The sequence below is a fragment of the Dietzia sp. 2505 genome, assembly GCF_040546785.1.
Classification (GTDB): domain Bacteria; phylum Actinomycetota; class Actinomycetes; order Mycobacteriales; family Mycobacteriaceae; genus Dietzia.
In genome coordinates this window covers 1-55,974 of record NZ_JBEPON010000005.1, presented here as the reverse complement: position 1 = coordinate 55,974, position 55,974 = coordinate 1, and the positions used below count along the sequence as shown (strand labels likewise).

Below are 55,974 nucleotides of genomic sequence, written 5' to 3'. Positions count from 1 at the left end.
GTGCGCCCCCGCCGGGCGTACTCGGCGTGCGCGTCGGTCGGGGTCCAGTCCAGCATGTCGTCGTCGCGTGTCACGTCCCCGGCCAGATAGAAAGGGGCGTCCGGCACCCGGACGTCGTCGGTGGGTGTGAACTCGGCCAGGTCGGACATGTCGACGACGACGAAGCCCGCCCTCCCACCACGGCGCAGCAGGGTCGCGAGTCGGGCGGCGGACACGAACGACGGATGGACGGCCAGCACCGGCCGACCGGCCCCCGGGTCGGCGGCGGGGTCGGCGGCGGGGGCGGCGGCGGCGAGAGCGGCGACTTGAAGAGCTGTGGCGTGGTCTCGCAGCTGCCCGGCGGTGATCCCGCCGAGCTCGGGCACGCCCAGCTCGATCAGTCGCTGCGCCTGGGCTGAGACGGAGGGGTGGGCTGGAGGAGTCATGGGGGTCACGTGTCTGGAACGGGCGGCGCGGTCCCCGTATTCCCGACTAGCCTCGCAGACGGACGGCGGGCGATCCCCGGGCGGCACGACTGGGCAGGAGCGGCAATGACGGACATCAGCACGACACCACAGTGGTCGGCGATCGAGGATCTCGTACCGACGATCGGCGAGGTGACCCTCCGTGAGCTGTTCGACGCCGATCCGGAGCGAGGTCGCCGCCTTGCGGTCACCGCGGGCGATCTGCACGTAGACCTGTCCAAGCACCTGGTCACCGACGAGGTCATGAGCGCCCTGACCGAGTTGGCCCACGCCGCGCGCCTGCCGGCGCAGCGGGCCGCGATGTTCCGGGGCGACCGGATCAACACGACCGAGGACCGATCGGTCCTCCACACCGCGCTCCGTCTCCCGGCCGAGGCCGAACTCGTCGTCGACGGGCGTGACGTGGTGGCCGACGTCCACTCGGTCCTCTCCCGGATGGCCGACTTCGCCGACCGCGTCCGGTCCGGCGAATGGACCGGGCACACGGGCGCGCGGATCGACACCGTGGTCAACATCGGCATCGGTGGCTCCGACCTCGGACCCGTGATGGTCGACAAGGCCCTGCACCACCTGCAGACCGCGGGCATCAGCGCACGGTACGTCTCCAACGTGGACCCCGCCGACCTCTCGGCCGTGCTCGCCGAGGTCGACCCCGCGACCACGCTGGTGGTGGTCGCCTCCAAGACCTTCACCACCCAGGAGACCATGGCCAACGCCCACGCGGCGCGTCGGCACTTCGTCGAGGCCCTCGGGTCAGAGGAGGCGATCTCCTCCCACTTCGTGGCGGTGTCGACGGCCACCGAGGCGGTGGCCGAGTTCGGGATCGCGGCGGACAATATGTTCGAGTTCTGGGACTGGGTCGGGGGCCGTTACTCGGTGTCGTCGGCGATCGGCCTGTCGGTGATGATCACGGTGGGTCCGCCGTCGTTCGTCGAGCTCCTCGAGGGGTTCCACGCCATGGATCTCCACTTCGCGACCGAGGCACCCGAGCACAACGCGCCGGTCCTCATGGCCCTGCTCGGCATCTGGTACACCTGCTTCCTCGGGGCCCAGTCCAAGGCCGTGATCCCCTACGCCCAGGGCCTCCTGCGGTTCCCCGCCTACCTGCAGCAACTGACCATGGAGTCCCTCGGCAAGTCGGTCCGGCTCGACGGCTCCGACGTCTCCTACCCCACCGGTGAGGTCTACTGGGGCGAGCCCGGCACCAACGGCCAACACGCCTTCTTCCAACTGCTGCACCAGGGCACCCAACTCGTGCCGGTGGACTTCATCGGGGTCGCCCGCCCGGTCTCGGACCTGCCCACCGCCGACGGCGCCGGATCGATGCACGACATGCTCGTGGCCAACCTGTTCGCCCAGTCCCGTGTGCTCGCGTTCGGCAAGACGGAGGACGAGGTGCTCGCCGAGGGCGTCGACCCCGCGCTCGCGCCGCACAAGGTGATGCCCGGCAACCGGCCGTCCACCACGATCCTCGCGCCGTCGCTCTCGCCCGGGGTGCTCGGGCAGCTCATCGCTCTCTACGAGCACGTGGTGTTCGTCCAGGCCGCCGTGTTGGGCATCAACGCGTTCGATCAGTGGGGGGTCGAACTGGGCAAGGCTCAGGCCGGTGAGCTCCTGACCGCTCTGACCGCGGAGAAGCACCCCGGGGAGGGCTTCGACTCCTCGACGGATTCTCTCGTCGAGATCTACCGCGAGGCACGCGGTCGCCGCTGAGCCGGGACCGTTCCGCCCGGCGGTGTCGTAGCCGGGTGCGAGCATGGTCGTATGGGCACTGTCTACTGCACCGCAACGAGTCTGGACGGGTACATCGCCGACGACGAGGAGAGCCTCTCCTGGCTGTTCACGACCTCCGGTGAGGCCGACCCCGCGGGGTACACACCGACCGAGTTGGACCCCACCCTCCCCGACCTCCACTTCGACCGCTTCTACTCCGGCGTCGGTTCGATCGTCTGTGGCGTCAACACCTTCGAGTGGGTCCGCCGCGACCTGACGAAGGACGGCCAACCGTTCGTCTGGCCGTACACCGTGCCGAGCTGGGTGGTCACCCACCGCGATCTCGATCCCGTCGACGGCGTCGAGTTCTTCGCCGGTGACGTCGGCGACCTGCACACTCTCCTGGTCGAGGCCGCGGACGGCGGGGACGTCTGGATCGTCGGGGGCGGTGACCTCGCCGGCCAGTTCGCCGACCGGGCACTGTTGGACCGGGTCTGGATCCACCAGTGTCCGGTCGTCCTCGGCTCCGGGCGCCCACTGTTGCCCCGCCGACTCCGTCTCCACCGCCAGAAGCTCGAGACCCATGGACAGTTCACGGCGATGCTCTTCGACGTGGTGGGCCCGGAGCCCCGAATCACGACCTGAGCTGCGACTACCCCGGTGCCTTCCTCCGCTGCATTCCCGGACGGAGGGCCCGCAGCAGACCCTTGCGTGTTCGAACGTGTGTACGTATAATAGAACGTACATTCGATTCAGGTGACGGAGATGGATAGCTTCGGAGGTGCGGCATGGACGTTGGCGAAGGTCCCTCCTCCCACAGTTCCGACGGCCCCTCCTCCCACAGTTCCTCCGATGTCGATTCGTTGACCGGGCTGACCGCCTCGGCCCGTGCCGGGTGGGCGGCCGAGAATCGCGCCTCCGCCCAGCGGCTGTCTGCCTGTTACGACCTGCTGCTGGAATGCCAGCGCCGCGACGACTCAGGCGCAGGCGCAGGCGCCGGCCAGGATGTCCCACCCGGTCACGCGGTGGTCGACCCGTTCGACGTGGCAACCGGATATGTGGTGGCGGCGATGGCCATCTCCGCCCTGAGAGCCGAATCGATGCTCTCGTTCGCCGCGGACCTGCACCAGCGCTACCCCGCCGTTCTCGCAGCCCTGGCCGCGGGTCGCCTCGACCAGCGCGCGGCCGAACTGCTGGCCCGCCAGATGGCCACCGTCGACCCCGAAGTGCTTCCGCAGGTGCAGCAGGACGTCGTCGACGACTATCTGGCCGCGACGGAAGCCGGCGAACGCCTCGGGCGGCGAGCGGTCCGCGATGCGGTGGACGCGATCATCACCCGCTACGACGCCGACGGAATCCGGAGGCGCAGGGAGGACGCCAGCCGTGCCCGCGGTGTGCGCATCAACAAGGGTGCGGACGGCATGTCCACCGTGTCGGCCATTCTGGCGTCCGAGGAGGCCGCGGTCCTCGCCGAGGCGATCGACCAGCGCGCTGCCGAACACGCCGCCGCCGAGGCCGACGCCGCCGCCGAGGCCGACGCTGCCGCGGCGAGCGCTGCCGCCGCTGAGGCCACCGGCGAATCGGGCTCGGAGCAGGACCCGGACTCCGACTCCGACTCGGACTATCACTATTCCAAGACCGAACGCCGCGCCGATGCCCTGCTGTCCCTGGTGTGCGGCGACAGCCTGCGCACTGGCAGCCAGAACCAACCCGCTGCGCCGTTGCGGCCCAAGGTCACCGTGATCGCCCCCGGCAGCCCCGGCAACAGCGGTGCGGGCGACAGCGCTGCGGGCAACAGCGGCGCCTGCGACGACGACGGGGCGCGGGTGGAGTTCACCCGCACCGGCGAAGCGGCACTGCAGGCTCTTCTGGACATGCTGGTCACGAGCGACGGGGCCAGCTTCGAGAAGGTCGACCCCCGTATCGGCGCCGCCGACGACGCCCGCCGCGCCCTGAAGTACCGGCCCGGTGCCGAGTTGGCCCGCCGCATCAGGCTGCGCGACGGCACCTGCCGCCATCCCGGTTGTGCGGTACCAGCCGATGACTGCGACATTGATCATGTCCGACCCTTCGACCACGCCGACCCCGCCCGGGGCGGACCCACCGAAGAGTGCAACCTGATGTGTCTGTGTCGGCGTCATCACCGGTTCAAGACGTTCTCCGACTGGACTTACGTCCTGCAACCCGATGGCACTCTCACCGTCACCACCCCGGATGGGGCGACCATGACGACCCGACCATCCGGGCCGCTCGGGGCCTACCGCCGCGAGGTCGCCCGCAGTGAATCCCGCGCCTGGGACAGACAGCAACAGCGCAACCCGGACCCGACCACCACGGGCGGTGTCACACGCCCGGAGCCCAACTACTGGACACGCCGAGCGACCCGCCTGGACTCCGAGCGCGCCCGCGCGACCGGCCCGGTCGACACCCGGCCCAGCGGCCGGAGCCGTTGGTGGGAGCGCAACGCGCCGGTCTTCAGCACGGTCGAGCACGACGTCCAGGTCCTGCTCGACGACATCCTCAACCCGCCGCCCTTCTGACCCGTCACCACTCCGGTACGGGCGGGCGGGAGCACCGGTCAGACGAACCTGCGGCTGACCTTCTCCGGAAGAAGCGTCAGAAGGGGGCCGATCGCCTTCCAGGGCTTGGCCGGGACGAGCGATCGAGTGGGTTCGGCGTCGATCGTCTTGACCAGCGCGTCAACGCCCTCGTCGAATTCGGTCATGAGCGAGGTCTTGACCGACCGGTTGATGTCGGTGCGGATGTACCCGGGGAGGATGTCGGTGACCTTGATGCGGCTGCCGGCGCTGTCGAGCTCGGCGTGCAGGCCCTGCGCCAGCGAGGAGACGAACGCCTTGGTGGCGCCGTACGTGTTCTGGGCTTTGGGCATGCCGCGCAGCGAGCTCACGGACGAGATGAACACCAGGTGCCCCTCACCCCGCGTGTGCATGAGCTCCATCGCTGCCTCGGCCTGGTTGAGGGTGCCGATCACGTTGACCATCGCGGTCTCCCGGTTGGCGTGCGCCTTCCCCGTACCGATGGACGCACCTTTCCCCAGACCTGCGTTGAGGACGAAGCGGTCGATCCCCCCGAGCTCCGCGTCGAGCTCGGCGAACACCCGCTCCACCGCGTCGCCGTCGGCCACGTCGAGTTCGCGGACCGCCACCGTGATCGAGGGGTTGGCCGCCAGCAGTTCGGCGCGGAGTTCTTGGAGTCGCTCGAGACGCCGGGCGCACAACGCCAGATTCTTGCCCTGTGCGGCCCAGCGACGGGCCATGCCCTCGCCGAGTCCAGCGCTGGCTCCGGTGATCAGGATCGTGTTGCGGTCGGTCACAGGTTCTCCTCCGTTGGCGATGGCCCCAGTGTGGCACGCGCCGGCTGACACGACGGGCAGCGGTAGGCGATGCGATCGAGCGAATCGCTCGGCTCATCCGGGTCGGCGAGACCACCCAGTCGGAACGTCTCCACCTCGGTCCCGCACCTGCGGCACGGCTTACCGTCCCGCCCGTACACCCACAACTCCCGCCCGCGTCGCGTGTCCCCGGTGGTCACCCGGACCGCGCGGTCGGCGTTGGCGAGAAGCATCCGCCGGGCGAGCACAACCACGGCGCGCAGGTCCGGCACCGACTCCACCGGCTCCCGCGGGTCGAGGCCCCTGAGGAAGCACAGTTCGGCGCGGTACACGGTGCCGATGCCGGCGAGATTGCGCTGGTCCAACAGGGCCTCCCCGATCGTCCGGGACGGCCTCTCGCTGATCCGCCGGATCACCTCGGCGACGCTGGCGTCCGGGTCCCAGTCCTGCCCCAACAGGTCGGGGCCGAGGTGGTCGACCGCCCGGGTGGCCTCTGCCGGATCCAGCGCGCGCAGCAACCCGAGTTCGGTACCCACCACCTCGACCTCGTCGGCGCGCAGGAGCAACCGGACGGTGTGCGCGGGGAACCGCCACCGCTCCCCCGCCTTGTGGATGTGGATGCGGCCTTCCATCTTCAGGTGGATATGGAGGGTGACCGGGTCCCGACCCTGCGCGTCGGGGCCGACGACGACGAAGAGGTGCTTGCCCCGAGACCGGGCGGCCACCACGGTCCTGCCCCGCAGATCCACGGCCGCGAACCGGGGAACCCGGAGCTCGGTCCTGTCCAGGGTCCGCCCGGCCAGCGCCCGGTGGACCCGTGCGGCCGCCCTGTAGACGGAATCGCCCTCCGGCACCGTTGACTCCTCTGCCCCTTCACCTCTGCCCACTGGCCGGGTGTGCGCACCATGGTGCCCTGAACCGAGCCGGGCTGCCGGTTCACCATCCCGGTTGTCGACACTCCACGACGCCGGCGGTCTCGAGCTGCACGGTCGCATGTTCGATGCCGTGGCCCTCACGCAGGACGCGTCGCGCCTCGTCGAGGACTCCGGCATGGGGAACTCCGGGGGCGGTCACGAGGTGGACGGTTCCCACGTCCATCCCCGAGGTCAGCGTCCACAGATGCAGGTCGTGCACCTCCTCGACGCCGCAGACCGACGCGAGTTCGGACTCCACCGCTGCGGGGTCGACCCCGGCGGGCGCGTGCTGGGCGAGGACAGTGACGACCTGTCTGCCGAGCATGACCGCGCGGACGACGATGAACACGGCGATCGCCACGGCCACCACGAGGTCCCACACCGTCGAGTCCGTCGCGCGGATGAGCAGCGCGGCCGCGATCACCCCCACCGATCCGGCCGCGTCGGCCATCACCTCGAGGTAGGCCCCGCGCACGGCGAGACTCTCGGAGGACCCACTGCGCAGCAGGAGCAGCGAGATGATGTTGACGACCAGCCCCAGTGCGCCGACGAGCAACATGGTTCCGGTGGCGACGGGGGCGTCCGACCCGAGCCGCCTGAACGCCTCGACCAGCACGTAGACGCCCATGCCGGACATGATGAGCACCGCCAGGCCGGAGGCGAAGATCTCCACACGATAATGGCCGAACGTGCGTCTCCCGGAACGGTCCGGCCGCGACGCGATCACCGTCGCCGCGAGCGCCGCACCCAGCGCCACCACGTCCGCCGCCATGTGGCCGGCGTCGGAGAGCAGTGCCAGGGAGCCGGAGATGAGGCCCGCGATCAGCTCGACCACGAAGAACACCGAGGTCAGACCGAAGGCGCACGCCAGCCTGACCCGATACCGAGCGCCGGCGTGACCGGTCGGGCGGGAGTGGCCTGAACCGCTTGCGTAGCCGGAACCGTGCGCGTGGCTCCCGTGTGCGTGCCCGACCCCCATGCGATTCGCCCTCCCGCTGATATATGCATTGATGCGCATATCTTAACTCTTCGGGGCGGTTCGCTCAACGCCGGATGCGCAACCCCTTCGGCGTGGCACCGAACCCGGCGTTCTCGAAGGCTGCTGCGACCGGCGAGGTGTGGACGGGTTCGCCGGCGATGGTGGCGACGGTGAGCGGGCCGACGGCGCCTGATCGCACGACTGCGGCCAGCGCGGAAGCGGCGAGCGGCACGGCCTCTGCCCGGTCGTCCAGCACGAGGACGGTCCGGCCCCCGCGTTCGACGAACAGGACACACAGCCCGTCGACCAGCACCACGAGCGCGCCGGCCTTCCTGCCGGGACGGTGCCCTGATCCGCCCTCCGCACTCGGTGGCCAGGGCAGCGCGGCGCCGTACGGGTTGGCCGGGTCCGTGGCGGCCAGGACCCGGACGACCGGCTCATCTGTGCCGGAGGGCCAGCGGGCGTCGTCGGCTGTGTCGTCGTAGGCGCGTAACCGGTCGATCGTGTTACCCGCGGCGAACTGGGCGGCACCGAGACCGTCCACGAAGTAGCCGCGGCGGCAGCGGCCCGAGTCCTCCATCTGCGCGAGGACCTTGTAGACGGCGGCGAACCCGCCCGGGATCTCCTCCGCCTCGACCGCGCCCCGGGTCACCACGCCGTGACGCAGCAGGAGGGTCTCAGCCCAGGCATGGGCACGCAGGGTCGCGTCGGTGACAGGCTCCGGCACCAGCGACCAGCGCCCGGCGAGCACGGGCGGCGTGCGCGTGCCGGCGGCCATCGCACCGTTCAGCTGGGCCATGGAGGTCCGGCCCAGGCGGGCCCGACGGGGGCGGGCCGACGCCCGCGGCGAGCGGTGGGCGGTGCCCGAGCCCGACGAGCCGCCGCCGGCCAGGACCGCTCGCAACGGTGCGAACGTGTCATTGGTGACCACTCCGTCCCACACCAGGTCCCAGAGCGCGTCGCGGACGACCGCCTCGGTGATGGCTGGCCCGGTGTTGGCTGGCCCGGTGTTGGCTGGTCCGGCGACCTCGGGGGGCTCCCCGGTCGACTCCTGTGCAGTCGCCTCCTTGACCGCGGCCACCACGTCCCGGAAGAACAGGGCACCGCCGCGCAGCGACTCGGCCACCGCGAGGTGGACGGGTCCCTCCGGTTGCGGGCGATCGAGCGGGAGGGTCGCGCCGGCGGTGTCGGCCGGGTGCAGCGAGATCCAGCCGTCGCGGGACCCCGCCCGGCCGCGTCCGCTCCAGATCACCTCTCCGCCGGCGAGCAACTCGTCCAACATCGCCGGAGAGTAGTCACGCACCCGCGGCGCCAGGACGAGTGGCTCGAGCGCGGAGGCGGGCAACGCCAGGCCGTCGAGTTGCTCGACCACGGCGAGTACGCCGTCCACGCCCGACTCGGTCCCGGAGGCGGCCCCCAGGCTCTGCCAGCCGGGCAGGAACCGGGCGAGCGCGGTGTGCGAGACCGGCTCGATCTGGCTGCGCAGTGCCGCGAGGGAGCGCCGGCGGATGTGGCGCAGCACCTCGGCGTCGCACCACTCGGGGCCCGAGGCCCCCGGGCGGAACTCGCCGGCCAGCACCGTCCCGGCCGAGGTCAGCCGATCGAGCACCCCGCGGGCCACGGCCACACCCAGGCCGAAGCGCGACGCCAGGGTGTCCACCGTGAACGGACCGTGGGTTCGTGCGTAGCGCCGGATCAGTTCGCCGAGAGGGTCGTCGACGTCGCCGAGGAAGGCCGAAGAGACCCCGGGCGGAGGCGGGACCCCCAGGCCGTCGCGGAGCCTGGGTACGTCCTCGATCCCGGCCCACCAGGTCCGGCCGGCGTGCTCGACCGTGACCACTCGGAACGACCGCGCGAGGGACTCCAGCCAGCCCGGGACGGCCTCCTGCTCCGTGGACCGCTCGGCGATCTCCTCGACCGTCAGCGGGCCGAGGAGGCGCAGCAGGTCGGCCACGGCCTCCGCGTCGCGGGCCGCGCGCTCGGGTTCGAGATGCTGGAGCCGACGTTCGATCGAATCCAGCACCTCCACGTCGAGAAGCTCCCGGAGCTCCACGCGGCCCAGGAGCTGACCGAGCAGGGTGGGGTCGATCGCCAGCGCCGCCGCCCGTTTCTCGGCCAGCGGGGAGTCACCCTCGTAGAGGAACGCACCCACGTAGTCGAACAGCAGCGACTGCGCGAACGGCGATGCCCGGGGGGTGTCGACCTCCACGATCCGGACCGTCCGCGAGTCGATCTCCCGCAGCAGACGTTCCAGCGCGGGGACGTCGTACACGTCCTGGAGGCACTCGCGCACCGCCTCGAGGATCATGGGGAAGTCGGGGTAGCGGCGCGCCACGTCGAGCAACTGCGCCGACTTCTGTCGCTGCTGCCACAACGGGGCCCGCCGGCCCGGGTCCAGCCGCGGGAAGAGCAGGGCCCGCGCCGAGCACTCACGGAACCGGGACGCGAAGAGCGCGGACCCTCCCACGTGGGTGGTGACCAGGTCGACGGCCTCCTCGGCGCCGAGGGCGAACGTCTCGGCGCCCGGGCGGGCGCCCGCCTCGCCGTCGTCGACAGTGTCCGGGACCCGCAGGATGATGCCGTCGTCGGACACCACCGGGACGGCGTCGAACCCGTGGGCGGCGGCGAGCCGCGCACGCACCGCCTCCGCCCACGGCCAGTGCACGCGCGCGCCGAACGGCGAGTGGAGCACGATGCGCCAGTCCCCCACCTCGTCGCGGAACCGCTCCACCACGAGGGTCGTGTCGCTGGGGAGATGCCCGGTGGCCTCCCTCTGCTCGGCCAGGTAACGCCGGAGATTGGCGACCGCGTTGTCGTCGAGTCCGGCGGCGGCGAGGCGGGGCCCCACCTCGTCGTCGGACCCGTGCCCCACCTCGCGCAGGAACCCGCCCAGGGCGCGGCCCAGCTCGGCGGGCCGACCCTGGTCGTCACCCAGCCAGAACGGCAGGCGTCCCGTCCCGCCGGGCGCGGGCGTGACCAGCACCCGGTCGTGCGTGATCTCCTCGACCCGCCAGCTCGAGGCCCCGAGGGCGAACACGTCGCCGACCCTGGACTCGTAGACCATCTCCTCGTCGAGCTCGCCGACCCGCGTCGCCTTCTCCCCCACCATGAACACCCCGAACAGCCCGCGGTCGGGGATGGTGCCGCCCGAGGTGACGGCGAGCCGCTGGGCTCCCGGGCGGCCGGTCAGGCTCCCGGCGTCGCGGTCCCACACCAGGCGGGGCCTGAGCTCGGCGAAGTCCGCCGAGGGGTACTTCCCCGCCAACATGTCGAGTGTCGCCTCGAACGCCGACCGTGGCAGCCCGACGAACGGAGCGGTCCGACGCACGGCGGCGAACCAGTCCTCGACGTCGATCGGCTCGAGCGCGCATGCGGCCACCGTCTGCTGCGCGAGGACGTCCAACGGGTTGGTGATGACCGACATCGCCTCGATCGCGCCGGCGACCATCCTCTCCACCGCCACCGCACTGTGGAGGAGGTCGGCGCGGTGCTTCGGGAACACCGCCGCGCGGGAGACCTCGCCGACCTGGTGACCGGCGCGGCCCACACGCTGGAGCCCCGAGGCCACGGACGGTGGCGACTCGACCTGCACGACCAGGTCCACCGCACCCATGTCGATTCCCAATTCGAGCGACGAGGTGGCCACCACCGCGCGCAGCCGACCCGACTTGAGGGCGTCCTCGATGAGCGCCCGTCGCTCCTTGGACACCGATCCGTGATGGGCCATGGCCAGCTCCGCCGGGGCGCCGCGCGAGACCTCGGACGGCACCATGATCTGCGCGGGCGGGCGGGCCGGCGCCGGCGGCAGCGACCCCGGATCGGTGTCCTCGGCGTGGATCTCGTTGAGTCGCGCGGTCAGCCGCTCGGCCAGGCGTCGGGAGTTGACGAACACGATCGTCGAGCGGTGCGCCGTGACCAGGTCCACCACCTGACGCTCGACGTGCGGCCAGATCGACCCCTCGCCCGGGGTGCCGGGCGGCGCCGTGACGTCCGAGCCGGCCGAGGACAGGTCCGCCATGTCCTCCACCGGCACCCGGACCGTGAGCTCGAAGCGCTTGTCTGATCCCGGCGCCACCACCGTGACCGGCCGCTCGCCCGCGAGGAAGCGGGCCACCTCGGAGTGCGGCCGGACGGTGGCGGACAGGCCCACCCTCCGGGCGGGGGTGTCCAGCAGGTCGTCCAGTCGCTCGAGACTGAGGGCGAGGTGGGCGCCGCGCTTGCTGGCGGCCACCGCGTGGATCTCGTCGATGATCACGGTGTCGACCGTGGCCAGGGTCTCCCGCGCGGCCGAGGTGAGCAGTAGGAAGAGAGACTCGGGAGTGGTGACCAGCACGTGCGGTGGCCGCGACCGCTGCCGCCGGCGTTCCTCGGGCGGGGTGTCGCCGGTGCGGATCCCCACCGTCACCTCCGCGGGCTGGACACCCAGGGATGCGGCCTCCCGCGCGATCCCGGCGAGCGGCGCCCGGAGGTTGCGCTCGACGTCCACGGCCAGCGCCTTGAGCGGGGAGATGTAGAGGACACGGGTGCCGGGCGAGGGCGCGCTGGTGCTGGCGCTGTCGCCGTCGCTGTCACCGCCCAGCATGAGCCGGTCGAGCGAGTCCAGGAACGCCGACAGGGTCTTGCCCGACCCCGTGGGGGCCACGACGAGCGTGTGGGCGCCGCTCGCCAGGGACGCCCACGCCCCCTCCTGCGCGGGGGTGGGCCGGTCGAACGCCCCACGGAACCACGAGGCTGTGGCCGGGTGGAACCGCTCCAGTGCGTCGGACATGAACTCATGATGTCGCACGCCTACGACATCGGCCCGACCCGCGCCCCACCTCCGTAGAGTGTCTCCCATGCGCCAGACTGCGAGCATGCACAGCGACAGCATGCGCGATCTCGACGACGACGACCTCGCCTGTTTCCTCGCCACGGGGATCGGGGACATCGTCCGGGGCACGCGCGCCGGGGGGCTGCTCCGCGGACGCTCGCTCGCCCGCGTCGCCAACGAGGTCGCGCAGAACTGGACCGACGAGGTGCTGGCCGTGCACCGCCCGGATGACGGCACCCTCTCCGAGGGTGTCTCCGACGATCTCAGCAGGCTGGAGAAGTCCCGGGTCTGGATCATCGACGTGATCGACGGCACCAAGGAGTTCTCCACGGGCCGCTCGGACTGGTCGGTCCACGTCGCGCTCGTCGTCGACGGCCACCCCACCGTCGCCTCCGTGGGGCTCCCCGACTCGGGGCGCGTGTTCCGCTCGGACCAGGTCGATCACGTGGACGGCCCCCATTCGGGGACCATGGTCATCAGCCGCAACAACCCCCCGCCGGGGGCGCTCCAGGTCGCGGACGCGGTCGGCCTAGAGGTGCGGCCCATGGGCTCGGCCGGTGCCAAGATGCTCTCCGTCCTGCTGGGCGACGCGGACGCCTACCTCCACGCCGGAGGGCAGGACGAGTGGGACCAGGCCGCGCCGGTCGGCGTCGCACTGGCCGCGGGGTTGCACGCCTCCCGCCTCGACGGGACGCCGATCCGGTTCAACAAACCCGACACCCACTCCCCGGACGTCCTGATCTGTCGCCCCGAGCTCACCGAGAAGATCCTGGCCGCGCAGGCCGCGCAGGCGACTCGAACGTAGACTGCCGGTCATGACCGTCCCCACCCCGTACGAGGACCTGCTCCGACTCGTCCTGGAGCAGGGCACCCCCAAGGCCGACCGCACGGGAACGGGCACCCGGAGCCTGTTCGGCCACCAGCTGCGCTACGACCTGGCAGCGGGATTCCCGCTGATCACCACCAAGCGCGTCCACTTCAAGTCGGTGGCCTACGAGCTGCTGTGGTTCCTTCGCGGCGACTCCAACGTGGGCTGGTTGCGCGAGAACGGCGTGAGCATCTGGGACGAGTGGGCCGACGAGCGCGGCGAGCTCGGACCCGTCTACGGGGTGCAGTGGCGGTCCTGGCCCACCCCCGACGGCCGGCACGTGGACCAGATCGCGGCGTCGGTCGAGCTGCTCCGCTCCGACCCGGATTCGCGGCGCAACATCGTCTCGGCGTGGAACGTGGGCGAACTGACGGACATGGCCCTGCCGCCCTGCCACCTGCTGTTCCAGTTCTACGTGGCCGACGGCAAGCTGAGCTGCCAGCTCTACCAGCGCAGCGCCGACCTCTTCCTGGGTGTGCCGTTCAACATCGCCTCCTACTCGCTGCTCACCCACATGGTGGCGCAGCAGGTCGGGCTCGAGGTGGGCGAGTTCATCTGGACCGGGGGCGACTGCCACATCTACGACAATCACGTCGAGCAGGTAAGGACGCAGCTGGCCCGCGAGGCCTACCCCTACCCGGAACTGCGCCTGCGCCGGGCGGACTCGATCTTCGACTACCGCTTCGAGGACTTCGATGTGGTCGGCTACGACCATCACCCGGGCATCAAGGCCCCGGTCGCGGTCTGAGCCGGGCGACGACGACCGTGCCTGTCCGGATGGTGTGGGCGCAGGCCCGCGGCGGGGTGATCGGCGACGGTCGTGACATGCCCTGGCACATCCCCGAGGACCTGGCGTATTTCAAACAGGCCACCACCGGGCGTCCCGTGGTGATGGGGCGGGCCACCTGGGACTCGATCCCCGCCCGCTTCCGACCCCTGCCCGGTCGCCGCAACATCGTGTGCACCCGGGACGCGGGGTGGTCGGCGGAGGGCGCGGAGAGGGCGGCGTCGGTGCCCGAGGCGCTGGCATCGGCCGGCCCGGACGCGGCGGTGATGGGCGGCGGACAGATCTACGCCGCGGCCCTCGGCTCAGCGGACGAGTGCCTGGTCACCGAGATCGACGCGGACGCCCCGGGGACCGTGCTGGCCCCGGTGCTGGACGGCACGTGGGAACGGGTCGAGGTCGGCGAGTGGATCACCGATCCGCGGAGCCGCGTGGACGGGCACGACGACGAGGTCCGGCACCGACACACGGTGTGGCGGCGGCGCGGTCGAACCGCCTAGAACCACTTCCACGTCTTGGGGATCCGCTCCCCCGCCGCGAGGATCTTGATCTTCACACCGGCCATGAAGCCGTTGATCTCGAAGTCCAGGTGCGGACCACCACGGATGTCGTAGCGGCCCTCGTCGATCTTGAGCTCGGACCACGTCCGGTTGCCGGTCACCGCGACAGAGACGCCCGGGGGCAGCAGGATCTTGGCGTTGGCGGCCCACAGGTCGAGCTGGATGTGGGTGCGCGGGCGGTCGACCACGGCCTCACGGGCGTCGAGGTAGATCTCGCCCATCCAGGACGTCAGCCGGTAGTCGTCCGGAAGGGACCACCGACCCTCCCGCTTGAGCGTGTCGAAGACCGAGGTCTTCTTCTGGCTCTCGTCGACGGTGATCGCACCTGCCGGCCGGGTGGCCGGCGGCTGCGCAGGGGTCGGGGTGGGTCCCGCGGCGCGGTGGATCGGCAGCCCGCTCAGGGCCACCTCCAGCTCGGCGGGGCAGGTCGCGGACCAGATTTTGGCGGCCCGGTCCGAGAACTCGGCGAGGGACAACTCTCCCCGCCCCACCATCGCCTCCAGTCTCTGCTGAGCGAGGGCCCGCGGGTCGGCGTACGGCTCCTGGGTCATGCCCCCAGGTTACTCAGCGGGTGAGGTCCTTCATCATCGACCGCATCTGCGTGGACAACTCGTCGGCCATGTCCTGCAGGCCGCCCGAGATGACCTGTGCCAGCAGCGCCGGGTTCTGTGCCTCGATGACGCAGCCCCCGGACGATTCGCGGACCACGACGTTGCAGGGCAGCAGCAGCGCGACCTCCTTGCTCACGTCGAACGCCTCACCAGCGAACCCGGGGTTGCACGCCCCGAGGATCAGGACGCGCTCGATGTCCTTGTCGATCTTCTTCTTCAGCGTGGCGGTGAGATCGATCTCGTGGAGGATCCCGAAGCCGCGCTCGGCGAGCGCCTCGCGGGTCGCCGCCACCGCCTCGTCGAATCCCATCGCCGTATACGTACCGATTCCGACGTCCATGTCGCAGTCCTCACGTCTGTGGTCGGGTGGTGTCTCCACGTACCGGGGCCAGCATCCCACGGCCCCGGCTCGTGGTCAGGCGAGAGAGAGGAAGAGCTTCTCCAGCTCGGCCACGGTGATCCCGTCCTCGCCCGTCTCGCCGTCGCCCGCCAGGCATTCCTGGATGTTGGAGCTGATGATCTTGAATCCCGCACGGTCCAGGGCCTTGGAGACCGCCGCCAGCTGGGTGACGACGTCTTTGCAGGGGCGCTCCTGCTCGACCATGTCGATCACCGCGTTGAGCTGTCCCCGCGCCCGGCGCAGGCGGTTGAGCACCTGCGTCCTCGCCTCGTCGTCAGCCATCTCGGGCCCTCCTGCTCTCTCGCGGATGCGGATGTCGATCCGGTACCCCAGTGTACCCGTGGGGGTATCGGTGTCCAGTCCAGTGTACGACGCGGGCCCCGGTCCACCCCCTCGAGGGGAACCGGGGCCCACGGTTGCCGCGGTCGGACCCGCAGCGCCGGCCGTGCCGGCGGAACCGAAAAGAGTCAGTCGTCGTGGACGATGATCCCGCGGACCATGCCGTCGCCGCCGGATTCCATGATCTCGTAGCCCTCGTTGACCTGATCGAGGGTGAAGCGGTGCGTGATCAACTCGTCGAGCTTGAGCTGCTTCTCGTCCCACAGCCGCAGGATGTTGGGGATGTCGTGGAAGGCGTTGGCCGACCCGAACAGCGACCCCTTGATGACCTTCTCGTACTGGGAGACGAACAGCCCGGTGAGGTTGATGGACTGGTTGTCGAGCCCGCCCATGGAGGTGAGGACGACAACCCCTCGCTTACCCACCATGTCGGTGGCGTCGGCGGTCACCTTCGCGTCCGCCACGCCGATCGTGATGATGGCCTTCTCGGCCATGTTTCCCCAGGTCAGACCCGGAAGCTCGGCCTTGGCCTGGTCCACGTCCGAGTAGACGTGGGTGGCGCCGAACTCCGTGGCCTTGGCCAGCTTCGACTCGTCCGTGTCGATGGCCAGGATGAATCGCGCGCCGGCGTGCTTCGCGCCCTGGATCGCGTTGATACCGATGCCGCCGATGCCGAACACGACCACCGTGTCACCGGCCCGGACGTCGGCCGAGTAGACGGCCGATCCCCAGCCGGTGGTGACGCCGCAGCCGACGAGCGCCGCGACCTCGAAGGGGATCCAGTCCTGGACCTTGACCACCGAGTTCATGTTGGCGACGGTGTACTGCGAGAACGTGCCGAGGGTGCACATGGCACCGGCGGTCTCGCCGTTCTCGAGGGCGAACGGGTACCGGCCGTCGGCCATCTCACCGATCGTGCCGTTGAGTCCGCCGTCGCACAGATTGGTCATGCCCCGCGCGCAGGCGGAGCACTTTCCACAGGCCGGGATGAACGAGCCGACCACATGGTCACCGGGCTGGACATGGGTCACGCCCGGGCCGACCGCCTCGACGACGCCCGCGCCCTCGTGCCCGCCGACGATCGGGAGGCGTCCGGGCAGGTCACCACTGGTGATGTGGAGGTCGGAATGGCAGAGGCCGGCGACCTTCCACTTGACGAGCACCTCGCCGAAGTGGGGGCCGTCGAGCTCGGCCTCCACGATCTCGAACGGCTTGCCCAGCTCTCGGGCGATGGCGGCCTTGGTCTTCATTCGACTCCCTCCGGGCGCGACGAGGTGATCCCGTCACTGGAACGTGTTCTCATGACGATATCCGCATCGGTCCACCGGGGATCGACAAACCGAGAACCTGTTCCAATTTCCGCGCGCGAGCGCGCCGGAGGGAGCCGGAGGGAGTGGCCGGACTCAGGCCTGGGCGTCGCCCTGCTGGGCCTGGGCCTCTTCGACCGCCTTGCGGACCTCGTCCATGTCGAGCCCCTTGATCTGCTCGACCAGGTCGTCGAGCGCCTGCTCCGGGATCGCACCGGAGTGACGGAACACGGCGATGCCCTCGCGGAACGCCATGAGCGTGGGGATCGACTGGATCTGCAGCATCGCGCCCAGCTGCTGCTCCGCGTCGGTGTCGACCTTCGCGAAGGTCAGCTCGGGGTTCTTGCCGGAGACCTTCTCGAACACCGGCCCGAAGGCCTTGCAGGGGCCACACCACTCGGCCCAGAAGTCCACCAGGACGATGTCGTTGTCGGTGACGGTCTTCTCGAAGTCGGCGGTCGTGATGTCGACGGTGGTCATACGAATGCCCTCCTAGCGGGACGGGGCGACTCTCGTCCCGTCGTCTCTCGTCGCCAGCCTACGGACAGCCCGCGCCGGCGACGACCTTCTCGCACGGACCATACCCATGTGGGTATTCAGGGTCGTGCAGTGAGGAACAACGTCGCCCGATCGGGGTTATTCCCCCTACGCCCCCGAGCGGGGCGGGGATCCGAGGATCTCCGCCAGGAACCACTCGAGTTGGTCAAGGAACACCGCGTTGTCGTCACCGGCCACCATGTGACCGGCATCGGCGACCTCGTGGGTGTACGCGTGCGGGAGGTGCCGCAGCAGGTGGGCCACCGACTCGTCGCTGACGATGTCCGATCGCGACCCCCTGATGAGCATGGTCGGCTCGGTGACGTGGGGCACGATCCCCTCGAAGTAGTCGTTCCCGATCTCGGCGTTGTCCCCGGTGGCCCCGGCGACGAAGCGCGGGTCCCAGTGCCAGTACCACCGGCCGTCGCCCTTCTGACGGAGATTCTTGCGCAGCCCGTCGAGGTTCGACGGGCGCTGACGATCCGGCTGGTAGGCGGCGATCGCATCGGCGGCCGCCTCCAGGTCCGCGAACCCGTCAAGCCCCGATCGCATGAACTCCCCGATCCGCTGGACGCCCTTCGCCTCGATCTTCGGGGTGACGTCCACCAACACCAGCGCCCGGGCGACGGGCTTGGCGGTCCCCAGCGCCAGCAGTCCGGTCAACCCCCCGAGCGAGGCGCCCACGAGCACCGGCAGCCGGCCGGGGAAGCGGGCGGCGACGATCAGCTCGAGATCGTCGACCATGCGGTGGATGTCGTAGTCCCCGTCGTCCGCCCAGTCGCTGTCCCCGTGGCCCCGCGCGTCCATCGTCGTGACCCGGTACCCCTCGGCCGCGAGTCGTCGGGCGGCGCGGTTCCACGAGTTCCGGGTCTGCGCCCCGCCGTGCAGCATGAGGATCTCGTCGACCGGATCCGCATCACCGAGCGGTTCCCACACGTCGCCGACGAGCATCCCGGCCGCACCGGCAAGAGCGAACTGCCGGGGCTCGGCGGTGTGGGAGTGGGCAGTGTGGGTGTGGGCACTGTGGGTATGGGCACTGTGGGTGTCGATATCGCTACTCGTCATGGTGACCCTTCCGCCCGCACTCCCACCTCGGCGGTGGAACGTGTTCTCATATCGGTTCTACCACGAGTTCCCGGCGATCACCCGCGCGGCGAGGTCCTCGGCCACCACGAGGACGGAGAGATAGGGGCCGCACCGCGGCAGGACCGGGAACACCGAGGCGTCGGCCACCCGCACGCCCTCAGAGCCCAGGACCCGGCCGGAGTCGTCGACCACCTCACCGATCCGCGCGGATCCCGCGAGGTGCTGGGAGGTCGACGCGACGCGTGTCGGCGGCGGCCCACCCCCGGACAGTCCCAGGCGGTCCGCGACCACCCCGGCGGCCTCGTCGAGCGCCGCGGCATCGCGGAGGTCGTCGGCCAGCACCACGCGAAGCCGGTCGACTGCGGTTCGGCCGTCCCGGACGATCTCTCCCCGACCGACCGGGTTCATCAGGGCCACCCCGATCCGGTGCGGCTGGGGGTCCAGTCCCGGGATGACCCGGTGCATCGGGACCGAGTAGGGCCGCACCTCGATCTCCGCGGGGCCCGTCGGCCCGGGCAGACCGAGCCGGACCACGTGGGAGAGCAGGGGTGGCGGGACGAGCGGATCGCCCTCCCCCGCACCCCAGTCGGGCGGAAGGTCCAGCAGCACCTCCGGATGCTCCTGCGTGCTCCGCCCGACCGGGTGGCCGGACCCCGGTCCGATCCCCGAGCGCAGCAGGACGGCGGCCGTCCCGATCGACCCCGCGCACAGGATCACCTCCCGGGCCGCGATCTCCTCGTCGTCGTCGAGCAGCACTCCGACGCACCGTCCCCCGGTGCGCCCACCGGCCCACAGGAGCTCGCGGACCGACGCGCCCGTCAGCACCCGAACACCCGCGCCCGCGGGGTCCCAGGCGTCGAACGCGGTGACGCGCCGACCGTCCCGCCGCGCCTGGGCGATGGCCGACACCCTGCCGGGGAACGCCGCGGCCACGCGCGCGGCGACCGGGCCGGCGGGGACGAGGCGTGGGCGCAGGCGTTCGGTCGCCCGCGCGAGCCCCACCGCGTACCGGCGGGGCCAGCCCGCGCCCCACCCGGCCAGGTCGGAGGGCCGGGCCGGGGTGCAGTACCCGCCGTTGACCGCGCCCGACCCTCCGAGGGTCCGTCCCCGGGGCAACTCCAGCTCGCCCGCGCGGTACCGGGTGATCACCCGCGACCCGGGCCCGATGTCGAGCACTCCTGCCCGCGTGGGCGCCCGCTCGGATCCCGCCTCGAGAAGAATCACGTCTCTCCCCGCCTCCGCGAGGCGACGGGCCATCACGCATCCGGCCGGCCCCGCCCCCACCACCACCACGTCCGCGGCGTTCCCGCCGTGGGGCCTCACAGCCTGAGCTCTGGCCGGAGGGCGCCGACCGACCGGGCAGCCCACGCCGAGCGCCACACGCCCACGCCGTAGGCCAGGTCGTCCAGGCGGTGCAGGATCACGTGCCCCAGCGGCTCGTCGACCGGCACCCGGCCCGGCTCGCGGGCGGCCCACCAGTGCCATAGGCCCTCGCCCACCGCGGCCGCCGCGACCCGCCGGCGCAGGCCCCGCGCCACGGGCGAGCGCGAGTGGGCCGTCGACACCAGGGCCAGGGCGGTCAGCGGCCAGTAGGGACGCAGCAACGCCTCGGGCAGTTGCCGGATCGAGGCCACCGACCCCCGGAGCACCAACTCGGCGGCCGCCCTGTCGTCACCGGTCAGCGCCCGGGTCCGGGCCCACGCCCGGGCCGACGCCCCCGCTGCCACCAGCAGCCCGGCGGGGGTCCCGCTCCAGAACCCCAGGGCCACCGCGAGCGACCACGGTGCCGCCACCGCTGGTGCGACGGCCGCGCCGTGCCGGTCCGCCAGCGGAGCCGCGCCGGTGCCGTAGAACGCGCGCCGGCTCAGCAGTGGCATCACGGTGGTGCGGTGGCGGTGGGCCACCTGTGAGGCCGGTTCGTAGCGGATCAGGGCGCCCGCCCGGTCGGTCCGCCAGCACAGGTCCACGTCCTCTGCCACGCGAAGCCGCTCGTCGAACGGGCCCTGTCCCGAACCGTCGGGGGCCGGGGGGAGCCGGTCGGGACGCACCGCCAGCGCCGCGCTGGGAACGTACGCCACGCGGGTCCGCGGCCGCACCCGCGCCGGTTCGGGCCCCATGTCCAGGGCCGAGCGGGCGGTCTCGTAGCCCCGGACCCAGAATCTCCCCGGCGCCGCCGCCACGATCCGTGGCGCGACCGCCGCCACGCGGGGATCGTCGAGGTGCCTCAGCAGCGGCTCGAGCCAGCTCGGCTGCGGGATCACGTCGGCGTCCAGGTACACCACCACGTCGGCGCCCCCGGCCAGCGCGACGGCCGTGCCGGTGTTGCGCGCCGCGGCCGGGCCGCGCGCACGTTCGTGCCGCACGACGCGGATCGCGCCGGCGGGTGTGGGCTGGGCGCGTGAGGACGGTGCGGGTGAGAACGGCGCGGGTGAGAACGGTCCTGCCAGCGGGACCGTCGACCCGTCGTCGACGACGACGACCCGCAGCCCCCTCACGAGTTCGGATCCCAGGGCGTCGACGACCGCCGCCACGCCGTCCGCATCGTCGTGGACGGGGATCACCACGGCCACGGTCGTCAGCGCCCGCCCGTCGGGCCCGCCGACATCCGGGTGGGCCATCCCGCGGTCGGTGAGCGCGCGCGCCAGAGCGGCACCCGCGGCGGTTCCGGTGGGGATCGCCCCGCCGTCGAGCAGCGCCGCCACCACCGGCGACGGGGTGACCAGGGTGACCGGGTCCCCACCCAGGACACGGACCACACCAGCGCGGCGCAGGACCCTGGTGCGCCGGTCGAGGACGACGCGGAACACCCCGCGCGGGGAGGTCACCGCAGCATCCCGTCGGACTCGCCCGGAGCCCAGCGCGCGAGGCGACCGCGGGCGTCGTCGAGGAGCTCGGCCCACAGGCGGCGACCCTCGGAGGCGGTGGCCGTCGTGGGGTCGCCGAGCACCCCGGACGGGCTCACCGCGCCCACCCCGCCGTCTCGCAGGGCGGGCAGGATCTCCGGAAGGGGCCGGGTGCACCCCGGGGCCGCGAGGTCCATGCGCACCAGGTCGGGGTGGAGGTGGAGCATGAGCGAGGTCTCGGCGTGGCCGGCGTGGGTGTCCGTGGGGTCGACGGACGTCCGGCACGGTAGCCACGCGGCGTCACGGCCCTCGTGGCGGAGCAGCGGGATCGCCCGCCGCAGGGCGTCGACGTTCCCTCCGTGGCCGTTGACCACCACGAACCGGCTGGCCCAGATGGACACCGACCTGCCGAGTTCGATCAAGGTCCGCGCGAGCGCGTCGGTGCCCATGGACACCGTGCCGGGAAACGCCTGGTGCTCCCCGCTCGCGCCGTACGCGAGGGCGGGGAGCACGTGGACGCCGGCCGTCGCGAGGGCGTCCGCGGTGGCCGTGGCGGTGGCGGTGGCGGTGGCGGTGGCCAGCAGCGTGTCCGTCTGGGTGGGCAGGTGCGCGCCGTGTTGCTCGGTGGCGCCGAGCGGCAGCACCGCCAGGACGGGCTCGATGGTCAGACCTTGATCGCGCCCATGTCGACGGTGAACGTCGACGCGGTGATGGTGCGGGAGGCGTCCGAGGCCAGGAACAGGACCGAGTCGGAGATGTCGTCCGTGGTGGCCATGCCCATCCCCAGGATCGGCGTGAAGTGCGGGAGGAACTGGGGCATGTTGGTGAACACGTCGTGGGCCGCCGGATCGTCGGCACCCATGGGGGTCAGCACGCCGTAGGGGTGGATCGTGTTGACGCGGATCCGGTGCTCACCGAGCTCCTTGGCCGCGGTCTGCGCGAGGCCCACCACGCCGTACTTGGAGGCCGAATAGGGCGACTGGACGGGCATGGCCTTGAGTCCGGCGACGGAGCTCACCAGGACGATCGATCCACCGTTGTCCGCCGCGAGCATGTGCGGGATGGTGGCCTTGAGGGTCTTCCAGTACCCCGTGAGGTTGATGTCGATCGTGTCCTGCCACTGCTGCTCGTCGATCTCCCAGACCTTGCCCCAGTTGCAGATGCCGGCGTTGGCGATCACCACGTCCAGACGGCCGCCGAACTGCTCGACCCCGCGGGCGACCAGGTCCTGCTGGGACGCAAGGTCGCGGACGTCGCCGATCTCGGCGAGGATCTCCCCGCCCTCCGCACGGACCTTCTCGACCGTCTGCGCGAGGTCGTCCTCGGTGGAGGCCTTGTACCCGACATACTCGGACGGCGAGGCGCACAGGTCCATCCCGATGACCTTGGCGCCCTCGCGGGCGAACCGGATGGCGTGCTTGCGGCCCTGGCCGCGGGCGATGCCGGTGATGTAGACGACCTTGCCGTCGAAGTCTCCCATGGACTGTGGTTCCTTTTCCTCTACAGATGTAACAGGGAGGCCCGGCGGGCCGCCCCTCAGAATCACTCTCCCAGGCGACGCATGAACCCGTCGGGGATCACGTAGTCATCCCTGTTGAGCTCCGAGATCGACGACTTGCTCAACCCGATCAGGCTGGAGTCCAGGCCCGACCGCAGGACGTCCAGGACGTTCTCCACGCCGGCCTGGCCGTTGGCGCCCAGGCCCCACAGGTAGGCGCGGCCGATCATCACGGCGCGGGCACCCAGGGCGAGCGCCTTGGCCACGTCCGAACCGCGCCGGATCCCGCCGTCCATCAGCACCTCGACCTGGCCGTCGACGGCGTCGACGATCGGTGCGAGGCAGCGGATCGAGGCCGGGGTGCCGTCGAGGTTGTTACCGCCGTGGTTGGAGACCGAGATCGCGCTGACGCCGGCGTCGACGGCACGCCGGGCGTCGTCGATGCGGGTGATGCCCTTGAGCATGACCGGCCCGTCGTAGTTGTCCACGACCCACGCGATGTCCTCCCACGTGGCCGGAGGGGTACCCATCCACTCGCCGTAGGCGCCGAAGAAGGTCGGACCCATCTCGCCCTGGTGCACGAGGTTCGGCGTGGTGAGGTCGGGGAATCGCCTGTTGGTCACCACGTCGCGCGCCCACTCGGCGGCCCAGCGCGGACGCACCGCGATCTCGGGGGCGAGGGTGAGCATCGCCTTGGCGTCGAGCTTCTCCGGGATGGTCGGGCTACCCCAGTCGCGCCCCATGGAGAACGACCAGTCGGTGGTGAGGATGACGCCCGCGGCGCCGGCGGCCTTGGCCCGCTCGAGGCGCTCGAGGACCTTCTCCTTGCCGCCGAGCCAGTACACCTGGAAGAAGGTCTGCGGGTTCGCTGCGATGACCTCCTCGATCGGCTTCGAGGCGAAGGAGCTCAGCCCCATCGCGGTGCCGCGCGCGGCGGCCGCGCGGGCCACGTCGACCTCACCGTCCGGGGTCACGGCCTGGACCCCTGTCGGCGAGATCATCACCGGGAGGCTGATCGGCTGCCCCATCACCGTGGTGGCCATGTCCCGCTCGGCCTTGGCACCGATCACGTGCGGCTTGGGGCCAAGCTCGGCGAACGCGGCCGTGTTGTCGTCGATCGTCACGCCCTGCTCACTGCCGGCCACCAGCGCCATGTAGACGCTCCGGGGAAGCTTCTTCTTGGCGCGGCGCTGGGCCTCGGCGACCGATTCGAACCAGGGGTTGGTGCGCCAGGGGTTGGCCTCGGCGATCTTCGACAGGCGTGACACGGGAGAGGGCTCCTTCGGGGGAGGAAGTGGGCGGTGGCGGGTCGGCCGGCCGACTCAGACCGGGGACTCGTCGCACAGGCTGGTGGGCCTGCGCGGCGGGGTGGTGACGAGGGTCAGCGGGACCGGGCCGGTGGGCTGCTTGCGCGCCGCCAGACCCTTGACCCGGGAGTGGTCCTGTGAGGGCGAGGGGATGCTCCGCTCGGCCGCGAGCAGTCCCTCGCCGTACCCCTGGACGCACTCCGGGTCCGGCCCGTCCATGGGCAGGCCGGTGAAGAACTTGGCCGCCATGCATCCACCGCGACAGCTGTCGTAGAAGTTGCAGGACGCGCAGGCCCCGGCCGACTGCGGCTCACGCAGCTCGCGGAAGAGCTCCGAGGTCTGCCACACGCTCTCGAAGCCGCCGTCGGAGACGATGTTGCCGGCGAGAAACTCCTCGTGGATCGCGAACGGGCAGGCGTAGACGTCCCCGATCGGGTCGATGAGGCACACCACGCGGCCCGCGCCGCAGAGGTTGAGGCCGGGCAGTGACCCCTGGCCGTCGCCGAAGGCCGACAGGTGGAAGAAGCTGTCACCGGTGAGGACGTTCGACCCGTGCTCGACCAGCCAGTCGTAGAGGTCCTTCTGCTGCTCGGGGAGCGGGTGGAGGTCGTCCCACACGTCCGCACCACGGCCGGAGGGGCGCAGGCGGGTGATGCGCAGGGTCGCGTCGTACCGGTCCGCCAGGGCCTTGAACTCGTCCAGCTGGGTGACGTTCTCGCGCGTGACCACCACGGAGATCTTGGCGTCGGTGAAGCCGGCGTTCTTGAGGTTCTCCAGGGCACGGACCGCCATGTCGAACGAGCCCGGGCCGCGGACGGCGTCGTTGACCTCGGCCGTGGCGCCGTCGATGGAGATCTGCACGTCCACGTAGTCACTCGCGGCCAGGCGCTGCGCCACCTTCTCGTCGATGCGCACGCCGTTGGTGGAGAACTTCACGCCCACCTGGTGGCTGGTCGCGTAGTCGACGAGCTCCCAGAAGTCGGGACGGACGGTGGGCTCGCCACCGCCGATGTTCACGTAGAAGACCTGCATGCGCTGCAGCTCGTCGATGATCGACTTGCACTGCTCGGTGCTCAGCTCGCGGGGGTCGCGCTTGCCCGAGGAGCTCAGGCAGTGCACGCACGCGAGATTGCAGGCGTAGGTGAGCTCCCAGGTCAGACAGATGGGGGCGTCGAGACCGCGCTCGAACTGGTCCACGAGGCGGCCAACGGGGGCGGGGGCCGCCGGGCGGCTGAGCGTGCTGGTCATGAGGTCTCCTCGATCATGCGCGAGGCGGCGAGCTGGCCGAGCGCGTGCAGGTACAGGCGGGCGGTCCCGGGGTCGTCGATCGGTACTCCGGCGGCAGCGCAGGCGGCGCGGGCGGTGGGGTGGTCGGCGAGGATGCGGACCACCTCGACGATGGTCGGCGACTTGAGAAAGCTGAGTTTGCGGGTGTGGAAGTGGTAGAGCAGGGCCCCGAACGGCTCGGGACGCAGCGCCACTCCGGGGTGCAGGCGCCAGCCGGCGTCGAGATCGAAGGCCGCGGGCGCGGCGTCCTGTCCGGCGCCGGCCGGCGCTGCTGCGGAGGTCATGTCAGTAGACCCCACACATACCGTCGATCGAGACCTCCTCGATGAGGGCCTCCTCCAGCACTACCTCGGTGTTCTGGGTGTTCTCCACGGCGGTTCCTCTCGTCAACGCGGTTGGGTGCCTCACCACTCCAGGTGAGACCTGCATCATATTGGCACCTAGTGCCAATTGCAATGGTCTATGTACGATCCGTGTCCGGGGTGGCTCTAGGCTTGGCGGTCATGGGAATGACGGAGCCTTGGGAATGACGGAGTCGGACGACAGTCGCGTCCCCGGGCGACGACCGTCCACGACGCGCGCCTCGATCGTGGCGGTGGCGTTGAGGCTGTTCGCGCGCCAGGGATACGACGCGACCAGCGTCGACGAGATCGCCGAGGCCGCGCACATCTCCCGGCGGACCCTCTTCCGGTACTTCCCGGGGAAGGCGGCGATCGCGTGGGGCGAGTTCGACGTGCAGATGGACGGGATGCGGCGACAGCTAGCCGAGATCCCCGGCTCGACCCCGCTCCGGGACGCGCTGGCGGACTCGCTCGTCGCGTTCAACACCTTCCCGGACTCCGAGACACAGGTGCACCGCCTGCGGATGGGACTACTGCTCGGGGTGGACGAACTCCAGGCCCACTCGACGCTGATGTACGCGGACTGGCGGCGGGCCGTCGCGGAGTTCGTGGCCGCGCGTCGCGGGGAGACCGTGCACGACCTGATCCCGGCCGCCACGGCGCACGCCGCGCTCGGGATCGCCCTCTCGGCGTACCGGCGCTGGGTCGACGAGCCAGACGCGGACCAGGCCCGGCTCCACGAACTCCTCAGACAGGGGACGTGCATCCTGGCCTGAGGCCGGACGGGGCGGCAGGACCCGCGCCTAGCGGGCGGCGATCCCGTTCAGCACGTCGGCGAGCTGTTCGGGGATGGACACCATGGCCATATGCCCGGAGTCCAGGAACACCGTGTCGCCGCCGACCAGGTCGGCGGAGCGGGCCTGCAGGTCAGGCGTGTAGCACGTGTCCCGGGTGAGCCGGATATAGGTCCGGGGCACGTCCACGGCCAGGCCGCTGAGATCAACGGGTTCCGACAGCAGGGCCGCGGCGTCCTCGACGACCTGCCCGACGGTCCACTCCGTCTGCTCGGGGGTCATGTCGTTGCACAGCATCGCGGGGATGGCAGCGGGGTCCTGGCGGTAGATGCCACCGTCGAGTGACGCCTCGACCGCCTCACGTACCCCCGGATCGATCTCGTCCAGCACCCTGGAGCCGTCTGGAGGGACGACCGCCGACAGGAACACCACGTGCGCGACCCGCCCCGACAGCTCTGCGAGCACCCGCGGAACGGAGACCCCGGCGAACGAGTGCGCCACCAGGACGATGTCGCTGAGCCCCGAGTCCACAGCATCCGCGACGATCGCCGCCGCGCAGTCGTCCAGGGTCACCGAGCGCAGATCGACATCAGCGCGGGTTCCCCGCCCGGGGAGGTCCACCGCCACAGCCGGCCCGTTCAAATGCGGGATCAGTCGATCCCAGCTGCTCGCACCCATCCCCGCACCGTGCACAAGAAGAAACGACATCAGATCCCCACCCGCTAGGCCGAACCAACTTCAGTTCTTGCGACCTTATGACCACCACGTTGTGATGTCAACCACACATGGTCGGTGAATCCGGTCGCGAGGCCGTCGCGGTCCAGAACCTACCCAGGAGTAACATCGGCCGCGTGACCGACACCTCTCCCGCACGGCCCGCGCCCACCCCGACGTACCGACTCTGGCAGAAGGCCACCCGCCTGCCCCTGGGGTCAAGACTGTTCAGCGCGGCCGTGAGCCTCAAGGCACCCTACTTCCGCACCGCACTGCCCCATGTGGTGGAACTGCGCCCCGGCCGGTGCGTGGTCCGCGGGCCCGGATGGTGGGGCAACCGCAATCACATCGGCACGTTCCACGTGATCGCGGCGTGCAACCTGGCCGAGATGGCGATGGGCATGCTCGCCGAGGCCACCGTGCCGGCGACCCATCGCTGGATCCCCGTGGGCATGAACGTGCGCTACCCGGCCATGTCGACCGGCGGGATGACCGTCACCGCCGAGTGGGCCGAGGTCCCCGATTTCTCCGCCTTCACCAGCGGCCGTGACGTCGAGGTCCCCCTGCGTTTCGTCGACGACGCCGGCGTCGAACCGGTGGTCGGCTCCATCACCATCCGGGTCTCCCCCAAGAAGAAGCGCTGACGGTCGCGGGCGCGTCAGTCGCGGGTCCGGGCGTCGAATGCCTTGACCGCGATCGGGGCGATGATCACCGTCAACCCGACGATCCACAGCAGCGACGCCAGGACCGGGTGCTGCAACGGCAGCGCGGCATCCGGGCCCACGGCGGGAGCGTTGCCCCAGAGCTCACGCATCGCCTGGACGACCGAGGCCAGGGGGTTCCACTCGGCGACCGGCCGCAGCCACGACGGCATCGACTCCGGGGGCGCGAAGGTGTTGGCGAGGAACGTGATGGGGAAGATCGTGGTGAACATGACGCCGTTGACCGACTCGATGGTCTTGAGGCGGGAACCCACGACGATGCCGATCCAGATCATGACGAAGCCGAAGCCCAGCAGGATCAAGTACCCCAGCACCGCGTCGACGATCCCGCTCCGGATCCGCCAGCCCACGACGAGGCCCGTCAGCGACATCACCACCACGCCGATGGAGGAGTGGATGAGACTGGAGGCGCTGCGTGCGATGAGGATCGACGCACGCTGGATGGGCAGGGTCCGGAAGCGGTCGATGATCCCCTTGTTGAGGTCGTTGCACAGCCCCGAGGCCACGACGAACGAGGAGAACGCCATGGTCTGCGCCATGATCCCCGGGAGTAGCCACTCGCGGTAGTTCACGCCGCCGGCCACCGCGATCGCGCCGCCGAAGACGTAGGCGAAGAGCAGGACGAACATCACCGGTTGAATGGTGACGTCCGCCAGGTTCTCCGGCTGGCGGCGGATGTGGAAGAGGTTGCGGCGCACCAGGGCGGAGATCTGCCGGCCGAGTGACGGCCCCTCGGGGCGGGTCGGCATCGCGAACCGCTCGTGGGTGGCCGAGGTGTGGGTGGGGTCGGCGACGGTGCTCATACCCGGTTCTCCTGTTCGATGGTCTCGGCGTCCATGGCGTCCACCGTGTCCTCGGCCCTGCGTCCGGTGAGGGACAGGAAGACGTCGTCCAGGCTGGGGCGCTGCAGGCCGATGTCGTCGAGTTCGATACCGGCGTCGGTAAAGGCGGTGGCGATCCCCGCCAGCGCCGAGACGCCCTCCGACGGCGCGGTGAGCCGACGCGCGTCGCGGTCGACGTGCAGATCCCCGATCCGGCCGTCGAGGACGCGGACGGCCTCGTCGACGTCGTCCGGTCGGGAGACGGTGATGACCAGGCTGGCCGCACCGGAGCGGTCCTTGAGCTCCAACGGCGTGCCCTCGGCGATGACGCTGCCGTGATCGATGACGATCACCCGGTCGGCCAGCTGATCGGCCTCGTCGAGGTACTGCGTGGTGAGCAGCAATGTGGTCCCGTCCCGGACCAGGTCGCGCAGGACGTCCCAGAGCTCGTTGCGCGACCTCGGGTCGAGGCCGGTGGTGGGCTCGTCCAGGAACAGCACGGGCGGAGCCGCGACGAGGCTGGCCGCCAGGTCGAGCCGGCGCCGCATACCCCCGGAGTAGCTCTTGGCGACCTTGGTCGCGGCGTCGCTGAGCGAGAACTTCTCCAGCAGTTCGTCGGCACGGGACTTGACCATCTTCTTGGGCAGGCCGTAGAGGTCCCCGATGAGGCGCAGGTTCTCGCGCCCGGTGAGCAACTCGTCGACGGTGGCCGCCTGCGCGGTCAGCCCCATGGCCTTGCGTACCTCGGCCGGGGCGCCCATCACGTCGTGTCCGGCGACGCGCGCGGTGCCGGAGGTGGGCGGGCTCAGGGTCGTCATCATGCGGATGGTGGTGGTCTTGCCGGACCCGTTGGGCCCCAGCAGTCCGAGGACCGAACCGGTGGGGACGGAGAAGGAGATGTCATCGACGGCGGTGAAGTCGCCGAACTTCTTGACGAGGTGTTCCGCCTCGATCGCCGGGGCGTCGGACGCCAGTCTGGTACTCACTCGCCAAAGAGTGCCGCGCCGGGAAACGGTAGTCAATACGCAGGTCCGCCGATGAGGACCGATCGCGTCCTATGGCTTGCTGGTCACCGTGTGGAACCCCGCGACCGGGGCAACGTATCGTGGGGAGGTTGCCGCGCGACTTCCAACCCGCGACACGCCGTCTCTCGAACAAAGGATGACCGGTAACCATGAACCCCATGTCGACCATCCCGCCGACGATCGCTCGTTCGTGGCTGCTCCTGCCCGCCGACAAGTCCGAGCGCTTCGACGCGGCCGTGGCCTCCGAGATGGACGTCGTGGTCCTGGACGTCGAGGACGGGTGCCGCCAGTCGGAGAAGGAACGCGCGCGCCGCGAGGTCCGCCAGTGGCTCGAGGCCGGCAACCACGCGTGGATCCGGATCAACGACGTCCGCTCCCCCGAGTGGGAGAAGGACCTCATGGCCCTGGGGCACTGCCCCGGCCTCGACGGCGTGATGCTGGCCAAGACCGAGAACCCGGAGCACGTCTCGCTGACGGCCGCCCGGCTGGCCGCGGACACCCCGATCGTCGCCCTGGTCGAGTCCGCCGACGGTCTGGCCGCCGCCACGGAGATCGCCAAGACCGACCAGGTGGTGCGCCTGGCGTTCGGTATCGGTGACTACCGCCGCGACACCGGCATCGGGTCCTCCCAGATCGCCATGGCCTACACCCGGTCGCAGTTCGTGGTGTCCAGCCGGGTCGCGCGAGTGGCCCCGCCGATCGACGGGCCCACCATCTCCAACGACACCCAGGTCCTCATGGACGCCGCCGAGCACGCGGTCGAGATGGGCATGACCGGCAAGCTGTGCCTGCGGGTGGACCAGGCCCCGTATATCAACGAGGTCCTGTCCCCCTCGGCCGCCGACGTCTCGTGGGCCGAGTCCGTGATCGACGAGCTGGGCCCCGGCGGCGAGCGGTGCCGCGACGGCGCCGACCTGCCGCGGCTGGCCCGCGCGCAGAAGATCGCGCACCTCGCGCAGGCCTACGCCGTGACGCGCTGACCACGCTCCCCCGACAACGCGGGCCCCGGTCGTCGACTGTTCGACGGCCGGGGCCCGTGTCGTGGGTCTGGCCCAGTGGGGCGCGCTAGCGGGGTGAGCCGCCCGTGACCAACGGGAGGTCGGGATCACCGGCCCAGGCGGTCATGGAGCCGTCGTACACGGCGACGTCGCCGCGGCCGACGAGCGCGAGGGCGTGCGCCACCCCGGTCGCGGCGATGCCACCGCCGCAGTAGGTCACGACGGTCCGGTCGTCGTCGAGCAGGCCTGCGGCCTCGAACTCGCTACGCAGGTCCTCGGTCGGCCGGAGGGTGCCGGTCTCGGGGTCCTTCAGGGCGAAGACCGGCAGGTTGATGCTGCCGGGGATGTGTCCGCGGCGGGCGTAGGTGTCCACCTCGCCGCGGTAGGTCGGCCCGTCGAGGACGTTGACCAGAACGGTCTGCTCGTCGTCGAGCGCGTCGGCGATGTCCTGGGTCGAGCGGAACAGCTCGGGGCGGCGGGTGCCGGTGAAGGTGCGCGGGGTGGGCTCGGGGACCACGTCGGTGACCTCGTAGCCGGCGGCCGTCCAGGCCGGGAGTCCGCCGTCGAGCACCGTCACGGTGTCGAAGCCCTCGTAGCGCAGGTGCCACCAGAAGCGCGTGGCCCAGAAGCCGTCGTGCTGGTCGTAGACGACCACCGTCGCCCCGTCTCCGATGCCGAGCGCGCCAGCAGCCGCGGCGAACCGTTCGTGGTCCGGCGCGGTCCAGGGCTCGGGGCTGTCCGGGTCAGCGAAGTCGCCGAGCAGGTCGGCGAACACGGCGCCCGGGATGTGCTCGGGGCGGTAGGTCTCGGCCCCCGATTCCGGGGTGTACGGGCCGTCGGTGGGGACGGGGAGGTGGTTGGTGGCGTCGACGACGACGAGGTCGGCGTCGTCGAGGTGCTGGTGCAGCCACTCAACGTTGACCTGCGAAGGCAGAGGGGATGCCATGTGGGTCCTTTCAAGGTTGGTGATGAGTCACCTTCCAAGTGTAGTGACGCTTCACGACTGGGCAACGGATCGCATCGTGGCGATCCGAAGGATGGCGCCGCCCCGACCCCTCATGTACCGGGGCCGGGGCGGGAGCGCCGTCAGTGGACCCGCTGCAGCCGCACGTTGACGAACTCTCCGAGGCCCCACCGGCCCAGCTCTCGGCCGTAGCCCGAGCGCTTGACGCCGCCGAAGGGCAGGCCGGCCATGGTGGTGCCGTGCTCGTTGACATAGGCCATCCCCACCTCGAGGCGCTCGGCCACCTCGGAGGCCTTGTCGGTATCGGTTCCCCACACCGAGCCGGACAGGCCGAAGGGCGTGTCGTTGGCGACCCGCACGGCCTCGTCGACCGAGTCGTAGCCGTACACCATTGCCACGGGTCCGAAGATCTCCTCGGTGTAGGCGTCCATCTCCGGGGTGATGCCGGTGAGGACGGTGGGTTCCATGAACGCGCCCGGCCGGTCGATGGCACGGCCGCCGGTCACGAGGGTCGCCCCCTGCTTCACGGCGCGTTCGACCTGCTCGACAACCCCGTCGCGGGCGTCCTCCGAGGACAGGGGTCCGAGCCCGGTTCCCTCGTCGGCCGCCGGGCCGACCTGGGTCCCCTCGTACAGGTCGCGGAGCTTGCCCACGAAATCGTCCTTCATCTCCGCGGGCACGAACATCCGCTTGGGAGAGTTGCAGGCCTGGCCGCAGTTAGACAGCCGCGCCTTGCCGACGGTCTCGACCAGCTCGTCCAGGTCGTCGGTGTCCAGGACGATGAGCGGGTCCGAGCCGCCCAGTTCGAGAACGCTGGTGGTGAGGTTCTCCCCCGCCACCTTGGCCACGGCGGCGCCGGCGCCCTCGCTACCGGTGAGCGAGACGCCCTTGATCCTGGGGTCGGCGATCATCTCGGCGACCGTGTCGCTGGAGGCGTAGACGTTGACGTACGCGTTCTCCGGCAGCCCGGCCGCGCGCTGCACCTTCTCTATGGCCGCGGACGAGCGCGCGCAGATGCTGGCGTGCTTGAGCACGATGGTGTTGCCCAGCAGCAGGTTGGGGGCCGCGAACCGGGCCACCTGGTAGTAGGGGTAGTTCCACGGCATCACGCCGACCAGGGGGCCGACCGGTTCGTGGGTCACGCGGTTCAGGCGGGCGCCCGGCACGTCCAGGGTCTCGGGCTCCAGCAGCGCGGGGCCGTGTTCGCCGTACCAGCGGTAGATCGAGGCGGCGAGCTTGACCTCGCCCTGCGCCTGGTCGGGGAGTTTGCCCATCTCGGTGGTGATGGCCTTGGCCAGCTCATCGGCGTGCTCGTCGAAGGCGTCCGCGATCGCCAGCAGGATCCGCGCCCGCTCCGCGACATCGGTGGCGCGCCAGGCGGTGAATCCCTCGGTGACGGTGGACAGGATCCCGTCGACGTCGTCGGTCTGGTCGTACTCGCTGTCGGTCGTTCCCGTTGACGGATCGTGGGTGACGTACATGTGGGTTCTCCCGTGGTTCGCGTCCGCCGGGTGATCGACCCGGCTCTGCTCGCGACGGTAGAACGCGCGGACGTGGTGTGCATCCGGTCGGAACCGCGGACCCAGCCGGGCCGAACCAACGCGCTGAAAAGCAATTGGAAACGACGCCATCAATCGGCAGGACCCCGCAGCCCTCGCGCGGTGCTCGAATCAGCGAGCCGAACCGCACCGGACCCCGTGGTGATCTACGGAACACTGCAAGATCTGCATTGCAGTGGACTCGCGGAGCGCCCAGAATATTGACTATTGCAGCTAGAAGGACCATATGGTCTCACTTCGCACACACCGCAGTTCCGGGTAACGGACCGGCCTGCACCCGGAACGGCTCTGGACTGCAGCGTCCTACCTCACTGCGGCAAGCCAAGGCGGAAGAGATGCCGATGGACGAACCAACGCTATGAAAAAGCGAAGATTCCAGAAACGTGGCCGTGGGCGGTCGTCATCGTCGCCGTGTTCAACACAATCGCCGCGATTCCCAAACCCGTCTGACCTCGCCTGGCCGCCCTCGACAGCATCACCCGGAGACCCGCCCGCCGGGAGCACCAGTCGGCGCCCTCGCACGCTCTTAGGCGAAATCGACCTCGCCGTCACCCGACAGCAACGGTCCTTACGGTCGGTGAATCGCCGGGGCAAGTCTGGCCGCACAGTTGCATTGACGAAGGCCAGCCGGTTACAGTTATGACAGTTACCGGCAAGAAGGGGAGTGCAATGTTTGCACCCGCATCCATGCTCGAGGCATCGTCCGTCACCGAGGACGACCGCCGCCGTGCCGAGGAGTTCATCACCACCGACGAGCAGTCGGCCCTGTCCATTTTGCTTCGGCAGGTTCTTCAGGCTACGGCGTGCGGTGCGGATATCGAGGTGTTCTCCGCCGACGCGGAACTGTCGCCCAACCAGGCGTCCGATCTGCTCAAGATGAGCCGCCCGCACCTGCTGTCATTCATGGATCGTGGAGAGCTGCCCTTCCATCGCGTCGGCACCCATCGTCGCATCAAGATGTCCGACCTGCGCGAATTTATGCAGGCACGTGAGGCTGGAACCGAGGTCCTTGCCAATGCTCTGCACGGCGGTGCCACCGCCGCCGACATCTCGCCGGAGTTCTCCGCGGACGAGCTGTCCGAGCTGGACTCCCTCTAACCGCCGCTCGCCAGGTTTTTGAGGATCCGCAGAGCTGCCTCCGCGAAGGGCTCCTCGGCCTCGCACTCCGGGCAGACTGGTAGTTCGGGATGGGTGGAGGAGTCGCCCACGGGCACCCACCACTGTCCGCACACCGCGCGAACAGCCCTGCCCTCTACATATGCCTCGACCAGGCTGGACTTTGCGGTGTAGTGCAAAGCGACCGCTGGAGGAGGAGTGCGGTTCTCCACCGGTTCGAGCGGACGATCAGTTGAGAGCAACTGGATGAGCCCGGCCCGGGTGAGGACGACCTGAACCACGAGGTCCTTGCGGAAGTGAGGTTCGCGCAAAGTCCGATCCGGCTGGAGAAACGGGATGCACGTGCGAAGAATATCGTCCCGCACACCGGCCGGAATCGTGCCGACGAGGCTGAGACGTACCACGAGATCGCTGGTCTGTTCGTGCGAGGTTGGTACGTCCCAATTCGGGTCGAGTGGGCCGGACAGTTGAAGCGTGATCCGAGCAGGGGCGAAGAAACCGGTGACCTCGACGGCGACCTCCGCATTAGTCCGCGCGGTCTTCTCCAGAGCATCCAGGAGTGCTTCGAGCAAAGCCGCCCTGTCCTTCTTCACGTCGCGGCACGCTTGCTCCTGCGCCAACAGGCGAAGGTCCAGTTCACTCGGGCCGAGGGTCCCGCTGGTACGCATCTTCGCGATCGAGGTGACTCCGCTGTCGTGAAACCGGTCATGCGCGTCCACGTAAACTAGCCAGGCAATATTGTTAATTGGGTTGAGCACTGCTCCTCGCCAACCGGCCCCTGTCCGATCCCGTGCTTCATAAACGGGGCGTCTGCCAGCGGCAGTCATCGCCTGGTGGTGGCCCGGACGACCGCTCGCGAATAGGTCTGCACCGTCACGGACCAGTGGAACATCTAGTGATGAGAGGCCCAAATCGGCGAGAAGACGAACTTTCTCCGTCGGATCATCCAACGTTCGAGCCCGTTTTAGGCAGTCACTCACACGCCGTGGGAGCATGTCTTTTTTGTCCAGCGCTTTCAGAACGGCGAGGGTCGGACGTACGAAAATCATACCCACACGTTACTGTCCGCCGATGATGAGGCACCTGGAACCTACTCGGCTTTTCGGAGGGACTACTCGCCGACGACGCGGCCGTTCAAGCACGTTCACGCGGACCAAACCGACAAGTAGGTCGCCACTAGAACATAGGAGAACAGATATGGCACCGGTCGAAGGTCTGAAGATCTGCAGCACCCGATAGACGCAGCCATGGGGATAGGCCCCTTCGGACTGGTCATGTAGGGCTCCCAATTCTTCAGCGCCTCGGCCCTTCTGCCTCCCCGGCGTGTCGCACTAACCCTCACTCAGATTCGAAGAGCCAGAAATGACGGCCAGCCCCCAGAGTGCAGATCAGAAGAACCCTTCGGACTCGGCGTCCTTGACCGCATATACCTCGCCCGAGTTCCTGTCGGTAATTATCAACCGATTGAAATCCCACGCGCAGCCACCGGCCACGATCCCGTCCGGAAGTACGACCTCGCGGCGGACTTTCCCGACGGACACGAACAGGGGGCCAGGTCCGTCCGCGCCGATCGTCGCTGCACAAATCCGATCACCCTCGGCGTCCACCCACACCGGGACCGCGTCGTGACCGGCGAGGTCCCAGCCGGAAACCTCCTCTACACGCCCATCTGACACGCTTACACGAGAAAGTCCATGGTGCCAGCCGCCGGACCTACCCAGCACCGACTGGGCCACCAGCACCGAACTCCCGGAATCAGGATCTGAACTCATCGCGTGCACCAGCCCTAGTTGATCAAGACCTACCTCATCTAGAACTGGCGATGCGACTACACAAGCACCCGTGTCCCCGTGCGTGGTGAACTGTCCCCCGACGAGCAGTTCGGACACACCGGCCGGTGAGTTGCTGGCCTTCTCACGGCTCACAGCCGTCACGGTCAGTCCGTCGCATCCAGCGACGAGGACGTCTTCACTCCCCGGAAAGTCGACTGCTGACGTTGCAGAGGTGAACGACCCACTTCGAACCCACTCGCCCTCATCCAAGACCAGGAGGGACGCGCCGTAATTGCTATCTGGACGATCCCCTTCGACTGGCGCTAAAATCCACGGGCGGTCACGATAACCTCCGAACGTGCGATACTCGCGGAGGTAACTCCACCAGCTGCCATCACCGTCAATGGCCCGGCCCACCCGTCGGCCAGGTTTGGCCCCCACATCGACGAGCCCCGCTGCAGCAGAAGACATGACGACCACACCGTCCCCGAGCCTGCGGGGGGCGTGAGCGATGCCGAGATGTGACACCACCTCGTCTGCTCGAGAGTTGAACGCATCTACCATCTCGTTCTGCAGAACCCACGACGCGTTGTCGGCAACGTGCTCCCAGATCCCTCCGACGCATCCGATCCCATCCGCAACCAAGGCAGTCGATGGACCGCCGGCGCGGCCAGTGATACGACCAACCGGAATCTGGTCTGCCGTGGCCCCCTCTGGCTGACACGTGGAATCCGCGTCGCCCGCTCCGGTCGAGATTTTGTGATCGGGACCATCACCTCCCCTGACCAACTCACCGTCCATCTCGAGTACCGCTACCCGATTGGAGCTGGTCCCGAGATGGATCACGTCCCCGGCCTGAGTGAAGGCAGTCCAGGCAGTTCCTCCCGGATTGTTCATCGCGAACTCGCCGGATGCCCAACCGACGTCCGAGAAGCTCACCACAGTGTCGCCGATAAGTGTTCCGAACGAACCGTCGGAAAGAATAGTCACTCCGACGATCGGCCACTGCCCCTCGCGCACACTGTCCGGCGTCGGGACCGGGACACTCCCAATTCCGGTCGACCGCAACGTGACAGGGCGAGCCTCCCCTGTCACTATGTCGATCACCTCCAACTCACTGCGCCGACTGTCGCCGTCGAGATACTGAGAGGCCACTATCACGGTTCCCTCGTCATTCACCGCGATCTGTCGCGTCCATGCAGCCTTCGGCCACGGATCAATCAGTAGCCGAGGGGGCTCGCTGTCCAAATCCCACAGCCCCGTATCGGAAACACCTACCACGCGGTTACCGAGGAAAGCTATGTCGCTCACCAACCCGACCCTGTCCCCTACCCGGCTCAGATCGGCACCTAATTGTTCCCATAGCGACGCCTGTTCGGCACCGATCTCCTTCGGGCGATCATCGAGAAACAGGGGAACCCCATCAGCCCGCGAGTAACGGTCATCGAGTGACCTCCGGCTCCATACCCCGTCCAGTGTGCGACGCCACAGCGAATATCTGCCCAGACCCTCCGATGCGTAGATAGCCAACCCCCCATCAGCGGCACTTTCCAGCAAAGGCCGCGTGGTGTAGACCAGCGGGACCGCGGATCGGGAGGCATTTCCCAACAGCTGCTCGGCCGACGCGGATACGGCGGAGCGGTTCTTCTCACGTGCCAAGAACGATTGTGGATATGACCCCAGAGACAGAACAAGGCTGAGGACCACGGCTACTGCGATGACGGACATCGACGCCGCTCCCAATCGTGTCCGGTCGCCGGGCAGGAGCACCGAAGCGCTCAGCAGCAAGATTCCGGCGGCAGCGAGAACGCCGACGTAGGCGAGCACCTCGGGCAACCCGGCCGCAATCACGGTCCATCCCGGGCCCAGCCACGCGTAGACCGCCGCGAGCAGCGCAACAGCCGTCAAGTAGAGCGATGGATAGAATCCATGCGACACGGCGCTACACACCGTCAAGACAACCGCGAGGATGACAAAGTACCAACTTACCGGGGCCTCGATCGCACTCACGACCCAGACCGGTACCAAGCCAGCGCAGATCATGCCGGGGATACCGGACCAAAGCCCCGGCCGGAACGCCAGCCCCAGTGGACTTCCGTCGGTCGCATCGGGCTCTGCTACCACCACGAAAAGAAGAAGGCTCAAGAAGACTAAGTAAACACTGATCCTCACCCAGAGTGGAACCGGGGAGCTGCTTCCATCACCACTTACGAACATCAGCAGAGACGTGGTGAATCCGATGACGAAGCCACGGTACAGACTCAGCACCAACTGGGTTAGCGCGACCGTCATCTATCCTTGACCCCGGTGCTCAGCCCATCCCCCGACCGATCCGGGCGTGCCCTTGTCCCCACGTCTACGCCGCGGGAGTGCCTGATCCTGATCCGGCGTCGGCCCAAGCTGACCATGCTGGCCGCCGAACCCGAAGTACTCGGCCATGCGTGCCAACGGACCGCGCCGTTCCGCCACGTCCCGGCCCTCCCGGGCCGACGCGGGCCGTTCGGCGCGGGCAGGCGTCACCCCACCCCGCCGTCCTCTCCCCTCCGGGCTCCGCTTGGAATTCTTCTCGTACCCGGGCCCGAGCGCCGACAGCCGGGGGGTGGTCAGGTCTCTGATCGTCCGGTGTAGACCTATCCGCTCCGCGACCTGCGGCCAGGTGGTCGCCAATACAACTCTGATCTCCTCGGTGGTGAGCCCGCTGGCCACCAACGTCGCCAGCACTGCGTGGGGATCCCACCCCTCGTCCATCAGAACCCCACATGCAGTGGTCACTGCCTCGGCCGAAACTGCGCCGAATCTGGGACTGGTCTTTTTGAAGACCGTGGCCAGGGCCTCAGGCCCCGCCCCCGACGCCTCTGCGTGGCGCACGAACGCCGCTATTTCTATGGGGGCCGCCTTATCCAACGCAGCATCGACGAGATCGTCACCCGCGGGCCCCATCTCACCAATCAGTGCCTTCGCGGCAACGAGGTGCTGTAGAGGACGATTCGCCGATTTCCTGACCCGGACAGCGAAATCATCGACCTCCCGGGCGAGCACTCTGATGGCGTCCTCGGCGCCATGACGTCCTGGGTCTAGGGACTCAATGAGATCGCCCGCGAAATACTGCAACCAAGCCCCGTCGCCACGTCCGTTCAGCAACTCCAGCTGTAGGCGCGTTGTCATCCAGGTGCTGAACTCTGACCATGGGACGCCGAACGCCTCCAGCCTCGGCACCGCCTGACTCGCATCATCCAGACGGTCGTAGATCGCGGCGGAGACAAGCTCGACTAGGTCGGCCCGGTCACTCACGCGCGAGTGGCTCCGCACGGTCTGCGCAACCCTGCCGTCCGTCAGCCCGAGCATGACAGCTCGATCGATCGCCGAGCGCGACGAGAGCCATTGCCCCGCTTCACCCTCGACGGAAACGAGCTTTCGCACCTCGTCATCCGTGAGACGCGCGGGTTCCACGTTATAAAGCCTTCTTACATCCAGAAAATCGAAAAGCTGTCCCACCGATCCGCAACGCGGAATCTGCAGACCATCGATGCGCGCGTACTCGATAATTTCCCCTGCCCGTGCGAGATAAGTGTCGGGCAGATTGTCCGCCCGGCACCTCATCCCTCCCCCCACGTCCGCATCCAACACGAGAGCTGAAGCGGAAGTGTCGTCGCTCGGATCACTCTGCCTGCTCAGCGACACGAACGCGTCCGCAGGCGAACCGCCACTCGGAGTCCACGCCCGTATGTTGGACACATTCTGCAAAGGCTCCGGGATCAGTCTCAGAGCACTGCTTATCAGGTCGGCCAGCTCGTCGACGGAGCGCCCTCGGTAGGTGATCGTGTCGAACACGCCGTCTGCATAGGCCAAGTGGGAAGCCAAGACCAGCGTCGTGGACCCGTCCGTCTCACCCCGTCCGGTACCGGTAGTGGAGCGACTGAGTTGCAACTCGATAGGGCGGGCGTTCTGTGTAGGAAGTGGATCCGAAAACTCATCGGGGCTGCTGAAGGGATAACCCGCTGAGATAAGTTCGAATATCGCACCATCCACCTGACCGACAGGCGAGAGATCAACCAAGTGAAGGAAGAAGGAGCCTTGACGACTCGCCCGCTCGGGAGTGGATCTGCCGAGGACCCGCCCGTTCCCGTGAGCTCGCACGAAGACCAAACAACCCTCGGCAGCTACCAGTCTCGGCAGTTCGCCCAAGCGGTTAACCTCAGTGCCATACTCTTTCGGCCACCCGGACGAATATGCGAATACCCCCCAACCCTTACCTCCGATATCAAGGTTTGCTTCGCGCCACCCGTATCCCAGGTGCTCGAAGGACACCCGGTCATCCGAATCACCACCGACGAACGATGTAGGCTCCCGAAATCTAGTCATGCACCTTCACCTCCGTCCCGTTAGCAGCCTGAATGAACAGATCGACGATTCCGAAGGGCCTGATATTCTCGTACACTCGCACTTCCTTGCCGAGCGAGTCGTCATCCTCCTCAAGGCGAGCCGGTGAGCCTGTCGCGGCCACAGTGAGGAACATGGCCTCCGGGAAATGACTGAGGACGGACCGCACCACCTGCGGAGTCAGTCTGAACATCAATTCACCGACTAGCTCACTTTTCTTCTCGATTTCGGTCACGGAATAGAGGTTTGAAGCCCCATGCGCACCTCTCGACCACCCATCTGGCGGAGCGATCTTAGCCACTAGTTCTTGAGTAAACGCGTCGTTATACTCAACCTTGGTCAGGAGATCCGCCTTGGCCACCACCACCGCGACCCTGAGGCGAGGTGACCCGACCGGGTCGTCGGGACGCAGCCGCGCTACCCGCTTCCAAGTGGAAGCGAGCTGTTCGATCATCTCCTGCGTTATGTGCTCTTCCTGCAGCAGCTCGTTGCGGACCATCGATGTACCTGCTTGGCCTTCCGCAGTGAAAACGATCTCGAGCTGGCGGCGGATGTCGCGGTTGATGTTCGGTGTGATGAAAAACCAAAGCTGGTCAGCCTTGGCGAGGTGGGGACTCACGCGAGCTATACCCTGTTCGTCCACTGACTCCTCACCTGATACATCGATGAAGATCAGATTGGCGCTATGCTGATCATTGCTGATCTGAATGATAAGCGGGCGACGCTGTTCCATGTGCGACCACGGATGACTTCCATTCCCCGCATCTTTTTTGCCCTCACGCGGCTGCGTCGATTCGACCGCCTTCAGATCGTGGAATTGTCGCCTGACCTGACCCTCCCAGTCGCCCCTGTGCTGACCGGGAATATAGACCTTTATGCGGTCGGCGATGTACGGGTCATTCTGAACAGTCTCGATCAACGACACCAGAACGCTCGTCTTCGATGTCGCTGGCTCACCCGCAATACCTATTATGGTCGATGGCCTGTCGATCATCGACCTCGGTATCTCGCAACCATGCTCCGGGCAGTGATACCGATGCCCCTCGATGATTGGAGCAAGAGGCGCATGCGACACTCCCGCTGAGCCCCTCCCCTCAATCCTAGCGAACAGCCTCTCCCTGAGTCCGCGGCGCGGAGCGACGACCTTGTCCTCATTCTTATCCTTGATGACCACACTCTTGTCATCGAATACATGGAGGCAATTGGTGCACATTACCTTCATTTCAGCCTCCGTATCGGATCAGCACATAAAGAAAATACACGGTTAACGAAGGCGTGAGTATTAGGAAGATGCGAACCGAAAGAATCCACCACCATTGAGGCCGCGAGTGCTCATGGAAATAGTCGGAAGCGCGTTTGTGCATCCAATCGTTTCGTTGCGCCATCAGATGACCAGCCCGATCAGAAAGTAGAGCAAATAAGCTAGGACGAGTGCTGCGACGACAGAACTGATGATCGCGCAGGATATGATCCCAGCCCGCCAGGCGTTACTGCCGCGCTCGAGCCCTTCCCCAAACTTGAGAACTACTGACCGGAGCGAGAAGAAGAGAAAGTGGTCATCCAGCCCTAGAGTGGTCACCTGAGGAATTTCCACCTGACGTGTCGGCGCCGGCCTCGGCAGTCGACGTGTTGATTCTTCCTGCTTCGCGTTAGCGCCGGCGACTAGTTCCGACGTCTCGCCCGCGGCGACATCCAAAGAATAGGCTCGAGTGAACTCGGTGGCGAACTGCGCCGCAGTGGAGTATCGACCGTGTTCCGGTAGTCGCTTCAACGCGGTCTCAATCACCTTCGCCACGTTGGCGAATTCTCCTGAGATTAACGTCTTGTGCCCCAGCAACTCACCCGCCACGATTCCCAGCGAATAGACATCACTGGCTGGACTCGGACTATCCCCCCTCTCCACCTCCGGTGCCACGTAGCCCGGCGATCCGTAATAGTAGCCGGTTATTGTCAGCGCCCTGGCGTCACCGATAACTTTTGCGATGCCGAAATCCGTGAGTTTGATCAAGTCCGTCTCTGCACACAAGATAAGATTGGCTGGCTTGACGTCGCGATGGATAATGTTTTTACCGTGCGCGTAATGCAGCGCGAGTGCGGCATCCCTGATGATCCGCACCTTCTCCTCGACGCTTAAGATATCGGAGTCGACGATGTAGTGGCGCAGATCCTTACCTGGCACGTAGTCCATGACCAGATAGGCCTTGGCATGACCCGGAATTGGGCTGTCGTTGAGATGGCGGAACTCGTGGACTTTAACGATGTTGGGGTGATCGAGAGAGCCCGCTGATCTCGCTTCCAGCTCGAAGCGCTCATAGAGTGCAGGCTCTTCGGGCTTCTCTTCGATGACCTTCAGTGCCCTGATGCGGTTGAGGTGTTTGTGCCGGACCTTCCACACCGTTCCGCTGCCACCGCTTCCCAGCGGACCGAGAATCTCATACGCCCCGTCAACCACGGTTCCCACGTCCACTGTCGCCCCTCCACGTCCCTCGGCCTTACTCATACTTCGAGGCGGGCGAGCCCGGCCTGCCGCCCGGATCGCATCGGATGCTCGTCCGAACCGCATTGGTATTGCTACCTCTTACGATAAGCGAGGTTACACTTTTGCCTCCGGGCTGACGCACGATTAGCTCGATGCGGTCTCCAGCAGTCTGAGCTATTGCGCGAACCTCGGGGCTAGCGTTCTTCCACCCAGCCCGTCTCGATAAGTTTCAGCTTTGCGAGACATCAGTTGACCAGCAGCGCGCATGTCCGCGCCTGCTCGCTGGACTTGCGTTGGCTGCCCCCTTCTCACCGAGTCGTTTCGACCCAAGCCTGCTGTGCGGATCGACTTAGCAGGGGCTTGGTGTCGTACCCGGATGACACAGTGACCAGAACGGCCGGGACCCTTGCCTGGCCGCCGTGCAGTCACTCCCCACGGAGAAGGAGATGCAAGATGCCTGGAATGACGTTCTGCGCAGAGCGGGTGCTCCGATGGTTAATCGACCAGCCAGGACAGCAAGCCAGCTCGCTTCCTGACGAAGTAGTTCCCCCTTCACTCGCGGAGACTGTTTACAGCGAGCTTCAGCTTGCCGATCTAGTCCACGCCACCCTGACCCTAGATGGTCAGTTCGACTTCATTCTGACTACGCGTGGCCGTGTAGAAGCCAACCGGATGCGCGAAAGCTACCGCTCTTCACTTGCGCAAATACGGGTCCTGGAGTGGTTGGCGACCCATCCCGAGACATCCCCAGAAGCCATGTTGAAAAGTGAGAGCGCTGCGGACTTCACCGGGTCGCTCTCCGGGCGAGAGGTCAGTCTGGCAGTCGAGGAACTCGAGTCAGGCGGCTACCTCGAGGGGACCAAAGCCTGGGGTGGATCAATGATCCGAGCGCGTCTGACCGCAGCGGGCCAGCGACTCCTTAGAAGCCAGATGAATCTCGACCAGGTTCAACTGTCCGGAGGAATGACGACTACGAACGTTTCGGCTGACAACTATGGAACCCAACATATTGGGAACCAGGCGATTGGCGGACAGGGCCACACAATGACTGCCCATATCGGCTCTGAGGTGTCGGTAGAGGATATCCTCGCGGCGCTGAGCCAGTTCCGGAATCACGTTGAAGACGCTGACCTGCCGGCGGAGGAGAAGCAAGATCTGCTCGAGGAGATTGGGGCGATCGAGAGCCGCGGACCTAGGCGTGGCCTTGAGTGGGTCAGGGCTCAGCTCAATGCGTTGAGCACCGCTGTCACAGGCACGCTGGGGTCGGAGAGCGCAGAACTGCTTATCCGCATGATCTCGGAGTCGTAAAGCTCTCCGATACTTCGCGCCCTTCCCAGCAGTCTAGCTACGGCGTAGCACGAGTGGCCCCTTCGCCAGCTCTCTGGAGAGCCCGATAGAGCGTCGATCGGGTCTGCTGGGCCATGCGGGAAGTACTCCGCATCGCGATCGTCAGGCGGATCGAGAAGACCTACCATCGGGCCCTATCACCAGCCGCTCCGACGCGGCCCATCGACCCGATCAGGTCGTACCGGTTAAGGACGTGGGACGAACTTTCGACTTCTGAACTTGGCTGGTTGTGTCCTGCATACCGAACGCGGGTCCCCCTGATCGTGTCTGGCGGCGGCGTGGTCGAGCGCAGCGACGGCGAGCCGGGACTTCATCCGTGAGTCGATCGAGTAGCCCACGATCCGGTTGGAGTAGGCGTCCTTGATCGCGCAGAGGTAGAGCCTGCCTCCCCCGGTCCAGTGCTCGGTGCTGTCACAACTGGTTCGGGCCCATGGCTGTGAACTCGTGCCGCACTCTGCCCTTGTCGTTCACCACAGCGCAGAGGTCGTCGTGGACCGGAGGACCCGGTTTCTTCCCGTTCACGCTGCGCTTCTTCCCAAACGCCGACCATCAGCCCTGCGGGGAGCCGAGCCTCTACGCGGTCCGCTCCGCCATCGTCTGGCCGGCTCTGCGGGCCTCACCGACTAAGAACCGATAGCCAATCTCGGGGTCGTCCTTGTGGGCGTCGAATAAGCCATTGGCCGATAGGCCGCGACCAGTTCGGCGTCGGCCACCGGGCTGTTCAACAACCGGTAGTACGGCTGGCGGGCGATCTCGAGCGCCCGACACGTCACCGCGACGGGGATCCCGTCGACGGCCAGCTCGCGGACGAGCGGTGGGGGCACCTCCCGCTTGCGGGGGAACATCATTTTCCCGGCAGGTTCGCCTGCGAGAGATACGCCGCCGCGCGACGCAGGACCTCGTTCTCTTGCTCGAGCAGCTTGGTCCGCTTGTTCGCCTCACGCAACGTGTCGGACTCTGTACCGGCGTTCGAGGGACGCGAGCATGAGGACGCTGCGTTCCGCTCGTCGATCGTCAACCACCGCTTCAGGAACGACGGCGAGATGCCGAAGTCCTCCGCGACCTGGGCGACGGAGGAATCCGAGCTCTTGAAGATCCGGATCACGTCCTCTCGGAACTCCTGGCGGGAAAGAGTTCAAGAACCCCAGCTACGTACACGCCCCGGGGCGACGAGTTGCTACTCGCCGCCGGCCTGCTGGCCTTTCACCGCAAAGGGGACGATGACGACTGGCGGACGACGTTCACGATCATCACCCGCACTGGTGAAGACGCGGCCGGCGAAGTCCACGACCGGATGCCCGTGTTCCTGACCCCCGCAGCGTGGGACGTCCGGCTCGACCCGGATAAGGTCACCAAAGATCAGGCTGTCGATCTGGTCAATCTGCTCGACGTCGAGTCCCGGACGGTCGCGTCGACCTTCCGGACCCGTCCGGTGTCCCGGGCGGTCAACAACGTGAGAACCCTCGACCGCCACGACCCGGACCTGATCGCCCGGGTCTCGTAATTGTCCGCGTCCACTTACCCGGACTCGCGGGACTACTTGAGTCGATGAGCGCGGTTTCGCAGAGTCTCCCCTGATCGGTAGGTGGGTTTGCCGTCGGCTCCGTGGCGGTGGCGGCGGGGGTCACGGGCGGCCCATCGGAGATCTCGCAGCAGTTCGGAGGCCCGGTCGTCGCCGAGTTTCGCGATGGCGTCTCGGTAGGCGCCGTGGGTGGTCAGGTCGACGTCTGGGAGGCCGGCGACGGCGCGGTGCCAGCGCAGCAGCTCGAGGAACAGCCCCTCCCCTACTTGGTCGGCTGCGTGGCGGATTCGGTCCAGCAGCTCGTCCATGGCGGGGACTGTAGCGCCGCCCCCTGACATGACTGGTTAATGCAGATCACGGGCGGCGATGAGTCCTGCGATGAAGTCGGCGACGCGGTCGGCTTCGGCGTCGGTGAGGTCGTACTCCTGGCCGGCGACGAGGGTGCGTGCAGGCCCGAGTGGTTCGAGCCCGTAGAGGACCCGTGTGGTGGCGCTCAGCGCTGCGCGATCGGCGATAGTGGAGACGGTGCAGTCCAGGGCGGCGGCGATCGCCTCGAGGCGATCCCGCGGGATCGTCGGGGCGTATGCCTCCCGGCCCCGGGCGGCGGGGACGCGGCCACGTTCCCACAGGCTGAATTGTCCCCCGCTGACGCCGATCGCGACGGCAAGTTTGAGTTGGGACAGGCCCCGCTCGAGGCGGGTTGAGCGGATAGCGCGGCCGAGGGATCGGGCCTCGTCGGGTGTCACTGGCCCCCGTCCCCTGGTAACCCGGGACGGACGAGTGCGATGGCCGACCAACTGCCGCCACCGTCTGCAGTGTCGAGAATAGAGACTTCTAGGGCCGTATCGCACTCTCGGCTGGTGGCGATTCGGCGTTCAAGGTCGATCAGCGCGTGCAGCTCAGTTGGGCCCGTACCAATAGCAAAGGCCATAATTAGTCTCCTCGTGAACCAGTTACTAGATCTGGCTTCAAGCTCTGATGGTGCCGAGAACGTCGGATAGCGTGTCGGGCACCGAATTGCGAGGCCAGGCTCAATCCCAGGTTACTGCGTACTAACCAGTCGCGGCTCTTCGCTCAGGACGCCTTCGTCGGCCCGGTCCCGGGTCCGAGTCAGATTCCGGCCGACCTCACACCCGCAGGTGCTGCACCTTCCGCCAGCCCGGATCGTCGGTGACCGTCAGGGTCACCTCGCCCTGGTCCCAACCGGACGCGGCCACGCGCAGCTGCTCGTGCGCGGGCGTCGCGGAGTCCACATAGAAATGCAGGAGGCGGCGGCCGTTGCAGCTCTCGGCGCCCACGCACTCCCCCGTGCCCTCCAGGCGGTCGACCAGGTGGTCCTCGAAGTCGCGCAACCCCGGCAGGGAGGCCGATCCCGGCAGACCACCGTCCTCGACATCCGTATAGGGCACGTGGACGGCGACGTGACGGTCGAACTCAGGGGCTGACAGCGCGACAAGCGGGACGCGCACCACGGCCACCATCGGGCCCCGGGAGGTGTCGCCGTGCAGGATCTGCCAGGCGGGCTCCCCGTCCTCGTCCGTGTTGTCGCGTTCGATCTCCCGCAGGATCCCGGGCAGTGCGTCGAGCGACACCGCGTCGTCCCCCGGGGCCGTGGCGTTGGAGCGGATCATGCCCACCCACGTCTCCACCGCGGCCTCGCCGCACATGGCGTCGAGCAACAGATAGGCGGCGATCCCGGCGTCGGATCCCTTGAGTCCGGCGAACCCGGGGTGGTGCACGGTCACATCGGCCCGGGAGAGGCCGCAGTCCACCACCACCTCCGCTTCGTCGAAGCCCAAACGACGGTCGCGGAAGTGCATGGCGCACCCGGAGACCGGGTCACGCAGGTCCGCGTACGACCAGTCGGCGTCGGCGGGCGGGGCCTGGGCGAGCCACCGGCGCGCCGCCCCGCGGAGTTCGGGCACCCCGGCCGCGGTGACGGTCAGGCGGTGCGGGGCGCCCTGAGACCCGGGGACGAACTCCCACGACAACCCGGGGTCGATCGCCTCGATGAGCGAGGTGATCTCCGGGACCACGCGGCGGGCGTCACCCGACTCCAGCGCGGCGGTCGTACGGCGGCACCCGCCCTCGGTCCACCACCGCCAGAAGGTGGTGACGGCCCGGTCCGAGCGGAGCCTGGCGGTCTCGATGCGGACGCCGGACAGGTCCATCGATCTGGAGAGTTGTCGGGGTCGTGCCGCGCCGATCGCCATCTGTTCTCCCTCCGCCCGTCACGGTCCGTCTGGCTCGTCTGCTTCCAGTATCCGGATAAGCCGCCTCCCGTGCGCGGAACGGCTCACCCCGGCCGGGCCCCCAGCCCGTCCTGACCCCCGGCAACGGGTGCGCATCGGCGCCCGCACTGGAAGAGTCTCGGGTATGACCAACCCCCACGGTTCCCCCGACGCCCCGACCGGCCCGCGCGTCCTCGTCATCGGCGCCACCGGGTACGTCGGCGCCCGTCTCGTCCCCCGCCTCCTCGCCGACGGCGCCGAGGTCTCGGTCCTGGCGCGCACCCCCGCGCGGCTCGACGACGTGCCGTGGCGGGACCAGGTCACCGTCCACGAGGGCGGTCTGGGAGACGAGGCCGCGCTGGCGGCCGCGCTCGACGGCGTCGACGTGGCCTGCCACCTCGTCCACTCGATGGGCCACTCCACCGACTTCGAGAAGGAGGAGCGCGAGACCACCGAGGCGTTCGTCCGCGCCGTCGAGGCCGCCGGGGTGGGCCGCATCGTGCACCTGTCCGGGCTGCACCCGAAGGACGAGACCGATCTGTCGACGCACCTGCGCTCGCGCGTGGAGGTGGGCCGGATCATGCTGGCCTCGTCCGTGCCCGCGCTGGTGATCCAGGCCGGGGTGGTGATCGGCTCCGGGTCCGCCTCGTTCGAGATGATCCGGCACCTGACCACCCGACTCCCGGGGATGGTCACCCCGAAGTGGGTCAGCAACCGCATCCAGCCGATCGCCGTGCGGGACGTGGTCCACTACCTCGCGGCCGCCACCACCGTTCCGCTCGACGGGGAACTGGCCAACGGCCGCGTGATCGACGTGGGCGCGCCGGACGTGTTGACCTACGGGCAGATGATGCAGATCTACGCCGAGGAGGCCGGGCTGCACCGCCGACTCATGGTCCCGGTCCCCGTGCTCACGCCCAAGTTGTCCTCGCTGTGGATGGGACTGGTCACCCCGCTCGAGCCCGGCCTGGCCCGACCGCTGGTGGAGTCGCTGCGTTGCGAGGCGATCGTCCTGGTCGACGACGCCGACGAGGTGCTCGGCGCCCCGCCCGGCGGCCGCACGAGCTACCGCCAGGCCCTCCGCGAGGCCCTGCGCGTGCCGCACGGCCCCGCCCGTCCCGCACTGTGGGCCGCCGCCGACCCGCTCGGTGACCCGGCGCGGTTGCTGCCCAGCGACGCCGACTGGGCCGGGGTCCGCCCGCCCGCCGTGTGGCACGCCCGCACGAGGTGATGGACTGCGATGAACGCGGGCGGAATCGATCCCATGCCTGAGCCCGTGCCCGACACCCTGTTCGGCCGCTACCGGCACGCGTTCCGCACCGGCGAGATGGAGACCGCGCCGGTGCCGCCGACCCGCCGCCGCCTCGTCGTCGTCATCATCACCCTGGTCCTGGGCACGGCCGTCAGCGCCTGGGCGCTGCGGATCCCGCCCGGCGACACGATGTTCTATCCCGCCACGGCCCTGCTCGCGGCCGTGTGGCTGGTGGGGGCCTTCGCCTCCGGCCCGATCCGGGTGGGGTGCGAGCCGTACCGCCCGGGCCGGCCGATCCTGTCCTCTGTCCTCGCCGCCACGGCCCTGGCACTGGTCTTCTGTGTGGGGGCGGTCGTGGTGGCGCAGATCGAACCTCTCCGCGAGCCGGTCCAGGCGCTGCTAGCCCACGCCACGGTGGGCAACCTGGCACTGGTGGCTTTGCTCACCGCGGTCAACGGCGCCGCCGAGGAGTGCTTCCACCGCGGCGCGGTGTACTCGGCCACCTCACGCATCCACCCGATCCTGGTGACCACGCTGATCTACGGCGTGGTCACGGCCGCCGCCGGCATCCCGCTCCTGGTGGTCGCGGCCCTCGTGCTGGGGCTGGTCACCGCGGTGCAGAGGCGGTGCACCGGCGGGGTCCTGGGGCCGATCGTCACCCACGTGGTGTGGTCGATGGTCATGCTGTTCGCGCTCTCACCGATCTTCGACGCGGCGAGCGGGTAGCCGGGGTCCGCAGCATCGTTCCCCGCAGCGCTATCCCCCGCAGTGCTGTTCACCGTGGCACTATCCCCCGCAGCACCCCGCCCCGGCCCCCGGGCCACGATCCGGCCCGGGGCGCACCTCACGGGTGGTGAGGTTACGGGCCGCCAGGTCCGCCTCCGCCGGGTAGTCCACCCCGACCAGCGAGAGCCCGCACGCCGGGGCCACGGGCACCGACGACGCCCGCTGCGTCTCGAGCAGCAGCCCGCCGATCCACTCCTGGTCCCGCCGACCCTCCCCCACGGCCATCACCGCGCCCACGAGGCTTCGCACCATGGACCAGCAGAACGCGTCGGCGCTCACCGACGCCGTCCACACCTCGGCGGCCCCCGGCGCGTCCGGGCCGCGCGGATCCGGCTCGGCACGCCAGTCGAAGCGCTGGAGCTCGCGGATCGTGGTGGCCCCCTCCCGACGACGACAGAACGCCGCGAAATCGTGCAGGCCCAGCAGCCTCGAGGAGGCCCGGCGCACCGCGTCCAGGTCCGCCGGGCGCGTCCACGGCGCGGTGTCGCGGGCGCGGGTCGGTTCCGGCCCCCACGGCGCGGTGGTGAGCCGGTACTCGTAGTGGCGGCGCAACGCGGAGAAGCGGGCGTCGAACTCCGCGGGCGCCCACCGGGCGTCCATCACGGCGATGTCGGCGGGCAGGAGCCTGGCGAGTCGGCGCACGAGCGCCTCGGGACGACCGTCGAACGACCTCTGGTCGAGCCACGCCGGATCCACATCGAGATGGCACACCTGGGCCCGGGCGTGGACCCCCGCGTCGGTGCGTCCGGCGACGGTCAGGGTCACGGGGTTCCGCAGCACCGTCCCGAGCTTCTCCTCCAGGACGCCACACACCGTGCGCAGACCGGGCTGCCGGGCCCACCCGGAGAAGTCGGTGCCGTCATAGGCCACGTCCAGGCGGATCCGGCGGGTGGATGTGTCGGCCGCGAACTCCGACGGGGTGATCATGACCGTCGACGCTAGCCCACCGGCCCCGGCCGTGGCAGGCTCGGGTCATGCCCCGTCCGACCACCAGGTCCGCACTGCTCGAGGCGGCCGCCCACGAGTACGAGCGGCTGCACCTCGCCCTGGGCCGATTCGACCCCGCGGTGCTTGCCGACCTCACCTGGGAGGCGGACATCGAGGACACCTCCCGGCACCCGCGCGACGTCCTCACCCACATCCACGCCTGGCAGCTCCTCGCCCTGGGGTGGGCGGAGGCCGGTGAGGCCGGCAGCACCCCACAGATCCCCGGTGAGGGGCGCACCTGGCGTGAGACACCGGCGATCAACGCCGAGATCCGCGAGCGCTACCTGGGCACGGCGTACGCCGACGCCGTCGACCTCCTCGCGGGGAGCCACGCCCGGTGCCTCGAGGTGATCGGGTCGCACTCCGACGACGAGCTCTTCACCCGCGGCCGCTACGCCTGGACCAAGAGCACCACCCTCGGCGCCTACTTCGTCTCGGCCACATCGAGCCACTACGTGTGGGGGCAGAAAACCCTCCGGCGGATCCAGCGCGCCCTCTCGTCGCCATGACCGCCCACCCCGACGTGCTGCCGTGGCTGCGGGCGTCCGACCCCTCGACGGCGTACCTGGCCGCCCGCGATCTCGAGGATGACGGCGACCCGGGGCTGCGATCCGCCATCGCCTCCTCCGGGGTGGGCGCGGCGATCCTCGCCGTGCGGCGCTCGGACGGGCACTGGGGGTCGGGCTTCTCCCAGCCGGAGTGGACCAGCACCCATTACACGTTGCTCGAGCTCGCGTGGCTGGGCCTGGACCCTCGTGAGCCCCGCGCGGCCCGGTCCGCGCGGATGGTCCTGGAGGCGCCGCGCTGCGACGACGGAGGCCTGTGCGCGGGCCTGTCCTCCCCCCGCAGCGACGTGTGCATCAACGGCATGGCGCTGACCTACTGCTGCCACTTCGGGGCGGACACCTCCCTGCTGGCCGGCGTGGTCGACGCGATCCTGGTCGAGCGGATGGCCGACGGCGGATTCAACTGCCGGAGCACGCGGTCGGGGGCCACACATTCCTCAGTGCACACCACCACGTGCGTCATCGAGGGGTTTACCGCCTACCTCGCGGCCGGGCACGCGCACCGCGCCGACGAGGTCACCGAGGCGCGCGCGGGTGCCGTCGAGTTCCTCCTCGTGCACCGCCTGTTCCGTAGCCACCGGACCGGTCAGGTGATCCGTCCGGAGTTCACCCGACTCCATCACCCCGCACGGTGGCGGTACGACGTCCTGCGCGGCCTCGACGCCGTCACCCACGCCGGTGTGGTGCGCGACGACAGACTCTCCGAGGGCCTCGACATCCTCCGTCGGCGGCGCCGGGACGGCCGCTGGTGCGGCGCCCGCGGCTACCCCGGGGCCACCCACGTGGAGTACCCGCCTCCCCGCGAACCGAACCCGTGGATCACGATCGCCGCCCTGCGGGTCCTGCGTCGGACCGGGGTGGACCCCGGACGCCTCCGGCCCGGCTCGGCCAGGATGGGAACATGACCTGTCGCCGCATCGCCGTCCTCGCCGCCACCGCGCTCGCCGCCGCGACCACCCTGGGGGCGTGCACCTCCGGCGACGACGGCGAGGACCCGCAGGACGGTCCCCTCCCCGCCGCCACCGGTCCCGCTCCCGACACCGGCCCGACCTACGCCCGCTACGTGGCCCTGGGCGACTCGTTCGCCGCCCTCGGACCGACCGACGCCCCCACGAGCGGGCCCGCGGGGTGCCTGCGCTCCACGGCGAACTACGCGTCGCTGCTCGCCGAGCGCGAGGACGTGGGAGAGCTCGTCGACGTCACCTGTGGCGGCGCCGAGACCAGCCACATGACCGGACCCCAGCTCGCCGACGCGCCTCCCCAGTTCGACGCCCTCACGCCGGACACGGACCTGGTGACCCTGTCGATCGGCGGCAACGACATCGGATTCGGCGCGATGGTGGGGTGCATCCTCCAGACCCCGCGGGCGCAGACCGGGGCACCGTGCCGTGACCGGCTCGAGTTCGCCGTGACCGACCAGCTCGACGCCCTGGCCGGCCGGCTGGACAGCGTGTACGACGGCATCCGCGACCGCTCCCCCGACGCGCGGATCGTGACCACCGCCTACCTCCCCCTGGTCCCGGACGACGGCGGCTGCGAGTTCGTCTCCGGGATGAGTCCGGGCGACGTCACCTGGACGCGGCACGTGACCGAACGGATCAACCTGATCGTCTCGGACGCCGCCGCCCGCGCCGGCGCGGCCGTGGTCCAACCCGAGGACGCCGCCCAACGCAACGCCTGCGCGCCGGCCACGGAGCGCTACACCGACTTCACCGGCGAGGAGACGGGGTCGCATCCCATGCACCCGACCGCGGCCGGGCACCGGGCGATGGCGGAGGCCGTGGGCGCGGTTCTCTGACGGGGACCACCGGGACGACGACAGGGGCCCCGCCGACCGCGTGACGCGGTGGGCGGGGCCCCTCACACCGGATCCGTGACGGACCGGGCCTCGAGCGACTCAGGCCTTGTCGGTGTCCTCGCCGGTGGCGTGGGTGGTGTCCTCGGACACCGCGTCGGCGGTCTCCTCGGCGGTGTCCACGTCGGCGTCGTCGGCGGCCTCGACCTGATCGGCGATCGGGCTGTTGGCCTCGGCCTCGGCCGTGACGTCATCGGCGGTGTCGTCGGTGGACTCCGTGGCCGACGTGTCGGCCGACTTCCTGGAGGCGGCGGCGCGGGTGGCGCGCGTGGCCTCGGCGGACGCCAGCGGCTCGGTGACGAGCGCGATCATCGCCATGGGCGCGTTGTCGCCCTTGCGGTTCTCGAGCTTGACGATCCGGGTGTAGCCACCGTCGCGGTCGGCGACCCGGGGGCCGATCTCCGCGAACAGCTTGTGCAGGACGTCCTTGTTGCGGACGAGCTTGGCGGCCTCACGACGGTCGGCCAGCGTGCCGCGGCGCGCCTTGGTGATGAGCTTCTCCGCGTACGGACGAAGCAGCTTCGCCTTGGTCTCCGTGGTACGGATCGCATCGTGCTCGAACAGCTGGGTGGCCAGGTTCGACAGGATGAGCCGCTGGTGGGCCGGGGATCCGCCGAGGCGGGCGCCCTTCTTGGGCTTGGGCATCAGATTCTCCTAGGAATGGTGTGCTGAGAGCTCGTCAGAGCTGCTCGGTCTCGGCGTAATCCTCGCCGCCCTCGTCGGTCCACGTCCCGGTCTCGGCGTCGTAGCCGGCGACCGAGGCGGGATCGAACCCGGGGGGCGCATCCTTGAGCGACAGGCCGAGCTCCACGAGCTTGACCTTGACCTCGTCGATCGACTTCTGACCGAAGTTGCGGATGTCGAGCAGGTCAGACTCGCTGCGCGCCACGAGCTCGCCCACGGTGTGGACACCCTCGCGCTTGAGGCAGTTGTAGGACCGGACCGACAGGTCCAGGTCGTCGATCGGCATGCCGTAGGCGGCGATGTGATCGGCCTCGGCCGGGCTGGGCCCGATCTCGATGCCCTCGGCCTCGTCGTTGAGCTCCCGCGCCAGGCCGAAGAGCTCGACCAGCGTCTTGCCCGCGGACGCCAGGGCGTCACGGGCGGTCATCGAGTTCTTGGTCTCGACGTCCAGGACTAGTCGGTCGAAGTCCGTGCGCTGGTGCACACGGGTGGCCTCGACCTTGTAGGTGACCTTGAGGACGGGCGAGTAGATCGAGTCGACCGGGATGCGGCCGATCTCGTGTCCCGCGTCCTTGTTGAGCCCCGCGGGGACGTAGCCACGACCGCGCTCGACGACCAGCTCGATCTCCAGACGGCCCTTCTCGTTGAGAGTGGCGATGTGCAGGTCCGGGTTGTGCACCTCGACGCCGGACGGCGGGACGATGTCACCGGCGGTGACGGCTCCCGGGCCCTGCTTCTTCAGGTACATGGTGACCGGCTCGTCCTCGACGGACGAGACGACCAGGCCCTTGAGGTTCAGGATGATGTCGGTGACATCCTCCTTGACGCCCGGCACGGTGGTGAACTCGTGCAGGACACCCTCGATGCGGATGCTGGTCACGGCCGCGCCCGGGATGGACGACAGCAGCGTGCGACGCAGGGAGTTGCCGATGGTGTAGCCGAAACCGGGCTCGAGGGGCTCGAGCACGAACCGCGAGCGGTTCTCGGAGACGACCTCCTCGGTGAGGGTGGGCCGCTGGGAGATGAGCATGTGCTACCTCTTTCGATTCTCGGCGTCCGCTATTTGACGCCGTAGTAACCCACCGTCGCCGGGGGGGGGGGGGGGGGGGGGGCCCCCCCCCCCGGGGGGGGGCCCCGGGGCGCCCGGGTTAATCACACCAAAAACACACACGGCCCGGGGCAAACCAAATCGGGCGCCCCGGGACCCGGGGGGCCCCCCCCCCCGGGGGGGGGCCCCCCCCCCCCCCCCGCCCGCCCGGCCCCCCCCCCCCCCCCCCCCCCGGGGGGGGGGGCCCCCCCCCCCCCCGCCCCGGGGCGGGGCCCCCCCCCCCCCCGGGTCCGGGTGGCCTGGCTCCTGGTGACGATCGCGGTCCTCGTCGTCGTCGTCATCGCCTCGATCT

54 protein-coding genes and 1 pseudogene (1 of these 55 only partly in view) are annotated in these 55,974 nt (G+C 68.9%); 17 read left to right on the top strand and 38 right to left on the bottom strand.

What is annotated here, in order from left to right:
* Positions 1–425, bottom strand: partial view of a DUF5701 family protein gene (locus tag ABIE38_RS10970; RefSeq protein WP_354056198.1) — the 5' portion only. 334 nt of this gene lie to the left of the window's left edge; 425 of the gene's 759 nt are visible here — the first part of the coding sequence; its start codon is at positions 423–425; its stop codon lies off the left edge, out of view.
* 105 nt (positions 426–530) lie between these two features.
* On the opposite strand from ABIE38_RS10970, the gene pgi reads away from it, so the two are divergent.
* From pgi to ABIE38_RS10955, 3 genes are all read left to right on the top strand, one after another.
* On the top strand, positions 531–2,177 hold the full coding sequence (gene pgi / locus ABIE38_RS10965) for a glucose-6-phosphate isomerase (RefSeq protein WP_354056196.1): 1,647 nt from the start codon (positions 531–533) through the stop codon (positions 2,175–2,177).
* 51 nt (positions 2,178–2,228) lie between these two features.
* The gene (locus ABIE38_RS10960) at positions 2,229–2,822 is read left to right on the top strand and encodes a dihydrofolate reductase family protein (protein WP_354056194.1); all 594 of its coding nucleotides are present in this window, start codon (positions 2,229–2,231) and stop codon (positions 2,820–2,822) included.
* Between the two features lie 143 nt (positions 2,823–2,965).
* Positions 2,966–4,717 carry an HNH endonuclease signature motif containing protein gene (locus ABIE38_RS10955; protein WP_354056192.1) on the top strand — a complete coding sequence of 584 codons (1,752 nt, stop codon included), beginning with the start codon at positions 2,966–2,968 and terminating at the stop codon, positions 4,715–4,717.
* A gap of 38 nt (positions 4,718–4,755) precedes the next feature.
* Here the strand turns inward: ABIE38_RS10955 and ABIE38_RS10950 are convergent, their stop codons facing one another.
* From ABIE38_RS10950 to ABIE38_RS10935, 4 genes are all read right to left on the bottom strand, one after another.
* Positions 4,756–5,511 carry an SDR family oxidoreductase gene (locus tag ABIE38_RS10950; protein ID WP_354056191.1) on the bottom strand — a complete coding sequence of 252 codons (756 nt, stop codon included), beginning with the start codon at positions 5,509–5,511 and terminating at the stop codon, positions 4,756–4,758.
* The gene (locus tag ABIE38_RS10945; RefSeq protein ID WP_354056189.1) at positions 5,508–6,383 is read right to left on the bottom strand and encodes a DNA-formamidopyrimidine glycosylase family protein; all 876 of its coding nucleotides are present in this window, start codon (positions 6,381–6,383) and stop codon (positions 5,508–5,510) included. Before ABIE38_RS10945 ends, ABIE38_RS10950 begins: the two co-directional genes overlap by 4 nt.
* A gap of 82 nt (positions 6,384–6,465) precedes the next feature.
* Positions 6,466–7,422 carry a cation diffusion facilitator family transporter gene (locus ABIE38_RS10940; protein ID WP_354056187.1) on the bottom strand — a complete coding sequence of 319 codons (957 nt, stop codon included), beginning with the start codon at positions 7,420–7,422 and terminating at the stop codon, positions 6,466–6,468.
* A gap of 64 nt (positions 7,423–7,486) precedes the next feature.
* Positions 7,487–12,190 (bottom strand): ATP-dependent helicase, encoded by a 4,704-nt coding sequence (locus tag ABIE38_RS10935; RefSeq protein WP_354056185.1) that lies wholly within the window; start codon positions 12,188–12,190, stop codon positions 7,487–7,489.
* A 67-nt stretch (positions 12,191–12,257) separates the two neighbouring features.
* Between ABIE38_RS10935 and ABIE38_RS10930 the strand changes: the two genes are divergently transcribed.
* From ABIE38_RS10930 to ABIE38_RS10920, 3 genes are read left to right on the top strand one after another with little or no spacing between them, the layout of a single operon-like run.
* A complete protein-coding gene (locus tag ABIE38_RS10930) occupies positions 12,258–13,037 on the top strand; it encodes an inositol monophosphatase family protein (protein ID WP_502914771.1) in 780 nt (259 codons plus the stop codon).
* A gap of 10 nt (positions 13,038–13,047) precedes the next feature.
* Complete coding sequence (locus tag ABIE38_RS10925) at positions 13,048–13,848, top strand: thymidylate synthase (RefSeq protein ID WP_354056183.1); 801 nt, start codon at positions 13,048–13,050, stop codon at positions 13,846–13,848.
* Positions 13,849–13,877: 29 nt separating this feature from the next.
* Positions 13,878–14,384 carry a dihydrofolate reductase gene (locus tag ABIE38_RS10920; protein ID WP_502914776.1) on the top strand — a complete coding sequence of 169 codons (507 nt, stop codon included), beginning with the start codon at positions 13,878–13,880 and terminating at the stop codon, positions 14,382–14,384.
* On the opposite strand, the gene ABIE38_RS10915 is transcribed toward ABIE38_RS10920, so the two are convergent.
* The 14 genes from ABIE38_RS10915 to mftA form a co-directional block, all read right to left on the bottom strand.
* Positions 14,381–14,995: a DUF1707 SHOCT-like domain-containing protein gene (locus tag ABIE38_RS10915; RefSeq protein ID WP_354056180.1), complete on the bottom strand. Its 615-nt coding sequence runs from the start codon at positions 14,993–14,995 to the stop codon at positions 14,381–14,383. The genes ABIE38_RS10920 and ABIE38_RS10915 overlap by 4 nt on opposite strands.
* Positions 14,996–15,008: 13 nt before the next feature.
* Positions 15,009–15,395, bottom strand: a complete 387-nt coding sequence (locus tag ABIE38_RS10910; protein WP_354056178.1) for a DUF302 domain-containing protein — start codon at positions 15,393–15,395, stop codon at positions 15,009–15,011.
* A gap of 75 nt (positions 15,396–15,470) precedes the next feature.
* Positions 15,471–15,737 (bottom strand): metal-sensitive transcriptional regulator, encoded by a 267-nt coding sequence (locus ABIE38_RS10905; protein WP_179525876.1) that lies wholly within the window; start codon positions 15,735–15,737, stop codon positions 15,471–15,473.
* Between the two features lie 185 nt (positions 15,738–15,922).
* Positions 15,923–17,044, bottom strand: a complete 1,122-nt coding sequence (locus ABIE38_RS10900; protein ID WP_182644153.1) for an NDMA-dependent alcohol dehydrogenase — start codon at positions 17,042–17,044, stop codon at positions 15,923–15,925.
* A 153-nt stretch (positions 17,045–17,197) separates the two neighbouring features.
* Positions 17,198–17,581 carry a thioredoxin gene (trxA, locus tag ABIE38_RS10895; RefSeq protein ID WP_017836247.1) on the bottom strand — a complete coding sequence of 128 codons (384 nt, stop codon included), beginning with the start codon at positions 17,579–17,581 and terminating at the stop codon, positions 17,198–17,200.
* A gap of 165 nt (positions 17,582–17,746) precedes the next feature.
* Positions 17,747–18,703 carry an alpha/beta fold hydrolase gene (locus tag ABIE38_RS10890; protein WP_354056175.1) on the bottom strand — a complete coding sequence of 319 codons (957 nt, stop codon included), beginning with the start codon at positions 18,701–18,703 and terminating at the stop codon, positions 17,747–17,749.
* A gap of 57 nt (positions 18,704–18,760) precedes the next feature.
* Entirely contained in the window at positions 18,761–20,047 is a 1,287-nt protein-coding gene (mftG, locus tag ABIE38_RS10885) for a mycofactocin system GMC family oxidoreductase MftG (RefSeq protein ID WP_354056173.1), read from the bottom strand.
* Positions 20,044–21,549, bottom strand: coding sequence for a mycofactocin biosynthesis glycosyltransferase MftF (mftF, locus tag ABIE38_RS10880; RefSeq protein ID WP_354056172.1), 1,506 nt, complete (start codon positions 21,547–21,549; stop codon positions 20,044–20,046). The genes mftG and mftF overlap by 4 nt, the downstream gene beginning before the upstream one ends.
* Entirely contained in the window at positions 21,546–22,235 is a 690-nt protein-coding gene (gene mftE / locus ABIE38_RS10875) for a mycofactocin biosynthesis peptidyl-dipeptidase MftE (protein WP_354056539.1), read from the bottom strand. Before mftE ends, mftF begins: the two co-directional genes overlap by 4 nt.
* Positions 22,232–23,047 carry a mycofactocin-coupled SDR family oxidoreductase gene (locus tag ABIE38_RS10870; RefSeq protein WP_354056170.1) on the bottom strand — a complete coding sequence of 272 codons (816 nt, stop codon included), beginning with the start codon at positions 23,045–23,047 and terminating at the stop codon, positions 22,232–22,234. The genes mftE and ABIE38_RS10870 overlap by 4 nt, the downstream gene beginning before the upstream one ends.
* Before the next feature lie 62 nt (positions 23,048–23,109).
* Positions 23,110–24,333, bottom strand: a complete 1,224-nt coding sequence (gene mftD / locus ABIE38_RS10865; RefSeq protein WP_354056168.1) for a pre-mycofactocin synthase MftD — start codon at positions 24,331–24,333, stop codon at positions 23,110–23,112.
* 54 nt (positions 24,334–24,387) lie between these two features.
* Entirely contained in the window at positions 24,388–25,620 is a 1,233-nt protein-coding gene (gene mftC / locus ABIE38_RS10860; RefSeq protein WP_354056166.1) for a mycofactocin radical SAM maturase, read from the bottom strand.
* On the bottom strand, positions 25,617–25,943 hold the full coding sequence (mftB, locus tag ABIE38_RS10855; RefSeq protein ID WP_179525885.1) for a mycofactocin biosynthesis chaperone MftB: 327 nt from the start codon (positions 25,941–25,943) through the stop codon (positions 25,617–25,619). Before mftB ends, mftC begins: the two co-directional genes overlap by 4 nt.
* Before the next feature lies 1 nt (position 25,944).
* Positions 25,945–26,031, bottom strand: a complete 87-nt coding sequence (gene mftA, locus ABIE38_RS10850) for a mycofactocin precursor MftA (protein WP_067716580.1) — start codon at positions 26,029–26,031, stop codon at positions 25,945–25,947.
* A gap of 154 nt (positions 26,032–26,185) precedes the next feature.
* Here mftA and mftR point away from each other — a divergent pair, with 154 nt between their 5' ends.
* Positions 26,186–26,776, top strand: coding sequence for a mycofactocin system transcriptional regulator MftR (mftR, locus tag ABIE38_RS10845; RefSeq protein WP_179525886.1), 591 nt, complete (start codon positions 26,186–26,188; stop codon positions 26,774–26,776).
* Between the two features lie 27 nt (positions 26,777–26,803).
* Here mftR and ABIE38_RS10840 read toward each other — a convergent pair whose 3' ends face one another.
* Entirely contained in the window at positions 26,804–27,502 is a 699-nt protein-coding gene (locus tag ABIE38_RS10840; protein WP_354056164.1) for an alpha/beta fold hydrolase, read from the bottom strand.
* 143 nt (positions 27,503–27,645) lie between these two features.
* Here ABIE38_RS10840 and ABIE38_RS10835 point away from each other — a divergent pair, with 143 nt between their 5' ends.
* The gene (locus tag ABIE38_RS10835) at positions 27,646–28,152 is read left to right on the top strand and encodes a hotdog fold domain-containing protein (RefSeq protein WP_354056162.1); all 507 of its coding nucleotides are present in this window, start codon (positions 27,646–27,648) and stop codon (positions 28,150–28,152) included.
* Between the two features lie 14 nt (positions 28,153–28,166).
* On the opposite strand, the gene ABIE38_RS10830 is transcribed toward ABIE38_RS10835, so the two are convergent.
* Positions 28,167–29,033 (bottom strand): ABC transporter permease, encoded by an 867-nt coding sequence (locus ABIE38_RS10830; RefSeq protein ID WP_354056160.1) that lies wholly within the window; start codon positions 29,031–29,033, stop codon positions 28,167–28,169.
* Positions 29,030–30,037, bottom strand: a complete 1,008-nt coding sequence (locus ABIE38_RS10825; RefSeq protein ID WP_354056158.1) for an ATP-binding cassette domain-containing protein — start codon at positions 30,035–30,037, stop codon at positions 29,030–29,032. The genes ABIE38_RS10830 and ABIE38_RS10825 overlap by 4 nt, the downstream gene beginning before the upstream one ends.
* A gap of 197 nt (positions 30,038–30,234) precedes the next feature.
* Here ABIE38_RS10825 and ABIE38_RS10820 point away from each other — a divergent pair, with 197 nt between their 5' ends.
* A complete protein-coding gene (locus tag ABIE38_RS10820; RefSeq protein WP_354056537.1) occupies positions 30,235–31,056 on the top strand; it encodes an HpcH/HpaI aldolase/citrate lyase family protein in 822 nt (273 codons plus the stop codon).
* A gap of 85 nt (positions 31,057–31,141) precedes the next feature.
* On the opposite strand, the gene ABIE38_RS10815 is transcribed toward ABIE38_RS10820, so the two are convergent.
* Positions 31,142–32,020, bottom strand: a complete 879-nt coding sequence (locus tag ABIE38_RS10815) for a sulfurtransferase (RefSeq protein WP_354056156.1) — start codon at positions 32,018–32,020, stop codon at positions 31,142–31,144.
* Positions 32,021–32,160: 140 nt separating this feature from the next.
* Positions 32,161–33,519: an NAD-dependent succinate-semialdehyde dehydrogenase gene (locus ABIE38_RS10810; protein ID WP_354056154.1), complete on the bottom strand. Its 1,359-nt coding sequence runs from the start codon at positions 33,517–33,519 to the stop codon at positions 32,161–32,163.
* A gap of 747 nt (positions 33,520–34,266) precedes the next feature.
* Between ABIE38_RS10810 and ABIE38_RS10805 the strand changes: the two genes are divergently transcribed.
* Positions 34,267–34,695, top strand: coding sequence for a helix-turn-helix domain-containing protein (locus ABIE38_RS10805; RefSeq protein WP_354056153.1), 429 nt, complete (start codon positions 34,267–34,269; stop codon positions 34,693–34,695).
* On the opposite strand, the gene ABIE38_RS10800 is transcribed toward ABIE38_RS10805, so the two are convergent.
* From ABIE38_RS10800 to ABIE38_RS10780, 5 genes are all read right to left on the bottom strand, one after another.
* Positions 34,692–35,471, bottom strand: a complete 780-nt coding sequence (locus tag ABIE38_RS10800; protein ID WP_354056151.1) for a DUF3039 domain-containing protein — start codon at positions 35,469–35,471, stop codon at positions 34,692–34,694. The genes ABIE38_RS10805 and ABIE38_RS10800 overlap by 4 nt on opposite strands.
* A gap of 630 nt (positions 35,472–36,101) precedes the next feature.
* A complete protein-coding gene (locus tag ABIE38_RS10795; protein WP_354056149.1) occupies positions 36,102–38,777 on the bottom strand; it encodes a hypothetical protein in 2,676 nt (891 codons plus the stop codon).
* Complete coding sequence (locus ABIE38_RS10790) at positions 38,778–40,793, bottom strand: hypothetical protein (protein ID WP_354056147.1); 2,016 nt, start codon at positions 40,791–40,793, stop codon at positions 38,778–38,780. It lies immediately after the preceding gene.
* Between the two features lie 46 nt (positions 40,794–40,839).
* Entirely contained in the window at positions 40,840–41,790 is a 951-nt protein-coding gene (locus ABIE38_RS10785; protein ID WP_354056145.1) for a hypothetical protein, read from the bottom strand.
* A gap of 459 nt (positions 41,791–42,249) precedes the next feature.
* Positions 42,250–43,332, bottom strand: a complete 1,083-nt coding sequence (locus tag ABIE38_RS10780) for a serine/threonine-protein kinase (protein WP_354056143.1) — start codon at positions 43,330–43,332, stop codon at positions 42,250–42,252.
* Between the two features lie 465 nt (positions 43,333–43,797).
* On the opposite strand from ABIE38_RS10780, the gene ABIE38_RS10775 reads away from it, so the two are divergent.
* Positions 43,798–44,652 carry a hypothetical protein gene (locus ABIE38_RS10775; protein WP_354056141.1) on the top strand — a complete coding sequence of 285 codons (855 nt, stop codon included), beginning with the start codon at positions 43,798–43,800 and terminating at the stop codon, positions 44,650–44,652.
* A 224-nt stretch (positions 44,653–44,876) separates the two neighbouring features.
* Here ABIE38_RS10775 and ABIE38_RS10770 read toward each other — a convergent pair.
* The 3 genes and pseudogenes from ABIE38_RS10770 to ABIE38_RS10760 form a co-directional block, all read right to left on the bottom strand.
* Positions 44,877–45,116, bottom strand: a pseudogene (locus tag ABIE38_RS10770) (DDE-type integrase/transposase/recombinase); the annotation flags it as partial.
* A 198-nt stretch (positions 45,117–45,314) separates the two neighbouring features.
* Complete coding sequence (locus ABIE38_RS10765; protein ID WP_354056139.1) at positions 45,315–45,536, bottom strand: hypothetical protein; 222 nt, start codon at positions 45,534–45,536, stop codon at positions 45,315–45,317.
* On the bottom strand, positions 45,536–45,796 hold the full coding sequence (locus tag ABIE38_RS10760) for a hypothetical protein (protein WP_354056138.1): 261 nt from the start codon (positions 45,794–45,796) through the stop codon (positions 45,536–45,538). Before ABIE38_RS10760 ends, ABIE38_RS10765 begins: the two co-directional genes overlap by 1 nt.
* A gap of 69 nt (positions 45,797–45,865) precedes the next feature.
* Between ABIE38_RS10760 and ABIE38_RS10755 the strand changes: the two genes are divergently transcribed.
* Positions 45,866–46,195 carry an SOS response-associated peptidase family protein gene (locus tag ABIE38_RS10755; RefSeq protein ID WP_354056136.1) on the top strand — a complete coding sequence of 110 codons (330 nt, stop codon included), beginning with the start codon at positions 45,866–45,868 and terminating at the stop codon, positions 46,193–46,195.
* A 32-nt stretch (positions 46,196–46,227) separates the two neighbouring features.
* On the opposite strand, the gene ABIE38_RS10750 is transcribed toward ABIE38_RS10755, so the two are convergent.
* The 3 genes from ABIE38_RS10750 to ABIE38_RS10740 form a co-directional block, all read right to left on the bottom strand.
* A complete protein-coding gene (locus tag ABIE38_RS10750) occupies positions 46,228–46,521 on the bottom strand; it encodes a hypothetical protein (protein WP_354056134.1) in 294 nt (97 codons plus the stop codon).
* A 36-nt stretch (positions 46,522–46,557) separates the two neighbouring features.
* Positions 46,558–46,959 (bottom strand): helix-turn-helix transcriptional regulator, encoded by a 402-nt coding sequence (locus tag ABIE38_RS10745; RefSeq protein ID WP_354056132.1) that lies wholly within the window; start codon positions 46,957–46,959, stop codon positions 46,558–46,560.
* Positions 46,960–47,340: 381 nt separating this feature from the next.
* Positions 47,341–48,426, bottom strand: coding sequence for a DUF695 domain-containing protein (locus ABIE38_RS10740; RefSeq protein WP_354056131.1), 1,086 nt, complete (start codon positions 48,424–48,426; stop codon positions 47,341–47,343).
* A gap of 163 nt (positions 48,427–48,589) precedes the next feature.
* Here ABIE38_RS10740 and ABIE38_RS10735 point away from each other — a divergent pair, with 163 nt between their 5' ends.
* Both ABIE38_RS10735 and ABIE38_RS10730 read left to right on the top strand, forming a co-directional pair.
* On the top strand, positions 48,590–49,675 hold the full coding sequence (locus ABIE38_RS10735; RefSeq protein WP_354056129.1) for an NAD(P)H-binding protein: 1,086 nt from the start codon (positions 48,590–48,592) through the stop codon (positions 49,673–49,675).
* A gap of 33 nt (positions 49,676–49,708) precedes the next feature.
* Positions 49,709–50,422, top strand: coding sequence for a CPBP family intramembrane glutamic endopeptidase (locus ABIE38_RS10730; RefSeq protein WP_354056127.1), 714 nt, complete (start codon positions 49,709–49,711; stop codon positions 50,420–50,422).
* 60 nt (positions 50,423–50,482) lie between these two features.
* On the opposite strand, the gene truA is transcribed toward ABIE38_RS10730, so the two are convergent.
* The gene (truA, locus tag ABIE38_RS10725) at positions 50,483–51,409 is read right to left on the bottom strand and encodes a tRNA pseudouridine(38-40) synthase TruA (protein ID WP_354056125.1); all 927 of its coding nucleotides are present in this window, start codon (positions 51,407–51,409) and stop codon (positions 50,483–50,485) included.
* 47 nt (positions 51,410–51,456) lie between these two features.
* Here truA and ABIE38_RS10720 point away from each other — a divergent pair, with 47 nt between their 5' ends.
* Genes ABIE38_RS10720 through ABIE38_RS10710 form a run of 3 tightly spaced genes read left to right on the top strand, consistent with a single transcriptional unit; the run spans position 51,457 to position 53,833 of the window.
* Positions 51,457–51,978, top strand: coding sequence for a ClbS/DfsB family four-helix bundle protein (locus ABIE38_RS10720; protein ID WP_354056123.1), 522 nt, complete (start codon positions 51,457–51,459; stop codon positions 51,976–51,978).
* A complete protein-coding gene (locus ABIE38_RS10715; protein WP_354056122.1) occupies positions 51,975–52,940 on the top strand; it encodes a hypothetical protein in 966 nt (321 codons plus the stop codon). Before ABIE38_RS10720 ends, ABIE38_RS10715 begins: the two co-directional genes overlap by 4 nt.
* Positions 52,937–53,833, top strand: a complete 897-nt coding sequence (locus tag ABIE38_RS10710) for an SGNH/GDSL hydrolase family protein (protein ID WP_354056120.1) — start codon at positions 52,937–52,939, stop codon at positions 53,831–53,833. Before ABIE38_RS10715 ends, ABIE38_RS10710 begins: the two co-directional genes overlap by 4 nt.
* 99 nt (positions 53,834–53,932) lie before the next feature.
* Here the strand turns inward: ABIE38_RS10710 and rplQ are convergent, their stop codons facing one another.
* Both rplQ and ABIE38_RS10700 read right to left on the bottom strand, forming a co-directional pair.
* On the bottom strand, positions 53,933–54,535 hold the full coding sequence (gene rplQ / locus ABIE38_RS10705) for a 50S ribosomal protein L17 (RefSeq protein ID WP_354056118.1): 603 nt from the start codon (positions 54,533–54,535) through the stop codon (positions 53,933–53,935).
* A 34-nt stretch (positions 54,536–54,569) separates the two neighbouring features.
* Positions 54,570–55,604, bottom strand: coding sequence for a DNA-directed RNA polymerase subunit alpha (locus ABIE38_RS10700; RefSeq protein ID WP_067716627.1), 1,035 nt, complete (start codon positions 55,602–55,604; stop codon positions 54,570–54,572).
* Positions 55,605–55,974 lie beyond the last annotated feature (370 nt).

What these genes read in the sequence shown, in the direction of transcription:
- ABIE38_RS10935 (WP_354056185.1), bottom strand. Translation starts at nt 12,190, where the DNA reads ATGTCCGACGCACTGGAGCGGTTCCACCCGGCCACAGCCTCGTGGTTC.
- ABIE38_RS10805 (WP_354056153.1), top strand. Translation starts at nt 34,267, where the DNA reads ATGTTTGCACCCGCATCCATGCTCGAGGCATCGTCCGTCACCGAGGAC.
- ABIE38_RS10905 (WP_179525876.1), bottom strand. Translation starts at nt 15,737, where the DNA reads ATGGCTGACGACGAGGCGAGGACGCAGGTGCTCAACCGCCTGCGCCGG.
- mftB (WP_179525885.1), bottom strand. Translation starts at nt 25,943, where the DNA reads ATGACCTCCGCAGCAGCGCCGGCCGGCGCCGGACAGGACGCCGCGCCC.
- ABIE38_RS10925 (WP_354056183.1), top strand. Translation starts at nt 13,048, where the DNA reads ATGACCGTCCCCACCCCGTACGAGGACCTGCTCCGACTCGTCCTGGAG.
- ABIE38_RS10730 (WP_354056127.1), top strand. Translation starts at nt 49,709, where the DNA reads ATGCCTGAGCCCGTGCCCGACACCCTGTTCGGCCGCTACCGGCACGCG.
- ABIE38_RS10820 (WP_354056537.1), top strand. Translation starts at nt 30,235, where the DNA reads ATGTCGACCATCCCGCCGACGATCGCTCGTTCGTGGCTGCTCCTGCCC.
- ABIE38_RS10720 (WP_354056123.1), top strand. Translation starts at nt 51,457, where the DNA reads ATGCCCCGTCCGACCACCAGGTCCGCACTGCTCGAGGCGGCCGCCCAC.
- ABIE38_RS10765 (WP_354056139.1), bottom strand. Translation starts at nt 45,536, where the DNA reads ATGTTCCCCCGCAAGCGGGAGGTGCCCCCACCGCTCGTCCGCGAGCTG.
- ABIE38_RS10775 (WP_354056141.1), top strand. Translation starts at nt 43,798, where the DNA reads ATGCCTGGAATGACGTTCTGCGCAGAGCGGGTGCTCCGATGGTTAATC.
- ABIE38_RS10960 (WP_354056194.1), top strand. Translation starts at nt 2,229, where the DNA reads ATGGGCACTGTCTACTGCACCGCAACGAGTCTGGACGGGTACATCGCC.
- ABIE38_RS10710 (WP_354056120.1), top strand. Translation starts at nt 52,937, where the DNA reads ATGACCTGTCGCCGCATCGCCGTCCTCGCCGCCACCGCGCTCGCCGCC.
- ABIE38_RS10750 (WP_354056134.1), bottom strand. Translation starts at nt 46,521, where the DNA reads ATGGACGAGCTGCTGGACCGAATCCGCCACGCAGCCGACCAAGTAGGG.
- ABIE38_RS10735 (WP_354056129.1), top strand. Translation starts at nt 48,590, where the DNA reads ATGACCAACCCCCACGGTTCCCCCGACGCCCCGACCGGCCCGCGCGTC.
- ABIE38_RS10715 (WP_354056122.1), top strand. Translation starts at nt 51,975, where the DNA reads ATGACCGCCCACCCCGACGTGCTGCCGTGGCTGCGGGCGTCCGACCCC.
- ABIE38_RS10700 (WP_067716627.1), bottom strand. Translation starts at nt 55,604, where the DNA reads ATGCTCATCTCCCAGCGGCCCACCCTCACCGAGGAGGTCGTCTCCGAG.
- ABIE38_RS10890 (WP_354056175.1), bottom strand. Translation starts at nt 18,703, where the DNA reads ATGACGAGTAGCGATATCGACACCCACAGTGCCCATACCCACAGTGCC.
- trxA (WP_017836247.1), bottom strand. Translation starts at nt 17,581, where the DNA reads ATGACCACCGTCGACATCACGACCGCCGACTTCGAGAAGACCGTCACC.
- ABIE38_RS10920 (WP_502914776.1), top strand. Translation starts at nt 13,878, where the DNA reads ATGGTGTGGGCGCAGGCCCGCGGCGGGGTGATCGGCGACGGTCGTGAC.
- ABIE38_RS10870 (WP_354056170.1), bottom strand. Translation starts at nt 23,047, where the DNA reads ATGGGAGACTTCGACGGCAAGGTCGTCTACATCACCGGCATCGCCCGC.
- ABIE38_RS10940 (WP_354056187.1), bottom strand. Translation starts at nt 7,422, where the DNA reads ATGGGGGTCGGGCACGCACACGGGAGCCACGCGCACGGTTCCGGCTAC.
- ABIE38_RS10795 (WP_354056149.1), bottom strand. Translation starts at nt 38,777, where the DNA reads ATGACGGTCGCGCTAACCCAGTTGGTGCTGAGTCTGTACCGTGGCTTC.
- mftC (WP_354056166.1), bottom strand. Translation starts at nt 25,620, where the DNA reads ATGACCAGCACGCTCAGCCGCCCGGCGGCCCCCGCCCCCGTTGGCCGC.
- ABIE38_RS10955 (WP_354056192.1), top strand. Translation starts at nt 2,966, where the DNA reads ATGGACGTTGGCGAAGGTCCCTCCTCCCACAGTTCCGACGGCCCCTCC.
- ABIE38_RS10815 (WP_354056156.1), bottom strand. Translation starts at nt 32,020, where the DNA reads ATGGCATCCCCTCTGCCTTCGCAGGTCAACGTTGAGTGGCTGCACCAG.
- ABIE38_RS10930 (WP_502914771.1), top strand. Translation starts at nt 12,258, where the DNA reads ATGCGCCAGACTGCGAGCATGCACAGCGACAGCATGCGCGATCTCGAC.
- ABIE38_RS10810 (WP_354056154.1), bottom strand. Translation starts at nt 33,519, where the DNA reads ATGTACGTCACCCACGATCCGTCAACGGGAACGACCGACAGCGAGTAC.
- ABIE38_RS10830 (WP_354056160.1), bottom strand. Translation starts at nt 29,033, where the DNA reads ATGAGCACCGTCGCCGACCCCACCCACACCTCGGCCACCCACGAGCGG.
- truA (WP_354056125.1), bottom strand. Translation starts at nt 51,409, where the DNA reads ATGATCACCCCGTCGGAGTTCGCGGCCGACACATCCACCCGCCGGATC.
- mftR (WP_179525886.1), top strand. Translation starts at nt 26,186, where the DNA reads ATGACGGAGTCGGACGACAGTCGCGTCCCCGGGCGACGACCGTCCACG.
- ABIE38_RS10910 (WP_354056178.1), bottom strand. Translation starts at nt 15,395, where the DNA reads ATGGACGTCGGAATCGGTACGTATACGGCGATGGGATTCGACGAGGCG.
- pgi (WP_354056196.1), top strand. Translation starts at nt 531, where the DNA reads ATGACGGACATCAGCACGACACCACAGTGGTCGGCGATCGAGGATCTC.
- ABIE38_RS10840 (WP_354056164.1), bottom strand. Translation starts at nt 27,502, where the DNA reads ATGTCGTTTCTTCTTGTGCACGGTGCGGGGATGGGTGCGAGCAGCTGG.
- ABIE38_RS10915 (WP_354056180.1), bottom strand. Translation starts at nt 14,995, where the DNA reads ATGACCCAGGAGCCGTACGCCGACCCGCGGGCCCTCGCTCAGCAGAGA.
- ABIE38_RS10900 (WP_182644153.1), bottom strand. Translation starts at nt 17,044, where the DNA reads ATGAAGACCAAGGCCGCCATCGCCCGAGAGCTGGGCAAGCCGTTCGAG.
- ABIE38_RS10740 (WP_354056131.1), bottom strand. Translation starts at nt 48,426, where the DNA reads ATGGCGATCGGCGCGGCACGACCCCGACAACTCTCCAGATCGATGGAC.
- rplQ (WP_354056118.1), bottom strand. Translation starts at nt 54,535, where the DNA reads ATGCCCAAGCCCAAGAAGGGCGCCCGCCTCGGCGGATCCCCGGCCCAC.